Raw genomic sequence first — 57,671 nt, 5'->3', positions numbered from 1 at the left:
GGCACGTTCTTCGACACGATGATCATCTGCATGCTCACTGGCCTCGTCATCGCCTCCTCGGGCGTGCTCGGCACGGTCGACCCAAGCACCGGCAAGCTCGTCTCGGGCGTTCAGCTCACGATTCTCGCGTTCTCGACGGTCTTTGGCTCCTATGCCAAACTCATCGTCTCCGTTTCCATCGCGCTTTTCGCCTTCTCGACCATCCTCGGCTGGGAGTACTACGGCGAAAAGGCCCTCGAATACCTCATCAAGAAACGCCCCGTCATCATGGGCTACCGCGTCATCTTCTCGCTGATTACCTTCGTCGGCGCCACGACGACCCTCGAAGTCGTCTGGAACTTCTCCGACACGATGAACGGCCTCATGATCATCCCGAACCTCATCTGCCTGCTCTGGCTCAATAAAGACATCGCCAAAGAATGCTTCGACTACCAGGAACACGTCGTCGCCTTCGAGAAAAAAGGCGAAGCCATCGACTACACGGGCGACATGGAAGATGCTGAAGAGGAGCTTGCGGGGACGAAATCGTAAACGTTACTGCTTTATTGTTAAAATTGTGGATAAAACACGCACAATTAATTGAATACAAATGCCCTTCTATGCTACAATAGAGGGGCATTTATTATGAATGGATGCAGGGGAAAATATTGTGTATTGGAGGGTGAAATTTGGCAAAGGAACTTTTACGTTTGGAGCATATTGATAAGTCGTATGATGGCAGGAAGATTCTGGAGGATTTGAATCTTGTCATTCATGAGAATGAGTTTTTGACGCTTTTGGGGCCGTCGGGGTGCGGGAAGACGACGACGCTGCGGCTGATCGGGGGATTTGAGCTGCCGGACCGCGGGCGGATTCTGTTTGACGGCGAGGACATCACGAAGCTGCCGCCGGAGAAGAGGCAGGTCAATACGGTTTTTCAGAAGTATTCGCTGTTCTCGAATATGGATGTGGCCGAGAATATTGCGTTCGGGCTGCGCATCAAGGGCAAGCCGAAGGCCTACATCAAGGATAAAATCAAATATGCGCTGAAACTCGTGAATCTCGACGGCTATGAGCATGCCGACGTCACGGCGCTTTCGGGCGGGCAGCAGCAGCGCATCGCGATTGCGCGCGCGGTCGTCAATGAGCCGAAGGTTCTTTTGCTCGATGAACCTCTGTCGGCTCTCGACCTCAAGCTGCGTCAGAGCATGCAGCGCGAGCTCGTCAAAATCAAGCGCGAGCTCGGCATCACGTTCGTCTTTGTCACGCACGACCAGGAAGAAGCCCTGTCGATGTCGGATACGGTCGTCGTCATGAATCAGGGCTGGATTCAGCAGATTGGCACGCCGGAGAGCGTGTATAACGAGCCGGAGAACGCGTTTGTCGCGGATTTCATCGGCGACAGCAACATCATCGACGGCATCATGATTCGCGACAAGCTCGTGCATCTTCTCGGCAAGGACATTCCGTGCATCAACACGGGCTTTGGCGAGAATGTGCCGGTCGACGTGCAGATTCGTCCAGAGGATATCCAAATTTGTGCGCCGGAGGACGGCCAGTTCCGCGGCGTCATCCGTTCCGTCGTCTTTAAGGGCACGGTTTACGACATCACGATTGAGGCGGGCGGCTTCTCGTGGCTCGTGCAGACGATTACGGGGCACGAGCAGGGCCGCGAAGTCGGCCTGAAGCTCGCGCCGTCGAACATCCAGATTATGGCGAAGCCGGCGTCCGAGGATGAGGAGGCCGCGCATGATGCAAAATAACAAGACGGCCGCGCGCCTTTTTGCCGCGCCGTTTGCCATCTGGGCCGCGATTTTCATCGTGCTGCCCCTGTTTTTCGTGCTCTGGCACGGCCTGACGGATGGGGAAGGGGCCTTTACGCTCGCGAACATCATCGAAGCCGTGCAGCCCGAGTACCTTAAGGCCCTCGGCCTTTCCGTCGAGCTCGCACTCATCAGCACGTTCGTCTGCCTCGTGCTCGCGTATCCGCTCTGCCTCATCCTGCAGGAAATCAAAAAGGGCAGGATGCTGCTGATTTTCCTGCTGTTCCTGCTGCCGCTCTGGATGAATTCGCTCTTGACGACCATGGCCTGGCAGACGATTCTCGAGAAAAACGGCATTATCAACATGGCTTTGCAGGCTCTCGGGCTCCCGACGATGGCCCTTATTAATACGCCGCTCGCCATCGTCATCGGCATGGTCTACAACTTCCTTCCTTATATGGTACTGCCCTTATACGTTTCGCTTTCGCATATTGACAAAAGCATCATTGAGGCCGCACATGACCTCGGCGCGGGCAAATGGCAGACGTTCCGCCGCATCATTTTTCCGCTGTCCGTGCCCGGCGTCATCAGCGGCTGCACGATGGTCTTCATTCCGGCCCTCACGACCTTCGTCATCAGCGCGCTCTTGGGCGGCAACAAAATCCTGCTCATCGGCAACATCATCGAGCAGGAGTTCACGGCGGCCTACGACTGGCAGCTCGGCAGCGCTCTCTCGATGATTCTCATGGTCTTCATTATCCTGAACATCGTCCTTGAGGCCTTTGCCGACCGCGGCGCGAAGAAAAAGGAGGCCGGAGCCAGATGAAACATTTGAAGAAACTTTATCTCGGCCTGATTATCCTGTTCCTCTACGCGCCGATTCTCGTACTCATTGCGCAGTCGTTCAACGCGAGCCGCTACCGCGGCCATTGGACGGGCTTCACGCTTGAGTGGTACACGAAGCTTTTTGAAAGCGAAGAAATCATCGATGCCTTCTTAAATACCCTGACGATTGGCCTGACCGCGGCCTTTTTCGCGACGCTCCTCGGCCTCATCACGGCCCTTGCCATGCGCCGTTTTTCGAAGAAAAGTCAGCTTGCGTTCCGCGGGCTCGCGAACATCCCGCTCTTAAACGCCGACATCGTCACGGGCATTTCCCTGATGCTCTTATTCCTCGGCTTTGGCCTGCGCCTCGGCTACGACACGATTCTCATGGCCCATATCGTCATCAACCTGCCGTACGCGATGCTCTGCATCCTGCCGCAGGTGCTCGGACTCAACAATGTCTGCTACGAAGCGGCCCTCGACCTCGGCGCGACGCCGTTTCAGGCCTTCCGCAAGGTCATTCTGCCGGAGCTGCGGCCCGGCATCGCCGCGGCGTTTCTGCTGTCCTTTGCCATGTCGGCCGATGACTTTATCGTCACGTACTTTACAAAGGGCGCGGGCATCGACACGCTGACGACCGCGATTTACGCGCAGCTCAAGCTCGGCATCCATCCCGAGATGTATGCGCTGTCGACCCTGTTTTTCGTCGGCGTCATCGCCTTTGTCGCTCTGCTGATGGTCAACTGGAAACTCCTGCGCCGCCATCAGAGAAAGGGGCTGCTCGATGACTAACATGACTAAGTTTTATAAATGGAAATACCTCGTGCTCGTCGTGGCCATGCTCAGCACCCTGCTTTTTGCCGGCTGCGACGCCCTGAGCGAGGACAGCGAAGAGTCGGAGGGCGAGGACACGCTCTACATCTACAGCTGGGGCGACTACCTCGACCCCGAGGTCATCACGCAGTTCGAGGAGGAGACGGGCATCCACGTTGTGCTCGACGAATACGACACGAACGAGAGCATGTACCCGCGTGTCAAAGAGGGCGCGACGAGCTACGATCTCATCTGCCCGTCCGACTATATGATTCAGAAAATGGCCGAAAACGACCTGCTGCAGCCGCTCGACTACGCGAAGCTGCCCAACGCGAAAAAATACATCGGCAAGGCCTTCCTCGCGCAGGCCGAGTCGTACGACCCGGGCAACCGCTATTCCATCCCGTACTGCTGGGGCACGGTCGGCATCATGTACAACACGAAAATGGTCGATGGAGACGTCGACAGCTGGTCCGTGCTGTTTGACCCGAAGTACAAAGACGAAATCCTCATGCAGGATTCCGCGCGCGATGCCTTTATGATTCCGCTGCGCCTGATGGGCGAGTCGATGAACACAAAAGACTCCGCGACGCTTGCAAAAGCCCGCGACATGCTGATTGCCCAGAAGCCCCTCGTGCAGGCCTACGGCGTCGATGATATCCGCGACAAACTCGCCTCGGGCGAAGCCGCGCTCGGCGTCATCTACTCGGGCGAGGCCATCAACCTCATAAAGGCCAATCCGGACCTCGCGTTCTGCGCCGCGCCGAAGGAAGGCACGAACCTCTGGATGGACGGCTGGGTTATTCCGAAAAACGCCAAACACGTCGAAAACGCCCACCGCTTCATCGACTTCCTCTGCCGCCCCGACATCGCCGCCAAAAACTTCGAAGCCCTCGGCTACTCCACGCCGAACATTGCCGTCGAAGAAATTGAAGCCGACGACATGGACGAAGAAGAACGCGAAATCGCCTTCCCGGATGAGGAAACGTATACGGGACAGGAGACGTATCAGTACCTTGGCGAGGCTGTCGACAAGCTCTATACCAAGCTTTGGCTGCAGGTCAAAGTCGAATAAGATTGCCGAAAATCGGCAGATGTGATATAATAAAGTCGACAAAAGGATATAAGTCGTCCATGCGACGCACGAAAGCCCCCAGAACGGCCATTCTGGGGGCTTTCTATGTCATTTTGCCTTTATAGCAGGGCGACACGTTCCGCGGGTTGGCTGTCAGTTAGTCCCTGTCCAGCCATTTGCAGATGAAGTGACAAACAACACCTGTAGAAAAGGCATTTGGCTATTGCAGTCAAATGCCTTTTCCAATATAATAGAGTAGCAATGAATTTTATGCCGGCACCGCAGTGCCGGTTTTCTCTATACTATGACACGAAGACACTTAGAAAGGATGGCCGCAGATGCAGAAGTTCCGGATTATTCCGAGTCAGAAGAATATGTTCTGGCAGCTGGTGCAGGGGATGCGCCTTGAAGAGGGGGAGAAAGCCCTCTTGAAGGCCGCGACGATCCGCCATGTGGAGGTCTGCACGCACACGAACAGCTGGGAAATCGCGCTGATGACGCAGACGTATATCCCCGAGGAACTCCTCAAAAACGCCGCGGACCAGATTGCAGAGAAGTGCCAGCTCTCTTCGTGTGTCTTCTATCAGGACGTCGTGAACGTCGAAGACGCCCTCGGCAAAATCTGGAACCGCCTTGTCTACGAGACCTCAGAGGGCAATCCGACCGTCTATGAGCTTTTAAAGCGCTCAAAATACACGGTCGACGGCGCGCACATTGTCATCGACGTGCCGGGCGAGCTCGGCGGCGAAATCATGCGCGCGCACTCGGTCACGCAGGTCATGAGCGGCCTTATCGAACAGAAACTCGGCTACCGCTGCCGCGTCGAATGCGAGGCCAGCGAGGAAGTCCTGCAGAATCTCGAAGTCGACGAATCCTTCAGCGACCCCGACTACTGCGAAGCCCTGCGCCGCGTCAAGAAGCAGCGCGAAAAAGAAGAGGCTGCCGAGGAAGACTACTCGGCCATCACGCCGGACGAAATGGAAGGCGTGCCTGCGCCTGTATATAATAGGAAGGAAACTGCTCAAAACGCGCCGGCTCCGAAGGCCGCAAACGCCGCCAAAGCCCCGCAGACAAAGGCCAGCAAGCCCAAGAAAACAGCCAAAAAGTCGAAGCTGCCCGAAAACGGCCCGATCATTGTGCCGAATCACGGCGACCTCATTTTCGGCAAGGGCATGTCCGGCAAATTCCACAAGATCGACGAGCTCTCGGGCGAGACGAAGAACGTCATCATCGAGGGCACAATCGGCGAGGGTCCGGGCTCGGGCCTCAGGACCATCGAGTTCAAGACGGGCACGAAGCTCCTGACGTTCTGTATCTCCGACGACACGAACGGCATCGCCTGCAAGAAATTCTTCATGAAAAGACGCGGCAGAGGCGCCGTTCAGGAAGACTACGACACCATCATGGGGCAGCTCAAAGAGGGCATGCGCGTGTGCGCCCACGGCGACGTCCGCTTTGATACGTATATGAACGAATACGTCCTCTTCATCGACAGCATGACGAAAAAAGAAGTCAAGCCGCGCGAAGACCACGCCGAAGTTAAGCGCGTCGAGCTCCACGCCCACACGACGATGAGCAGCATGGACGCCGTCGTCTCCGTCAAAAACCTCATCAAGACCGCCGACCGCTGGGGCTGGCCCGCTGTGGCCGTCACGGACCACGGCGTCGTGCAGGCTTTCCCGGACGCCGCCAAGGCCCTCAAGGACTGCAAGACGGACCTCAAGGTCATCTACGGCATGGAGGGCTACCTCGTCCAGAGCGACCCGCTGCAGAAACGCGCGAACCACATCATCATGCTCGCGAAGACGCCAAACGGCCTTCGCAACCTCTACCAGCTCGTCTCCCTTGCGCACCTCAAGTACTTCCACCGTCAGCCAAGACTGCCGAAGCACATCATCGAGGAATACCGCGAAGGCCTGCTCATCGGCTCGGCCTGCGAAGCCGGCGAACTCATCCGCGCCATCGAGGAACAGCGCCCTGACGAGGACCTCTTAAAAATCGCCTCGTTCTACGACTACCTCGAAATCCAGCCGATTCACAACAACGACTTTTTAAAACGCAGCGACAAATACCCGGACATCCAGACCGACGAAGACCTCATCAACATCAACCTCAAAGTCGCCGAAATCGCGAAAAAACTCGGCAAGCCCCTCGTCGCGACCTGCGACGTGCACTTTCTGAACCCGGAGGACAGCATCTACCGCGCAATTCTCATGAAAGGCAAGGGTTTTGACGACGCCGAGAAACAGCCGCCGCTTTATCTGCGCACGACGGACGAGATGCTGGCAGAATTCTCGTATCTCGGCGAAGAAGCGGCCTACGAGGCCGTCGTGACGAACCCGCGCAAAATCGCCGACCAGATCGAGCGCTTCAAGCCGATTCCGGACGACCTTTACTCGCCGCAGATTCCGGGCGCCGACGACGAGATCCGCGAGATGTCCTACAAAAAAGCCCGCGAGATGTACGGCGAAAACCTGCCGAAAATCGTCGAAGACCGCCTCAAGCAGGAATTAAAGCCGATCATCGCACATGGCTTCTCCGTGCTGTACCTCATCGCGCAGCGCCTCGTCAAGAAATCCAACGACGACGGCTACCTCGTTGGCTCGCGTGGTTCCGTCGGCTCGTCCTTCATCGCGACGATGACGGGCATCACCGAGGTCAACCCGCTGCCGCCGCACTGGCGCTGCCCGAAATGCCAGTACAGCAAATTCATCACGGACGGCTCCTACGGCTGCGGCTACGACCTTCCCGACAAAGTATGCCCAGTCTGCGGCGAACCTCTTATCAAAGACGGCCACGACATCCCGTTTGCCGTCTTCCTCGGCTTCGACGGCGACAAAGTCCCGGATATCGACCTGAACTTCTCGGGTGCCTATCAGCCAGTTGCCCACAAATACACGGAAATCCTCTTTGGCAAGGACAACGTCTATAGAGCAGGCTCCATCCAGACCGTCGCCGACAAGACGGCGTTTGGCTACGTCAAGAAATTCTTCGAGGAAAAGGGCGTCAAGAAGCACATTTCCTACATTGATAAAATGGCCCATGGCTGCATGGGCGTCAAATCGACGACGGGCCAGCATCCGGCCGGCATCATGGTCGTGCCGCGCAACATGGACGTCCACTTCTTCACGCCGATTCAGCACCCGGCCAACGACATGAACTGCGGCACCATCACGACCCACTTCGATTATCACTCCATCAGCAGCCGACTCGTCAAGCTCGACATCCTCGGCCACGATGACCCGACCGTCATCAAGATGCTCGAAGACCTCACGCACCGCGACCCGAAGACGATTCCGTTTGACGACGTCGCGACGATGTCGATTTTCAATTCCACGCGCGCCCTCGGTGTCACGCCCGAAGAGCTCGGCGCGACGAGCGGCACCTTCGGCATCCCGGAGTTCCGCACGCCGTTCACGCGCCAGATGATTGACGACACGCAGCCGGACGTATTCTCCGACCTCGTGCGCATCTCAGGATTCTCGCACGGCACGGACGTCTGGCTCGGCAACGCGCAGGACCTCATCCGCAGCGGCCAGTGCACCATCAAGAACGCCATTTCCGCGCGCGACGACATCATGATGTACCTGATCCACAACGGCATCGACCCGCTGCTTTCCTTCAAGACGATGGAAAAAGTCCGCAAGGGCAAGGGCATCGCGCCGGAGGTCGTCGAAATCCTCCGCAAGGGCGGCATCCCCGAATGGTTCATCGAGTCGTGTCAGAAGATAAAATATCTCTTCCCGCGCGCCCACGCGACGGCCTACGTCATGATGGCCTACCGCATTGCCTACTGCAAAGTCCATTATCCGCTCGCGTACTACGCCGCGTATTTCTCCATCCGCGCCGCCGAATTCGACGCCAACGTCATCGCGCGCGGCAAGGACTACGTCGAAGCGCAGATGAAAGGCCTCGAGGCCCTGTCGAAAGAAAAGAAACTCGACGCCAAGCAGAATGCGACGCTCATCGTCCTGCAGCTCGCCTGGGAAATGTTCCTCCGCGGCTTCACCTGCGAATACGTCGACCTCTACCGCTCCGACTCGACCAAATTCATCATCGACGGCAACGCCCTGCTGCCGCCGATTGCCTCCCTTGCCGGCATGGGCCAGAAAGCCGCGCAGGGCATCGTCGAAGCCCGCAAAGAAGGCTCCTTCACCTCCATTGAAGACCTCCGCCGCCGCTCCGGCATCTCCAAAACCAACGTCGAAATCCTAAGAAACCACGGCTGCCTTGACGGCATGAGCGAAAGCGACCAGATCGCCCTGTTCAGCTGAGGGGGATAAGTGTGTCGGATGTCCTTGTCAATTCTCGCAAATAGCTATATAATGGTATATATTTGACATACAAGAAAAACAGGGACATAGGGGGAATTGTCTTTTGAATATCAGGATTCTTGTAGCGGTGCACAAGCCCTACTGGATGCCGGCGGATGACTGCTATCTTCCGCTTCATGTCGGCCATAAGGGGAAGGCCGACCTTGGCTTTCAGGGCGACGACACCGGCGACAACATCAGCGCGAAGAACCCGCACTACTGCGAGCTCACGGGCCTTTACTGGGCGTGGAAAAACATGCCCAAAGACGTCGAGTACCTCGGCCTTGTGCACTATCGCCGCTATTTTACGCGCCATGAAGTGCATCATGTCGAGAAACGCAAGGCACAGGTCCTGACGCAGGCTGACTTTGAGCAGCTTCTGCAGCAGGCTCCTGTCATCGTGCCGGGCAAACGCCGCTACTACATCGAGACAAACCGCTCCCACTACAACCATGCCCATCACACGGACGGCCTCGACCTCGCCGAGACCATCATCCACGAACAGTGTCCCGAGTACGACGAGGCCTTTAAGACCGTCATGAACCGTACCTGGGCCCATATGTTCAACATGTTCGTCATGCGCCGCGACCTCTTCGACGCCTACTGCAGCTGGCTCTTCGCCATCCTCAGCGAGCTCGAAAAACGCGTCGACATCACGGGCTGGAACACCTACGAGTCACGCATCTACGGCTTCGTGGCCGAGCGTCTGCTCGATGTTTGGCTGGAGAAAAACCATGTTCCCTATCACGAGCAGAACATATCATTTTTGGAACATCAGAACTGGCTGAAAAAAGGCAGTTCTTTTGTTATGCGTAAGTTTCAAGGCAGACGTTATGGATAAGGAGGAAGTTCATTGACCCAAAGGTATCGTCATTTCCTCTGTTCCCTTATCTTCGTGATGACCGACTATCTGGCTGTCGTGACTGCCGAAAAAATGGCCCTCTGGCTCCGGAACCTCAATGTCCATTACACAATTCCCTGGAACTATATCTACATCTGGGTTCCGTTGGTTTTTTTCGTCTTTTTTGCACAGACGCAGGTCTATACTAAAATGCAGCCCATACTGGATTCAACGCGCAAGGTTTTCTATGCCGTGGTCTACGGCATGGTCAGCTGCATCCTGCTGCTGTTCCTATTTAAGGAAAGTATTGCACTGTCCCGTATCTTTGCCGGCCTGTTCTGCATCTTTGTCCTGATAAATATCTTTGTTGCACGCTTTTTCGTCCGCTGGCTCATGAAAAAGGCACATCTCTTCTATGACCCTGTCATCCTTATAGGGGCGGGGCGCACAGCCGAGCATGTGCTGCGTTTCTTCAAAAATGATTTGGGCTATCGCTATGACGTTACGGGCATCATCGATGATCATCCCATTTCCAAGCAGATTTCGAATAAATTTCTGCTCTATGGAAGTTTCGAAGAGGCAGAAAGCATTGTGCGGGATTCCGGCATCCAGAATGTCATCATCACGGCGCCAGGACTAAAAAAGGAGGCCCTGCAGGACCTCATCGAGAAAATCCAGCCATATGTGCGCAATATCTCCTGCGTACCAGACCTGATCGGCACGCCTATGGCCGGTGTCGAAGCACAGGTCCTGTTCAGCGAAGAAATCCTCATGCTCACGATGAAGAACAACCTTGCAAGCCGCTGGAACCGCTTTGTCAAGCGTGTTTTCGATATCGTCTGCACGATTCTCGGCAGCATCCTTTTTTCGCCGTTGATTATCGCCCTCGTTATCATTGTGGGCATCAACAACAAGGGACATATCATCTTCGCGCACCAGCGTGTGGGGAAGAATGGCGTCATGTTCCCGTGCTATAAATTCCAGACCATGGTCCCAAACGCGCAGGAAGCCCTTGAGAAATACCTCAAGAAAAATCCGGCGGCGCGGGCGGAATGGGAAGCCAACTTCAAGCTTGAACACGACCCCCGCGTCACCAAGCTTGGGGCTTTCCTGAGAAAAACGAGTCTCGACGAGATCCCGCAGCTCTGGAACGTCATCAAGGGAGATATGAGTCTGGTTGGCCCAAGACCCATCATCACGGAAGAGATTGAACGCTACGGCGACTACTTCCGCGAATACAGCATGGTCCTGCCCGGCATCACCGGCATGTGGCAGGCCAGCGGCCGCAGCGACGTCACCTACGAAGAGCGCGTGGCCATGGATACCTGGTATGTGCGCAACTGGTCACTTTGGGTTGACCTCATGTATCTGTTTAAGACCTTTGCCGTTGTTATTTCAAGAAAAGGAGCGTATTGAGTCAGACGTGGAAAAACTCTATGCACTTACCGACACAAAGGAAAGGGAAAAACAAGACCTTTACATAAAGAAATCCAGCCGACTGCTGGATTTTGCTACATATTTTAACTCCTTCAGCCTGCGTAAATGGAAGCAGTATACGACACTGCAGACACTTACCGTAAAGCTGGAGCTCAAAGGACCATTCAAACTGTGTTTTCTGACCTTCTCGGCAGATGGCGAACGGTCTGTACTGGAAGCACAGACCAAAGGCGGGCTTTATGAGCATACCTTTGCCCTACAAGAGCTTACAGGAGATATCCTAGGCTTTCGTCTGGAAGCCCTGCAGGAGGATGCCCAATTCCTAAAGGGAGCTTATTATGGAGATGCTGTGAACTGGCATAAATGCGATATGGGCGCAGGCATCTGCACGTTTAAGCGCGAGGAATACGTCAAACGCACGATGCAGGTACTCGAAGACTTCCAGCAAGAACATTCCTGGCTTTCCGTGCTTGTCGTCGACAATGGCAGCACGCTGCCCTGCAAAGAAACACCGGCCCTGCGCATTATCCACAACCGCAATTACGGCGGCAGCGGCGGTTTTACGCGCGCCTTGATTGAATACGTAGAGCAGGGGAAAGTCGATTACGTCCTGCTCATGGATGATGATATCGTCTTGGAGCCATCTGTCATCGAGCGTGCTCATTCTCTGCTGTCCTGCCTCAAAGAAGAATATCAGGACAGTTTTTTGAGCGGAGCCATGCTCTCCCTTGAGCATCCCACCGTCCAATACGAGAATACAGCCTATTGGGGCAAGATTCGTCTGCACGGCCTTGGCAAAGGCTTTGTGATGGACAACATTGAGACCTGTGTCCGGAATGAGTCACTTGGATCATATCCCAATCAATACGGGGCCTGGTGGTTCTGCTGCATCCCCGTGCACCGCATCCGTGCCATTGGCTATCCATTGCCCGTCTTCCTCAAGGGAGATGACATGGAGTACGGCATCCGCAACGACCGTCCTGTCCTCAGCATGAATGGCATTGCCGTCTGGCATCAGTCTTTTGCAAAGAAACAAAGTAATATGGTAAATTATTTTTCTGATAGAAATAGCTTTATCATAAATAACTATGCTAAAAATACAGGGCTACTTACGCTCTTGGTATCTATAATAGGAAGAGGATTTAAAAGAATTATATCTGGGGAAAATGGTGCTTTTCATTCTTTTTACCTTGCTGTGAGAGATTATAGAAGAGGGTTTTACTATATGACCCAGGTGCCACTGGATAAAAAGATGGAATTAATAAGGCAAGAAATCGTAAAGGCAACATCACTCCAAGGTGATGTAATGCGTTTATTTAAAGAATTCATGTGTTTAATTATAGACTATCAATACAAAAAAAATGAATACAATGATTTCCGCCGTATAAGGCTAAAGACGAAAGATTTTTGGAAACAATATATGAGGATAATATGATGATGAGTTTAGTAAAAGAGTTATATAAATATAAGTATTTAATTCATGAATTGGTCATTCGAGATATCAAAAAAAAATACAGAAGATCTTTTTTGGGTGTATTATGGAGTTTGTTAAATCCATTATTAATGATGGTGATAACCGCAATGATTTTTTCAACGTTATTCCGATTTGATATTCAAAATTTTCCACTGTATTTATTGTGTGGGCAAATAATAATTTCGTTCTATAATGAAAGTACTACCTTTGCTATGAGTTCAATTATAGAAAATTCATCGTTGATAAAAAAAGTATATATACCGAAATATTTATTTCCTCTGTCTCGAGTAATTTCTAGCAATATTAATTTATTATTCACATTACCAGCATTATTTCTTATACTGATAATTACGAAATGGTCATTTCCGATAGGAACGTTTAGCTTTGTAATTCCATTATTTTTGTTGTTAGTTTTCTGTTTAGGAGTAGGGCTTATTTTATCTACTGTTGCAGTTTATTTTAGAGATATATTTCATTTATATGGTGTATTTTTAACGGTTTTAGGATATGCTACTCCAGTTTTTTATCCAGAAAGTATAGTTCCAGAAAAATATATGTTTTTGTTCAAACTTAATCCAATATATTATTATTTAAAGGCATTTAGGCAATCCATATATGATGGCGTATTTCCTGATATATCCCTATTGGGAATATGCTTAGTGTTATCATTTGCTGCTATTTTTATAGGAAGTATAGTTTTTAAAAAATACCATAATAAGTTCATATTATATATCTAAATTTTATTATTATAATTATGAGAGAGAATGTATATGAAAAAAACAGTAATAAGTGTTGATCACGTATCGATGCATTTCAACTTAATGGAAGAGCGTATTGATAGTATAAAAGAATATGTAGTTAAATTATTAAAAGGGAAATTGTTATATAATGATTTTATTGCACTCGATGATGTATCATTTAAAGTTCAAGAAGGCGATATATTAGGAATAGTTGGCTTCAATGGCGCCGGAAAAAGTACTATGTTAAAAATATTGGCTGGCGTGTTGCAGCCCACTAGTGGTAGCGTAAAGGTTAGTGGTTCTATTGCGCCGTTAATTGAAGTAGGCGCTGGTTTCGATCCAGAACTTACAGCAAAAGAAAATATATTTTTAAATGGTGCAATCCTAGGCTATACGAAGGCATTTTTAGAAGATAAATATGAGCAGATTGTTGATTTCGCGGAATTAAAGGATTTTATAAATGTACCTGTGAAAAATTTTTCAAGCGGTATGTATGCACGTTTGGGATTTGCAATAGCAACAATGGTAAAACCAGACATCTTAATAGTAGATGAAGTTTTATCAGTTGGTGATTATAAGTTCCAACAAAAGTGTGAAGATAGAATACAAGAAATGATAAAAGATAATGTCACTATTATTCTGGTTTCTCATGATATAAGGATGATAGAGAATTTATGTAATAAAGTTTTATGGTTAGATCATGGGAAAATGAAAGATTTTGGTGAAAAAGAGCGAGTTTGCGAAGAATATAAGAATAATTAGGGGGAAGTATAAATGAAAAATAAAAAAATTGAGATATATGTAGCTTGTCATAAGCCATCCGAATTGCCCAAAAATGAGTTATTTATTCCAATTCATGTAGGTGCAAAATTATCTAATAAGGAACTTAATATACAACGAGACGATGCAGGTGACAATATTTCTGAAAAGAATCCTCAATATTGCGAAATGACTGCACAGTACTGGGCATGGAAACATTCTGATGCAGATTATATCGGATTATGCCATTATAGAAGATATTTGAATTTCACAAAAGAAAGATTCCAGAATTTCACACCAGATAATCGTAAACAAGTATTGGTAAGAGTATTAAATCCTTTTACAGAGAAAAAGTATGGATTGTTAGATAAAAGTGTAATTGAAGAGACAATACAAAACAATGATATTCTGGTAGGAGAAGCACAGGATTTAAGTAAAGTAAATACACCATTTGGCCCTAAAAAAACAACACTTGAACATTGGTTAGCACACGATAAGGCACTAATTAATGTTGATGATTTAAAAAAAATGTTTGCAATCGTAGAAGAATATTATCCGGATATTTATAAAAATATGCGTGAATACCTTGACGGAAAATATTTTTACGGATTTAATACTTTTGTATTACGTGCAGATTTATTCAAAAAAATGTGTGCCTTTGAATTTGATGTATTAAATCGTTTGGAGAAAGTGGTTGATTTATCTCACTATAATCAGCAGCTTTCCAGAATATATGGGTTCATGGGAGAAATCTTATTTAGCTCATATATATATTACTTGAAAAAAACTACCCCGTCAATCAAAGTAAAAGAATGCCAAATGCTTTACTTTGATAAAACAGATCCGATATCTAATGTGATGCCGGCAACACCTGATTCAAAAAAAATTGTGATTGATGCCGACAAAGTACCATTGTTTTTATTGTATCCATCGGTATATACATTAATCAATAATCTCTCTAGTAATAAAGAATATGACCTCGTGATTATGGCTAATACAATAGATTCTTTCTACAAAAATTATTACCAACAACTCTGCTCTCCTTATACTAATGTGCATGTTCATTTTAAAGAAACATCTTCTTTCTTGGATGCCTTAACAGAAGAATATGGTAAGTTCTCCTATTTTGCTAATTCTTTTTTGCCGTGGATTTTACCTAATTTCGATTCATGCCTTTATCTTAGATGGAATACATTGATTGAAAAAAATATAGATAGTATTTTTGATTTAGAATTAATTGAGAAGCCTATTGCAGCTGTTAAGTCCGTATATTATCAAGGTATTTTAAATACATTTTATACTGAAGACAAAGTCTACAATGAATCTTTTTTTAAGATTCATAATATATATGATTATGTTAGTGATACTGTATTCATGATCAATTTAGAAAAATTAAGAGAAACCTCATTAAAAATGCTGATAGCTAAACTGCCGATAAAAAATACAAATTTGCCAAGAAGTCCACGATCGATCGAAATTTTTAATTCGATTTACCAAGAAAATATTCAATTTTTGCCGCATGAATATAATTGGTTGTATAATACCACACAGGGAACAGAATTTTATGTAAAAGAAGCACCTTATAATCTAGTAAAAGAGTATCAAAAGGCAAAAAAAAATAAATATATCAGTACTTATCATGAAGATTCACCCTGGTACATTTATAAATCACCAGAATTTTATTTGCTATATTGGGATATTGTGAATAAAGGTACGTTAAGCGAGGTTATACATAATCATCTAATTGCGCGTCATGATGCACATCTATCATTAAATATGTTAGTACATAAATTTGTCGATAAAATGCTTCCTAAAAAAACTGGAAGAAGAGAATTAGTTAAAAGACTTTTTCCAAAGGGAAGTTATATTTATAAAAAATTTTATAGATGATTACTATTTTTCTATTTTGTTGCTTATGATAAGTTCCGTGTGACGTGTTTTAATTTAATAACTCAATATGAGCTGCTTGCTATTTATGTACAAGAAGTCCCCCGTAGCGTTCGGTTTCACTGCGGAGGCTGGGGCGGGGCTTCTTTCGTGTTTCGTTATGTCTGGCCGGCTCTTAGCGGGCCCGTCGCTGTTCATGTAGCTTTTTGCTCAGCTTTGTCTAAGTCCTTCCGTGAAGCGGTCTATGGAGCATTGGAAATTGGTCAGGAAGTAGAGCGTGACGACAGTGGGGACGGTTGTATTGAAATCATTAAGATTTCTGAAGTCATCTTTGTTCAGATTAATATCTGAGGTAACTGCATATGCCTTATAAGAACAGTAATTTATTCAAAACTCCTTTCGATGATACCATCATATGGCGTTATATGAGTTATGATAAGTTTAAGGACTTAGTTGAAAAGGAAACTTTGTTCTTTTATAGTGTAATCAATTATAGAAAGGGTGATCCCCTTGAAGGCGCTATGCCTCCTTATACGCAGCGTACCATTGGTAATACATATTTCCTTATAGATAATGTACAAGCTACTCCGGAAGGAAGAAAAAAAGCGGTAGACTTTGTAGAGAAATTTTTAGTGGTCAATTGCTGGGGGATAGATAAGCGAGAAGTAAAAAGAAAATGGGATGTATATGCACACGAACCTCATGGCATTGCAATAAAAACAACAGTAGGTCAACTGAAAGAATCTTTTTCCAAGACAAAAGATGATATTTATATTGGTCGAGTTCGTTATATTGATCATTGGATAGATAGTCGTCAATACTCAGATCCATTTAGTTATACAATGCTAAAGGATAAGAGAAAATTTGAATGGGAACATGAGTTGCGCCTTTTAGTAGTTGATGACGATTATAAAGATGCCAGTAAGCATGATTTCAGTACATATGATAAATTCATCGCATCAGATATCGATAAGGTAGGGCATACTGAATTCAAATATATAAATTGCATTCTTGAGCATTTAATAGGCGAAATTTACATATCGCCATGGGGAAATGAGTGCTTCTTAAATAAGGTAAATGATTTTTTAGAGCAACATCATCTTTCGAAACCAGTGCACCGTTCTTTCTATACGGGGCATATGTGATATATCATATCGGAAAAGAAACCGGCGCTGCTTGCCGCTGCTCATCCTTTGCCGGAAACTGCTGGCTGAAACTTGCAGACAGATTAGGAATTTGCTATTTTATAAATTGCAAGGAAGGCAATATGAAAGGATACAGAGTAGTCAAATTGTATCTTTGGCGATATCGTGAGGGAGAAATATAATGTCAACTACGGTTAATGCTTCTTTTGCAGACTTTATGAAGAATCATGTCAACTTGGATTCTGAGGATACGAAGAATGCAAGAAACAGTAAAGATAATCTTCTAAATAACATAAAATCATTTAATGATGATGAAGAATTTTTCCATCTATGTGAAGATTTTAATATACAATTCGGTTCTTTTGCACGCCGGACTAAAATTAGACCATTAGATGACATTGACTTGATGATAGGTTTATCTGCAGATGGAGGGACGTATACAGAATATAGTTGGGATGATATCAGAATAAATGTCAGTTCTACAGTTCGTGGCCAGAAGGATTGCAGGAGAGAGGATGGAACGTTAAATAGTACTCAGGTGCTGAATAAGTTCAGGGCAAAGTTAAAATCCTTGGCAAACTATTCACGATCTGACATAAAACGCTCTCAAGAGGCAATTGTCTTAAATCTAAAATCCCAAGACTGGTCATATGACATTGTACCCTGCTATCATACAGTAAAGGATATTAACAATCGTTCATATTATTTGATTCCAAACGGAAATGGTAATTGGAAAAAGACAGATCCTAGTCGTGATAGAGATTATGTAACAAGAATTAATCAGAGTAAAGAGGGAAGATTATTAGAACTTATTCGGTTGTCAAAAAAGTGGAATACCGTAAAGAATGCCCCAACAATGCCGTCGTACTTGCTGGAAACGATGGTAGTAAGATATGCGGAATCGGAAATAAAATTATCTGAGTATATTGATTGGAGATTTAAGTACTTCCTAAAATATCTTTATGAAAAAATATATTCTTCTGTAGATGATTTGAAAGAAATACAGGGAGATATCAATACATTAACTTATGAGGAAAAATCTGCAATATATGACGTTGCAAAACGTGACTATGATAAAGCCGTTGAAGCTGGCGAATATGAAACTCAAAGAGATATGGAAAAATCAATAAATAAATGGAGAGAAATAATGGGGAGCGATTTTCCTACCTATGGCTAAGAGCATTTATGATATGCAAAATGAAGATATCTATTTAAAGTGTTTAGCAACTCAAAGAAAGATATATTCTAAAGCTAAATGCTTAAATGGAAAAATAGTATTTTTAATTATTGTTCTTATCATATATCAAAGTGTTATCTGCAAAATATATAATTTTGATTTTGAAATAAAATTTATTGTGCCAGCTATTTTATCTGGATTCATTTTTATTTTGTCAAATAAGATAAAAGAAAAGAAGAAGGCTGCAGCAGATTTACAACAATATATCGATATAAATCTCTATTCAAAAGTAACTGAAACAAGTTTTGAAGATTGGGGATATGTTTACTCTGCTAATACGATCAATGATTTGTTAAGTGAATATGAATGCAAGCATGACGAATATAAAAAAATGAAAAATTGGTACGAGGATTATTCAAAATTAACACCGGTTCAACAAGTTTATTATTGTCAGCGAGAAAATATTCGTTGGGATTATAAGTTGCGCAGAAATTATATAACAATCCTGATTATTATTGGTTTTATATATTTGATTCTAGCAGTAAATAGTTTTATCTCAGATATAGCACTCGCTGTTGTTTGTGCAATACCAATTTTTGATAAAATAAAAAAAGATATATATGATTTACATAAAGATTGTCAACGACTGACAAGGATGAAAGCAAAAATCGATATAATCATTAAGCAAATCGAGAATAAAAATATAAAAAATGAAATCAGAGAACTAGCTGATTTACAGAACGAAATTAAAGAAAATAGAGAATCTGCAAAATTAATACCAGATTTCTTCTATGATATTTATGAAAAGAAGTTCCATAAAAAAGAGAAGATTATAGCAAGCAATGCGAATAATGCAAGGTGCAGTTTTAATATGGATGACGATAAGAGTCGGACAGACAGTAAAGAAAAGAAAGAGCAACATTGAGCTTTTGCGCATTGTCGCAATGATGATGATCGTCATGCATCATTATGCTGTGCACGGCGGCTGGGCGTTCACGCCGGAGATGAGCGGGAACAAGCTGTTTCTGCAGCTCTTTTCCTGCGGCGGCAAAATTGGCGTTGACATTTTCGTCATGATCACGGGCTATTTCATGATCACGTCGTCATTCAAGCTGAAGAAGTTGTGGAAGCTGGTCAGTCAATCTGCTCGCCAGCACGACCTTTGGCATCTATCTGCTGCATGACAGCGACTTGCTCCGCACGTATCTCTGGCATCACGTATTCCATAATGCCACCTCTATACATCGGCATGGCTGCCCGTACATGCCATCTCGGCGGTGTTGCTCGTCTTCTTTTGTGGGGCAGTCATCGATTATTTGAGAATCGTGCTCTTGGAACGTCCGCTTATCACAAGACTGTTCCCGCTCTGCGACCGCTGGCAGGAGCGGCTTCGGACCAGGAAACCGTGATCCCGGCAGAGAAGAAACCGGCGATGCCTGCCGTTGCTCACACCTTTGCCGAAATTTGCCCGCTGCCGATGAACTATACAGACACACGAAGATCTCCCGCAGCGTTTGGTTTCAATGCGTGGGATTGTGGCTGGACTGGACATGTTGTTATGCCTGACCAACTTTTCTCTGTAAATATGCATCTTGTTTGTATATATTATTCGTATATATGCGTTGTTTACGGCATACTAGATTATAATTATGCAGATATATGAGATGATATCTATACAATTTAGACCGTATCCATGTGGAAAGACGTTTATTATGATAGTCGGATGAAAAATAAGATTTAAGTTGATTTGGTGATGAGATATTTCACCAGAAAGATTGCGAGGGAAAAACCTGCATATAAATCTCTTTAACATTATAGACAATAATACTATTCTATTAAAACTGAGAGTGTTTTTGCGAATGATACGAAGGGGATATTCGTAATGGATGCGAATAAAAAAGACATAACAGAAGAAATGCGGAAAATAGAGTATTCTGCCAAATTAAGAAATATGTACAGAGATAAAAGAGATAGCTTTTAGAAGTTTGATACAAGCGGGAACGAAAACCTTTAAAACAACTTTACTTGTTAGTGGGACCAGTACTTTTTTAACCTTATGTATAGCTGTTATATATCTCTTATATCTCGAGCAATCTAATTTGATTTCTCAAGATACTAGCAGATATATCATTATTTCACTTAGTATCTTCATTCTGACATTGTTTTTATCTTTGATATCATATGGCATTCATTACCTATCACTGGATGCATATTATGTAGATTTGATTTCACAATTACCAAGAATAAATGCTGGTGTTAATAATGGGGATTTTGATAATCTTGTTTATTCGAAAAGGTCAGATGCATATGATGAGATATTGAAGCAGCTTATTATCTGTATATATGTAGGACTATTTATCGGGTTTGTATTCTTATTGTTATCATTAATACAGATATTCAATGTAGATATCTCATATGGCTATCTTCTTTTGTTCATCGCATCGATTATTGTAATTTGTCTTATAATATCATACAAAAACATAAGTCATAAGGGATGAGTGATATGATGATATTTTTTATAGTATATCTTTTCTCGATATATTTACTTATCTCTTATGATCCTGTACGAAGCGGAAAAACCACTATAGTATTGATCGGAATATTAGCTATAATAATTTCTGTTTCGTATAGTAATGGCTGGTTCATTATCAATAAAATTGAATCTGATGCTATTGCTTTATGGATTATTTTCTTTTGTATCCGAGTTTGTCTTTCAATTGGGTCGTGTCTATCAAAAAGAAATCTACGAAAGAAAAATCTACCGTTTAAACCAGAACTTTTTCCAAAACGACATCGTGATCTGCAGCGATTGAAAAAATTTCTGGAGACAGCAAACATTATTGGACTCGATGGAAAATGGGGAATGGGTAAAACTTTTCTCTTATCACAATTACAAAACGAAGAAGACATATCCCAAAATTATTATATTATAGAAATAAGTGTTTTGACCTGTAAAGTGGACCAATTAATACCAGTATTGTTTCATGAATTAGATAAGGTATTAAAGAAGGATGGTATCTTATCTTTGCAGTCAGAATCGGTGAATGCATTATTTGATAGCCAAAAAGATTTCCGTAGTATTATTAATTTTTTTCTGGATAAAAATGAAGGAGCAGCAGAAAGCCTAAAAAAATTTAAAATACAGCTTGGAAATATGAGAAAAGATTTAATTATCATCTATGAAGATCTTGATCGTATTGATGATGATAAAATAATAAAGCAGATACTAGCGATTAACGAACGGCTTAGCAATTCTCATATTAAAATCATTTATCAATATGATTATAGCAGAATGGCTAGCCTAGGGATAGATATAAATTATCTAGAAAAGTATATTCCATATTCAATGAAATTAACGGAATTGGATTTTCTCGAGATTGTGGTTATGGTATTATGTGAACTAAAAGTAGATACGCACATTTTATCTGCTGATGATCTAAAAATTTCGTCTAGCCAAAATCAAGATTTGTTAGAGAAAATACAAATGGAACAATCTTATTTTCATGAATCGCCAATGAGTAAGATGTTAGAGGAAGTAAGTTATACTCCGAGAAATATTCGGCTTTGGATAGAAGAAATTATATCAATGATTTCTGGATACGATTTTTATAAGAATTCAGATAATAAAAAGCTATTGATACGTTTGTTATATTTAAAACACATATTGCCAGATTGCTATATAAAAATTTCTTCCTTGTTTAGAATTTATAATGAATTGAAATATAGCAAAAGCAACTGTTTAAATAAATATTATTTAAGTGATATAATTAAAGAACAAAATTTTGAACAAGATAGGAATGAATTTCTTTCATACGGAGAGAATAGGAAAATAATGTCCATACTCGACTTCTTAGGATATCAACAAATAATAATATTCCCTAATAATTGCTCTGAAATGAAAAAGCATTTGATTGAGCAAAAAAATGAAGAATATAATTTAAAATTGGATCGTATTTATCATAATATTATTTCAGCAGGAAATCATCCGGAGACAAATAGAGAGACAATCATAAAAAAAATAAAGAGAGAAGTTCTTACTAAGGATTTGATAGAGGAACAATATCAAGCCTGGGAAGAAATATTGGGGAAATCGTTCTATTTGAATGAACGCATAGATGGATATACAACGATTAATTATTTTGGTCACTCATATTTTGAGGATGTTTTAGATGCCTCTCATCTTGTTCCTTTCACACCAGATGAAGAATGTAAATTACTAAATCTTTTTAATGAGAAACGACGTGAAAAGAATCTGTTGACATGGGACTATTTTAGGGTTGTACGTTATGCAAGTCTGCAAAAGGATAAAGTATTTTCTTTAGTCATGAGGCAAATTGCAAATCTTAAAGTTGTGGGAAATTTCCTTTCAGAAGATTATTTTACTGATTTTATGTCTGTGTTTATTAGAGCGTGTGTACGATTAGGATATCTTGAACGTTCATATTATGATATAAGTATATGGAAAGATGATAAGAAAGAAAGATATTCTTACATTCTTTTACGAATAGATCAACGTGTCAAAGACATAAGAAAACGTGTAGATTTATCAAATCATCAAAAGACTGAAATGACATTTGAAAACATATGTAAAGCCTGTAAGGTATTGAATGAATCTATCAGGCACACAAATCCCATAAAATATAATCCAATAAATATAAATTTTTCTTATTCGCCAGATGATGATTTTAAAAATTTTTTAGAGCGAAAGAAAAACCTTTCTACTGATGCTGATGAAAAGAAACAGTTACAAGATGATATATTTGCTGCTCGTGAAAAAGACTTACTCAACTGGGATCAGGTTATTCAGTTGCTATCAGAGAAATAGACATTTTATGTTGTTGCAAATATTTTTACATATTTGCATATATAGACAGGATGATAGGATTCCTATTAAAAACAACATTCGCTTGTCACAAGACGGTTCCCACTCTGCGACCGCTGGCAGGAGCGGCTCCGGACCAGGTAGCCGTGATTCTGGGAGAGAAGAGACCGGCTATGCCTGCCGCTGTTACAGTATTTTTGTGCAGAAGACCCGCGATTATTATGCAGAGAGTCAGAATCTGACACAGGCGATCCGTCGGGCCATTGCTTATTGCAGGACCCACGACCTCATGGCGGATTATTTTGCAGAAAATGAGAAAGAGGTGTTCGACATGGTGAACTTCAAATGGGATCAGAAACGCGCTCTTGAAATCGCTGAAGAAGATGGCGTTGCAAAAGGCCGTGCGGAAGGCCGTGCTGAGGGCCGCGAGGAAGGCCTTGCTGAAGGGCGGGCAGATAAAAGACGTGCGATCTTAGGAATTGCCTTGTCCCTATTGCGAAAGGGAATGCCGGTAGACTTTATCGCGGAAACTACGCAGCTTTCTTTGAAAGAGGTACAGAAACTTGCGCGGGATAATGGCTTGGCATTTTGATCAGGAAAATGAATCGTGATTCATTTCATTATATCAGTATACGAAGAGTCCCCACAGCGTTCATTTCGCTGTGGGGACTCTGTGCGATGGAGGAATATGTTGTTACGTCTGGCCGATTCTCAGCAGGCCCGCTGTTGTTCATGCAGCTCTTTGACCAGCTGCCCCAGCTCATCCGTGAAGCGGTCCATGGAGCGCTGGAAGCTGGTCAGGAGGTAGAGCGTGACGACGATGGGGAAGCCTACGCTGGAGATGGCCGTGAGCAGGTTTTGTTCCATGTGTCTCACTTGCCTTTGTCTTTTGGTCAGGCTCAGACAAGCAGCTCGACGTCGACTTTGCGGAAGGATGCTTCCTTGAAAGCGACGGGCAGGGCACCGTCAAGCAGCATGGCTTTCTTGGCGATGACGTTCTGGGCCCAGGCTTCAACCGTGTCTTTGGCGAGGTCTTCTTTGGGGTCTACGAGGGAGAGCGTTTTCGTCTTCGCATTGTCGAGGACGAAGGTGATCTGTAAGGTACGTTTCATGGCGTGTAGCTCCTTTCATTATATAGAGGCGGCAAAAGCTTTTGGGAGTGAGGCGCGTTGCTGGCGCCTCAGCAGAGGTGGAAGGGATTGGAAGGGTCAGTCAGCGGAAAGCGTCGCCGTTTCGGTGCGCTGGATGTCGCCGACTTCGTGCGTCTGCATGGCTGCAAGGCCCTGGCCGATCGTGTAGAGGTCGTCGTCCGTGATCTCCGGGTTTATGGAGTTGTACGAGCGCGTTGCGTACTTGACGAGACCCGTGTCCGTCGTGCCGTTTTCGACCTTGATTTTGAGGGCAGTGGTGACATTGATGCGATGTGCTGGCATATGCATGCTCCTTTCGTTTGCGGGATGTTGGTCCCGGACAGATGGTATAGGGATGTTTGGCCTCGGGCCCAAGCGTTGAGGCCGGCTGCTTGGGCCGTGGCTTAGGCGTTTGCCCTTGCCTTGATTTCATTATGCAGTAGGTGAGTGTCAATTGCAAGATGTAATTTTCGAAAACTTTTGACAGTCAACTTTGCTTTTGTATTGTTTTTGGGGATTTTGAGATTTTAGACTTTGGCTGGGACGTACTTCATCGGTTCACTGAGGTCATAGGCGAGGTCTTCCTCATGGAAGCGGTCGGGATTCATGAAGTCGTTGATGAACTGATACGTGCCATAGGCGATGCCGTGGCCAAAGATGGCGGGAAAGCTCTGCAGCAGGCGGACGTCGTCATCCTGGTCGAGGAAGGCGGTCTCGACGAGGATGGCGGGCATGGCCGTGCAGCGCAGGACGGCGAGCTCGGGGCCTAGTTTGACGCCGCGGTTCGGGAAGGTCTTGTCGACGCGGCTGACATCGCGGTGCAGGGCATCCTGCACATAGTGGGCGAAGAAATTGCCCCACGATGCACCGTCGTAGCAGTAGGTCTCGCAGCCGCGGCCGCCGCCGGCATTGGCATGGATGGAGATAAAGAGGTCGGCCGGCCAGTTGTTGGCCATGCCCGTGACATTCGGGAATTCCGGCGCTTCGCCGCGCAGATTGTGGCTCTGCAGCACGGTGACGTTGAAGCCGTAATGCTCGAGCGCGATGGCGCAGTTTTCGGCAATCAGGGCGTTGATGTCGGCTTCCGTGATGCCGTAGTCATTGTTGACGGCACCGGGGTCCGGACTGCCGCCGAGGGAGTGGCCTGGATTCAGCAAAATGTTCATAAAAAGTCTCCTTTCATTTGACAGAGGGTAAAATCAGGCATGGTCTTTGTTGTCCATTGCCGCAGTTTCGGCGATGGCTTTGGCTGCAAGCTCCGGGTTCAGCAAAGAATAATGTGGCTTGCGGTGGATTTGCTCGATATCGAGCAGCTTCATCTGGCGGAGCTCTTTTCTGGCTGCAATAAATGAGCCGTGGGAGAGCCTTGCAGCATCGCGCAGGCTGCGCTCTGCGAGCTGACCTGCGCCAAGATGCTCAATGGCCAAATAAAGCTTGAGAGCTTTACTGGTCATCATCATGTTTGTCTTCCTCCTTTCCTTTTTTACGACTTTTTTTCTTAGGGAGCATGGGCATAGGGGCTGGCTGGCCATTCTTGTGGCCGCCAAGAGCCTTGTAGTTCTTGGTGCCAGCCAGCATGCTTTCGGCCGTCATCATACTGTGAGGACGGACGTTGCTGATGAGGTAGTATTTGACCGTGCGATGACCCGGGTCGGTTTCGTAGAGCAGATAGCCCTGACGCGTGAGCTCATCGCGGGCGCGCTGCACGGAAGAACGCGACAGGCGCAGGGCTCCGGCAATCTCGTTGAGCTGGATCTGCAGCGGGAACTGCCAGTAAGCCGCATTCGCACGGTACAAAAGAAACATCCAGAAGGCCTGCGCACGTGCTGACAGCGGGCGGACGGGCATCATCTGGTAGAAATGGCGGAACTCGGCGATAATGCCGGTGACGGGTTCGATGTACATAGTATGTTACTCCTTTTCATCATCTGCGTTGAAGGGGAACGAATGGTGTTCGCAGCATTTCTCGACAAGCCATTTCAGGGCCTCTTCGACAGGAATCAGGGTGCAGTCGTTTACCTGCATCCAGGGGAAATCGGTGAATTGGATGAACTTGCGGATGTTGCGCTCACCGATACCAGAGATGGCAGCAAATTTACGGCAGGAGACAAAAGCCGGATAGTCGTCTCCTGCCGTTGCGCAGTGACAAACACGGTTTTTGGACCACTTTGCAGAGAACTTCGTGACGACCGTCTGGGACGCCGTGATCTTCTTGACATTTCTTGCTTTTTTCATAAAATTACTCCCTTCTCTGATAAACCAAAATACATATAAAACATACAATAGCGCGACAATTCAGCAAAAAAGTAAAACTGAAGCGATCAGAGGAGAGACAAGAAAAGAGCCTGCCTGTCTCCGAGAGATCCAGTCCGAACTTGTTCAGAGCCGTGATCTGTCATGAGAGACAAGCAAACTCTGAATTGAGTTCTTGTTTGTGAGTCGTGCCAAATTGTGGTGTCCAGCATCTTGCTGACGTGTCTTAGTATACAGTATGCATCTGGATAATGCAAGACCCCTGCAAAATGGCGCTAAATAGTGTAAAATGATGCAAAGTGCTGCATATCGTTGCAAATCGTGACAGCAGCGGGGAAAAAATAAGAAAAAACTCGAAAAATTTTTAGAGAGGGGGGAGAGAGAGGGCCGGGCCCATCATCCGACAGGGAGAAGAGAGCGGCCCCACTACTATATGATTTTTTTATCTTCGCTTAGTATATATCTTAACAGCTCCCGCAACCCGCGCCGCATAAGGCCTGGCGGCTATCCACAAGGTCAATATGACGCACGGCCTGACAGTCAGAATGACACCAAAACGGGCCTAAAATGGGCGGGTACCCAGATTTATCCACATAAATTCACAGAAAAAAGTGACGATATCCACAGGGGTGTGGATAAGTCGGGGCTGGTGAGAATGACTGTTGTGAGGCAATGCGATATGCGTTATAATGGTGATATCATCTTGCCATCAGGCAAATGTCATACTTTCGGGGAAACTATTGACAAAGCAGAGAGGGGAATATATGCTTGCTCAGACAGACAGACAGACAGACAGACAGACAGACAGACAGACAGACAGACAGACAGACAGAAGGCCTATTTGCCGTTCCGCAGGGGCGCATTGAATGGGTCGATATTGCGAAAGCCGTGGCAATTATCCTGGTCATTATCGGCCATACGGTGAAGTTTGGCAGCGGCACGCGCAATGTCATTTTTTCGTTTCATATGCCGCTCTTTTTCCTGTTGTCGGGATATACATATCGTCTGGCCAATGACCGCGATATGTTTATCCGGCGTTTAAAGAAAGGCTGCAAACATTTGATTCTGCCGTGCCTGATTGTTTCGGTGATTTCTATTATCGCTTCGTGGTGGCAGGGGAATGTGCATGATGCGGCGTCCTACGCTTTTTGTCGGCATCCATACGCTGCTGATCTTCCTCGTGCATCATCTTGACTGGATTGCGGCGCCGCCTGCCGCTGTTCATGCAGCTTCGTGGCAATGCATCATATTTTTGCGGGGCTTAGACCTGCTTGTCCTATGCATGTTGTTACGGTATAATAAAATGGAGCAATAAGGGAGGGATAATATGCTAACAGAATTTGAAATTAATAATTTTAGAAAATTTTCTAATATAAAAATAAATAGCCTTTCCCAAATAAACCTTTTTTTTGGTGTGAATAATGTCGGCAAGACCTCGATGCTGGAAGCACTTTTTGCGTATGCATGTGGGGCGAATATACATCCATTTTTTAATTATATTCTTCCTCATCGCATCCAGGAAAATAACACTTTTACAATGAATGGGCCATATAAAGCAGCAGAATTAATCCTGAATGTTTTTCATGATATTGCGGAAGAAGATATCATGAAGTGTTCCTTCTCGGGAAAAATTGATGATAAAGATGTGAAGGTTCGGCATCAGTTTATGCCGGGACAGATTTTTTCTGGCTTTATTCCTAATGAAATGGGAAATTTCGAAGCGACAGAACCGATTTCAAAACCGTCCAATATAAAGGTGGAAATACAAGGGATGTCCATACCTATCCCCAAAGTTTCATTGGGAAAGTGGAAGGTGTCGACCACGAATGATCCAGAGTTCACGGTGGAGATGGATTATCCAGATTTTCGAAATGTGAATCCTTCGGCCAAACCACTGATTATGGCAAAAATGGATGATATCCTTACTCATCAAAATGAGATTGAGAATAAAAAAATCTACTCGATACTCCTGCGGTCCCGCTTGCTTGAGCAGGTGATTGAAGAAATGAACCGTTCATTTTCCGGACTTGATTTGGAAAATATCGAGAATATCCCGTATCCTGACGGTACAGAGGCATCCCTCAGCTGCCGTTTTAAAAATAAGAGAATGGTACCAATGTATATGCTGGGAGATGGCGTACGGCGTTGGTTTAATATTATTGGCAATATGGCCGCTTACAAAAAATCTATTCATTGTATTGAAGAGATTGACGTAAATTTCCATCATAAGGCACAAGGGTCTTTGGGCATCCAATTGTATCGATATGCGAAAAAATTTCAAAATCAGGTTTTTGCGACATCGCATAGCGGTGAGTTTTTGTATTCATTTTTACAGGGAATACATGACGAAGCCGGTGACGCACTTTTGATGGATGACATACGAGTCATAACCCTGCGCAATGTGAAAGGTGTTGTGAAGGCACGTACCCTGACTGGTAAAGATGCTTTGGCAGCAATGGATGATGGCTTGGAGTTGAGAGTATGAACGGTATTATCTTATGTGAAGGTGAGACAGACCAGATTGTACTCAGTGAATATTTTTGCAATCTGTATGGCTTTCGATTTTCACGCAAGTCAAAGAATAATCTTTTTGGGAATGCAGGATGCCATTATACTCATAGAGAGGACCAGCTGGATATCGTGTATGTTTCCGGCAATAATTTTTCCGAGTATGTACGAAAGGTTTTAATGGTAAATCAGCTGAATACAGACACTTCATATACGCATATGGCTGTCATCAGTGATCATGATAGTGATGAAGAGATTCAGCAGCGATGGCAAGGTATAGAGGAAGTCATTTCGAAAACCTGTAATTGTGCATTTCAGATTGAGGAAAATCAATGGCTGAAGCTTGAACAGCCGCTGGCGTTCGATGAGTCTTCATCTCTGGAATGCTTATTTTTATCTGTCCCGTTAACAGGCGAGGGAGCGTTAGAGACGTTTCTTTTAAATGCGCTGGAACGTGAGCCGGGAAATTCATTCTTATCGCAGGAATCGAAAAGATTCGTTGCGGATCTTATAAAAAAGAAGGAACATTTGTCTAGTGATGAATGGAACCCAGACTTTTTGAGAGGTAGAAGAATGCAGATAAAAGCACCATTAGGAGTATTCTTCGGCGCAGCATGGCCGGATCGTGCATTTAACGATGCTCGAGAAATGTTTAAACGAATTCCGTGGCAAAAGTATCGTCAAATTCAGGTTTCTTTTCGGGCATTTGATATCTTTAATCAGGAAAATGAATCGTGAAAGGAGTCACGATTCGATGGTGTATTTCGCGCTGCTGCGGTATAATGGATGTATGAATTTACTATAACGGGGGAGAAATTTTCATGTTTGACTATCTAATCATTGGCGGCGGTCTTTTCGGTGCGGTTTTTGCGCATGAGGCGAAGCAGGCGGGGAAGTCGGTGCTGGTGCTTGAAAGGCGCGGGCATGTCGGGGGCAATGTGTACTGCGAGCAGAAGGACGGCATCAACATTCACAAGTACGGCGCGCATATTTTTCATACGAGCTATAAAGATGTCTGGGAGTATGTCAACCGCTTTGTCGAGTTCAATAATTTCGTCAATTCGCCGGTGGCAAACTACAAGGGGCATCTCTACAATCTGCCGTTCAATATGAACACGTTCCGCGAGCTCTGGGACATTGTGACGCCGGCGCAGGCGAAGGCGATCATCGCCGAGCAGCGTCAGGCCATCAAGGGGGAGCCCGCGAATCTTGAGGAGCAGGCGATTTCGCTTGTTGGCACGGATATTTATACGAAGCTCATCAAGGGGTACACGGAGAAGCAGTGGGGCCGGAGCTGCACGGAGCTGCCGGCGTTCATCATCAAGAGGCTGCCGGTCCGCTATACGTTTGACAACAATTACTTTAATGACCGGTATCAGGGGATCCCGGTGGGCGGCTACAATAAGCTCATCGAGGCGCTGCTTGCGGGCGTTGAGGTGCGCACGGGCGTGGATTACCTGAAGGAGCGCGCGGCGTATGCGGGCGTGGCGAAGAAAGTCGTCTACACGGGCTCGATTGATGAGTATTTTGATTATCAGCTCGGCGAGCTCGAGTACCGCGGCTTGCATTTTGAGACGGAACGCCTCGAAGAGGAGAATCATCAGGGCGTGGCCGTCGTCAATTACACGGAGCGCGAGGTCCCGTACACGCGCATCATCGAGCACAAGCATTTCGAGTTCGGCACGCAGCCCGTCACTTACATCACGCGCGAGTACCCGGCCGACTGGCACAGGGGCGAGGAAGCCTACTATCCGGTCAACAACGAGCGCAATCAGGGGCTCTACAGGAAGTACGCAGCCCTCGCCGCCCGGGAAGAAAACACCATCTTCGGCGGCCGCCTCGCCGAGTACAAGTACTACGACATGGACGACGTCATCAAAAGCGCACTTGAGCGCACGGCGGCGGAATTCGCGAAGGAAGCATGAGAGCGCTGGGACTGAGATAACAGCATAGACGAGAGACGCCCTGCAGACTGGTTTGCTGCAGGGCGTCTTTGTATATCGCGTCTTGTCGTGTCCATGCCGCTACGGTATAATAATGGAAGAAAACTACATGAAGAAGGGCGGGATTGTATGTCGGCCGTTAAAAAAATTCATATAAAGAATTTTACAGTCTTTCAGGATATATGGATGCAGACGTCTGCGGGAGTCAATGTAGTCATAGGTAAGAATGGTACGGGCAAGACGCAGCTTTTGAAATTGTTGTATGTGGGTTCTGATATTGTACGGGACGGGAAGGCAGGTTTCTTTCCGTGCTTTGGTCTATCGGACCATTATGACAGTCTGCTGCGCGATCCGCAGAAGCCAGACAGCAGGATACAGCTCGATACAGATGAAGAGAGCCACAAGTCTGTCATGATTGGCGGTTCTGGTTTTGATGCGCGCTATCAATTCTTGTATTCCCTCGATTTGCCGCCGGCGGTGTACATCCCGGTCAAGGATATGCTGACGAATGCCAAGGGCCTGCTGGCAATGGCGGAAAAATATCGGGATTTTCCCTTTGACCAGACACTTATGGATATCATTCGCAGGGCGAATCAGTGGAAATTGCGCGAAGTGCCGCCTTTGGCCGTGAATATCCTGCCTCATCTTGAGAAGCTCATGGATGGGCAGGTTGTCATAGAGAATGAAGAATTCTATATTCGCAAGCACGATGGGCGCATGGTCAATTTTGCCGTAGAGGCGGAGGGGTTTAAAAAGATCGGGTTGCTTTGGCAGCTGCTGATGAACGAGAGCATCGCAGAGAATACCCTGCTGCTGTGGGATGAGCCGGAGGCAAACCTGAACCCCGAATTTCTGCCCGTGCTCGTGGAGTGCCTGCTCGAACTCTCACGTCATGGCGTGCAGATCTTCATCAGCACGCACAATTACTTGCTAGCTAAGTACTTTGACGTGCGGAAAAAGAAAGACGATGCCGTGCGGTACCATTCCCTGTATTTAACGGAAAGCGGCAGCGTCCAATGTGAGAGCAGGGAATGCTTTGCAGATTTACAGCATAATGCCATTATGGATGCTTTTGATAAACTGATGGATGAAGTGTACGGCTTGCAGGTAGGTGAGTAGGATGCCGCGAATTTTCTGTGATGAGAATAATTCTTGTGAAATCGACTTTTCTGCAGCCTTATGGGCGACAGACAACCTGCATGACATATTTCATCAGGCAAAGCTCAGTATCCTGTGCGATGTGGATTTTATAGCGGAGACAGAGCAGGAAATACTATTCGTCGAATATAAAAATGCGAATCTGCCGCAAGCTGTCCATCCTGAGGCCTTTAAGCCACTTGATGATAAAAAGCTGAATACGGTTGCACGTAAATATTTTGACAGCCTGCAGTTTTTACAATCCATGCAGCATCACATGCATAAGATAAAACGCTACATTTATATTCTGGAGTGTGTGAATGGTGATATCGTACTGAGAAAACGTGTCCGAACTTTGCTGACAGCAAGATTGCCATTCCTTTTACAGCAGCAGATCGATATGCCGGAGAAAATGATCGACTCTGTGCAGGTGCTTAGTATAGAAGAGTGGAATCAAGCATACCCTGATTTCCGTTTGCAGATGAAATAAAGAGATGTTCGACAAGGACAACGGCCTGGCATTTTGATCATTGCTAATTCCAAACATTTGCGGTAGACTAGAGATGGAAAACGGATGACCAGTAAAAGAGGACGCAGCTTTGCTTGCGAGGCTCCTACTGGCTCCGTTTCTTTTCATATGAAAGGAGCTGCCTTATGAAATACATATATCCGGCTATTTTTTCGAAAGATAAAGAGAGCGATAACATTCTTGTTGATTTTCCTGATCTGGAGGGATGTTTTACGGATGGTGCTGATATGAATGAGGCGTTTGATTATGCCGAGGACGCTCTGAATCTCACGCTTTGGAGTATGGAGAAGAATGGCGAAACGATTCCTGCGCCATCGGCACTTGAGGATATCAAGGTGCCGGAAGGCGGGACGGTCGCATTGATTCGCGCCGATACGACGGCTTATGCACGTCAGAATGACAAGCGTGCTGTGCGCAAAAATGTTTCCATCCCGAGCTGGATGAATACGCTGGCAAAGGAACATAACCTGAACTTGTCGAATCTTTTGCAGAATGCCATTCGCGAGGCGCTCCATATTGCCTGATTGAACGGGAGAATGGCTTGGCATTTTGATTTTGGCTATGAGAAGGCTCCCTGACTGGGGAGCCTTTTTGCAAAAGTCAAGTCTTGCGTATTACTCCCCGGCAGTGTAAAATGGGAGTAACAATGCGATGCTAGTTCGCAAAATTTGTGCAAGGGAGATATTTTTATGAAGAAAATTTTCCAGATGCTGCTGATTGTCTGCATGGTGGTTTTCAGCACGCAGGTTGCTTTTGCTAATGCCGATAAGGTTACGGTGCAGCCGGGCGCGGATTTGACTTCGATTCATCGTCTGGCCATTGGTTCGCCGCTTTACATGCAGGTGGACCCGAAGTCCCCGAACAAGGATATGCTGACGCAGATTGTCTATGATTCGAGCCGCGTGGCACGCTGCTATGTCATTTCGTATGACACGATTGCGCAGAACATCAAGACGGACCAGAACATCGACATCAAGGCACTCGACCGCCGCACGGCTGCGAAGGATTTCAAGCAGTATGTCGGCAATTACGCCGATGCTTATGTCATCCTGACGGTCGCCAATGACAGCCGCACGTCGTTCTTCTTCGATGTTTACAAGGCCGGCACAAATGAGCTGCTGTACACGTACCAGATTCAGGCCAACCGCAGCGAAGGCGACACGGTAGCTACTTACACGAATATGTCGGAGCAGTTCTATAAGCACTTCGAGCGTTCCGCTACGGAGCAGCAGAAGGAAGACAGCAAAAAGAAATAAACTTGCTTTGCATCGCGCGATGAGGCAGGACCTTTCGAGGCCCTGTCTTTTTTGTTTTTTGTTTGTAAAATCTTTGTGAAAGTTGTGTTCAAAAAGAGGATTCCGAACGTATGGGTGCGAATACTACCAATATAAAGCAAGTGGAAAACGGTGTAGAAAAAAGAAAACAAGAAAAAGATACTTCGTTCTGTTATATACTATATATAATAGGAAGGAAATGTATCGGATTTCAACGATTCAGGGATTCAATGATAAGGGAGGCCTTTTTATGAGACTCGAATTCTTGGGTGCTGCCCATACGGTCACGGGCTCGTGCTATCTTTTGGAGACCGGCGAGGACCGTTATCTCGTCGACTGCGGCATGTTTCAGGGCTCGAAACGCATTCGCGAGTACAATTATGAGGAATTCTCGTTCAATCCGGCCGATATCGACGGCGTGCTGCTGACGCACGCGCATGTCGACCATTGCGGCATGATTCCAAAGCTCGTGCGCGAGGGGTTCAAGGGCACGGTTTATGCGACGAAGGCGACGTGCGACCTCGTAAAAATCATGCTGCCGGACTCCGCACACATTCAGGAATCGGACGCCGAGCTTTTGAACCGTAAGGGGCAGCGCCGCGGCGATGCTCCGGTCCAGCCGCTCTACGGCATTGACGATGCGATGGACGCGTTGAAGCATTTTTCACCGGTGCCGTACAATCAGGAGCTCAGGCTGTCGGAGAATCTGCGCGTCGTGTTCCGCGATGCGGGGCATATCCTCGGCTCGGCGATTCTCGAGGTCTATGTCAAGGAAAACGGCAAGGAGACGAAACTCGTGTTCTCGGGCGACCTCGGACAGCCGCATCAGCCGATTATCAAGGACCCGACGATTATCAAGGGCGCGGATTTTGTGCTGCTGGAGTCGACGTACGGCGATCGGCTGCATCAGCTCTACGACAAGGAGACGGCACTTGCGGAGATTGTCAATGAGACGATGGACCGCGGCGGCAATTTGATTATTCCGTCGTTCGCCGTCGGCCGCACGCAGACGCTTCTTTATTATTTCTACCGGCTGCATCAGGAAGGCAGGCTCGACCCCGATATTCCGATCATCATCGACAGTCCGCTGGCCATCGCGGCGACGCGCGTGTTCCTCAAGAATTTCCAGGATTTTGACGACGACGCCATTAAGGCGTTTGGCAAGGACGGCAAGGTGCCGAATTTCTCGCAGGTCCGCATCTGTGAGACGGCGGCGGAGTCAAGGGCTCTGAACAGCTCCGAGGGCTCGGCCATTATCATTTCGGCTTCGGGCATGGCGGATGCCGGCCGTATCCTGCATCACCTCAAACACAACCTCTGGCGCCCGGAGTCGACGATTCTCTTTGTCGGCTATCAGGCAGAGGGGTGCCTTGGCCGCCGTCTCATCGACGGCATCACGCGCGTGCGCGTGCTCGGCGAGGAAATCGCCGTCAAGGCGCAAATCAAGAGCCTCGACGGCTTCTCGGCCCATGCCGACGCCAATCAGCTCATGGACTGGCTCGGGAATATCACGGACCCGAAGCCCGCAAAAGTCTTTATCGTTCACGGCGAAGCGCCGGCGCAGGAAGCCCTGAAAAACCGCATTCAGAAGGAACTCGGCCTTGAGTGCTACATCCCGTTCCGCGGCGACCTCGCCAAAATCACGGGCCGCGCGTCGGAAATCGTCCCGTCGAATATCCCGGCCGTTTCGGTCGAGAAGGAGATGGAGGACGTCCTGCGTGACTTCGACTCCGACTACCGCCAGCTGCGCCGCCGCGTCATGCATTACGTCGTGCGCCAGCCAAAGATGATGGAGCCCGTCATCAAAGTCATGAGCAAAGCCCGCAACTACATCCGCAAACTCTTCACGCCGTTCAATATCTGAGACTGAGGAAAACGTGTATATCTTGACACGTAATAAAATACGTATTAAAATATATTTGAAGGGAGAACATGCATGAAAGGCTATTCTTCTAGAGAGATACTTAAGATATTGAAACAGGACGGCTGGTACGAAGTTGCTTGTGTCGGAGATCATCATCAATTCAAGCATCCGACTAAGAAGGGACGTGTCACAGTCCGTCATCCAGTCAAGGACCTGAGCCTGAACGACTTGAAGAGTATCGAGAAACAGGCAGGGCTCCATTTTGAATGAGCTCGCTCTGCCTGTCACTTATTATTGCGGAGAAAAGAGGCGTTGCATATGGAAAAAAAGGAAAAGCCAGATTTTTATCGTTATATCGCGCTGCTCGATTATGAAAAGGATGGCGTGCATGTGACGTTTCCAGATTTGCCGGGCTGTGTAACGTATGGTGCGACGGAAGCAGAAGCTGTCGAGGAAGCACGCGATGTTTTGGCCCTGCATTTATGGGGTATAGAGGATGATGAGGAAATTCCGCCTGCTCCTTCGACAATCCGTGAGCTCGCAGCTGCCCATAAACTAAAGGAAAATGAGACTTTTTTCCTCGTCGATGCATTCATGCCGTCTATCCGTGAGAAAATGGCCAAGCGTTTTGTCAAGAAGACGCTGAGCATTCCGGCATGGTTGAATGCTCAGGCCGAGAACTGCGGCATCAACTTCTCACAGACTCTGCAGAAGGCTTTGAAGCAGGAACTGAATATTGCACAGCAATGAAATATGGCCGCCCCTCGGGCGGCTTTTTCTTACAATGGCAGATGTGTTATAACGATAAGGGAGTGGTCCTTTATGACTGAATTTAGCGCAGGCGGAAATGGAAGCGCAGCAGAGATGATAAATATGTTGAACGCTTTTTCCTATAACAATATAATGGCGAGGCTGAATGAGATTACGTTTGAAGCGGAAGGGCTGGAAAATCCTGCCAATGCCGCAGAAATGAATAGTCTAAGGACTCAGCAGCAGCAGCTTCTCGCACAGAAAAATAGCATGAAGGCTCAGATCAAAGCGATTGATGAAACGCTGCATGCAATTGAACAGAAAATCAATACGCTGGGTTCAGGCACTCGCAAAATCCTGGAAGCTATTAAATCGCAGCGCTGGTATTATTTTAAGAACAAGCCGAGGATCCTGATGGATAAAAATACCGGTTTGCTATGGCAGAATCCGGAATATTTTTCGTATTTTAAGGCAGAAATAAACAATCGTCATGTACCGTATTCATTAGAAGAAGCAAAAGACATTGTCAAGAACCTTAACCTGGACGGATATGCCGATTGGCATATCGTTACGATGTCGGAATTTGAGTATGTAGCGCGTGAAGGCGGATTACCTTTTTGGACGGGAGACCGCCGTCAAATTGCAGGATGGGATACAACCATCATCAACAACTATGGAAAAATTACCAGCGTATGGACGGATTGTAACTATCCAAAGGAAAATGGAGGCGGTACTCTAATCGTTTGCAATTCTCAGCTTACCAATGACGAGTATGCTGCCAATGTCTCTCAGAATAATCAGATTTATACCGAAGATGAACGTGCCCAGATGACACTTAATTTATTCGTCCAAAATGGACTTGTGCCGATTTTCCGAAATAAAGATGGCCGTATGAATGAAGAAGCCAATCGCATTTATCAGCAAATCTATATTGAGAGACCTCGGCTTTTGCAGCAGCTGCAGCAATTGGAACTTAACCAGCAGCGTGCTCAAGCTATAGGGCTGACAGCGAATTTTGACTATCGCTCTTTACTTTCGGGATATGACATTTCAGCCATCAATAGCTCGGTTATTCAGTATTATCAGGCTGTGTTTTCTATCACAGAAAAAATGCTTGGTATCCTGCAGAAATATGAGAATGAACAGCATGCGACCATGGAAGCATTTGCCCAGATTGGCCTGCAGCTCAGCAGCCGCTATACAGATCATCCACATCTGACGGAACAGGAAAATCAATTGCTGGCTGACCAGCAGCAAGTATTGGCTTCCCGACTGGAGCTGGGAATGGACACGGCCAAATCGCAGATCTTGGCCGTTCGTCAGCAGGCGCAGACTTTGGAGCAGCGTTTGAATGAAATTTCTTTCGGCTCAGATGCTATGCATGAATTGGCAGAACTAGAACAGGAGCAGCGTGCGAGTTTCGTATTCTTAGTAGAGAATATGGCGCGCATCATGAAAGAGGTTCAGCAGAAGATTGCTTTCTTTACGCAGCATCGCAGCTTTGTGACGAATATTATCGACATATATAACGCGAGAATGAATGACTATAAGCTATTTAAGACTAGTATGCATGACGATTTTGCTTCTCTTTGCCAGCAGGATGGGATAGAAGCCGATGTCTATGGGCAGTGGTATGCGAAGTGGCAGGAAAATTATTTTGCCAGCAGCCAGCGTTTCCTGCCGTTGGTAGAGTTTGCCCTGCAAGGTCATTTGCTGGAAAATACCTCAGAGACCCATACTGCAGCAGAGCAGATTTTATTCCTTTTGGGGGATTACGAAAGTGACATCAATGATTTTTATTTAAATGAACGCAAGGGAATCTACCAGCAGTATATTTTCCAAGCTGGCGGCGACTTACAGGATAAAATTGCAGCAGAGCTGGCTTTGTATCAAATCAGTGAAAAATTCCAAAAGCAGATGATGCAGATGATTTTCTCCCGTCAAAATGCAGAAGAGCGCATGTTTTTGCTGAAATGGGCCGAACCGTTTTTTACGATACAGATAGACAATATTCAGGATTTCCTGCAGGAAGGAGAACTGGCAGATGTTTCCCGGGAAACTTTGGAACGGCTGACTGCATTGAAACGGCAGAATCTTACAGCGTATCTGGCTGACAGTCAGGCATATAGTCAGGCCCTGCAGCAGCGCGATAAAGATTTCAATGCTTTACTGTTTCGCATGCGGACAGATTTGCAAAACAAAGTGAAGGACGGAAGTAAGAGAAGGGATTCATAATGAGCATTCCTATTGTGGCTGACCCTCAGCCACTGCCGGAACAGTTTCTGACAATTGAAGCACCGGAAGTATGGGTCAGTCAAAAGCCGCAGCGCGGCGACCACATCCGCGTCTCGCGTCTTAACGGACTTTACTATCATCACGGCATTTATGTAACGGATGATGAAGTCATCCACTTTACCGGCGACGATGATGACAGCGTTTTGGACTGGTCGAAAGCTCATGTTATTCGTACGGATTTGGCCAGATTCCTGGATGGCGGTACAGTGGAAATCAAAGTATACAATGAAGACGAACTTTCTGACCTTTATCCGGTGGAGGGAATCGTCAACTATGCACGTGCCTGTTTGGGGGATGCTGGTTACCATTTGGTATTCAACAACTGCGAACATTTTGCAAATGTCTGCACATTGGGCAGATATCGCAGTCGGCAGGTGGAAGACGTCTTGGGAGGAAATCTTATGAGTGTATTGGGCAGTATTTGGGATAGTATCAAAGGTGTTTTTAGCGGCAATTCTTCTTCGGGCGGTAACCGTTCGACCAGCAATTACAATTATGAACCAGATAAGGTTCGTGTGGCGGAGATTGAGCGGAATCTGAAACTGGAGATGGCCGATAAAGAACGGGAGCGCGTAGAACTGATGCGCGATGCCCAGCTGGAACTCCTGAGAGCACAGGCCATGACGCAGATCGCAATCGACGAGGCGCGTACAAAGAATATGAAAGCCTTTGCGGAGCAGCTTGCCGTATTGCAGGAGAAAATGCTGGAAGTCGCTAAGAACCGCATCGTTATCATCGAAGAGGGCTCTCTGCCGATGATTCACGAAATTGAAGCCTTTTATGAAGAAGTAGGTAATCGGATTCAGGCGAAGGGGGATGAATATACGACGAAAAAACTGCCGCAGCTCTTACACTTGCTGCAGCAGTACGAGAAGGATTCACCAGAATACGAGATCTTTGCTTCACAGATCAAGGATGACCGCGAACGCCAAAATCAGTTCATCATGACGCAGCTGCAGAAAATACAGGAACGTCAGGAGCTAGTGACTAAGAATTTTTTGGAGACAAAAGATAAAATCATTGAACAAACTGGCAGGATTACGCAGACTATTGCAGAAGAGTATCTAAAAAAGAAGGCTGCATCCCTGCTTCCAGACTATCAAAGCACAGCTATGCCAGAGCTTGCCCACAAGAAGGCAGGGGCCAAAACCTTGTTGAAAGGGCAGAAGAAAGAGCTGCTGTCAGAGGGACAAAAGAGGAAAAATCCATGAGATTATATTAGCATTCGCGGCGGTTTCCTTCCTATTATATATGGAGAAATACAGGAAATGCACGAACCTCATGAAAAAAAGTTATGACAGAATAAAAAACGCGCGTGTGCCTTGCGTTTATGGCGAAGATACGATATAATGACTACAGTCAAACAAGAGAATCATTGCCTTTTTAAGATGCGTACTGCGATACGCATAAAGGGAGCCAGATAAAGTAACGTCATAAGCTTACGTAAAGCCAGGAGCTTTCTTATGCATACGCATAGGGGAGCTCCTTTTCTAATTTTCAGGCTGAAAAGACAATGGACCATGTTAACCGGATTTTTCAAAGTATTAAGGAGTGATTGACTTGGGGAAAACAAATGTATCCTTACGGGGCAAGAACGTCCTCGGACTCGCTGATTTTTCGGCTGAGGAAATCCGTCTCGTACTTGAGACGGCCAAGGAAATGAAGAACATCATTCATCGCGACATCAAGAAAGTTCCGACACTGCGCGGCAAGTCCATTGTTACGCTGTTCTACGAGCCGAGCACGCGTACGCGTACGTCCTTCGAGCTCGCCGGCAAGTACCTCGGCGCCGATGTCGTCAACATCACGTCGGGCTCTTCGAGCATCGTCAAAGGCGAGAGCCTGCGCGATACGCTCTACACGATTGAGGCCATGGGCGTCGATGCCATCGTCATGCGCCACAAGGCAGAAGGCGCAGCCGAGTACGCTTCGCGCGTCGTGAGCCCGGTCATCATCAACGCCGGCGATGGCGCCCATGCACATCCGTCGCAGGGCCTTTTGAACCTCTTCACGATTGAGCAGCACAAAGGCCATCTCGAAGGCCTGAAGGTTGCGATTCTCGGCGATGTGCTGCACAGCCGCGTGGCCCGTTCGGATATCTACGGCATGCGCAAGATGGGCATGGAAGTGCATATTGCCGGCCCGAAGACGCTGCTGCCGCGTTTCCTCTACGAGGAGCCGGGCGTCGTCGTGCACGAGCGCATTGAAGATGCCATCAAGGACGCCGATGTCATCGAAGTCCTGCGCATCCAGCTCGAGCGCATGAAGGGCGGCCTGTTCCCGACGACGCGTGAGTACGCCCGCATCTTCGGCCTCAACAACGAACGCCTCGCACTCGCGAAAGACGATGTGCTCGTCCTGCATCCGGGCCCGATGAATAAAGGTTGGGAAATTTCGCCGTTCGTCGCATACGGTGACAATTCCGCCATTCAGGAAGAAGTACAGAACGGCGTAGCCGTCCGCATGGCACTCTTTACCTTGGTTCTGACGGGAGGAAAACAAGAATGAAAATGATCCTGAAAAACGGCCGGGTCATCAATCCGGCAGAGCATTTTGATGATATTGCTGATGTCCTCATCGAAGATGGCAAAATCAAGGCCATCGGCAAGGACCTCGCAGCGGAAGGTGCGGAAGTCTACGATGCCACGGGCAAGATTGTCACGCCGGGCCTCATCGACATGCACGTGCATTTCCGTGAGCCGGGTCAGGAAGCCAAGGAAGACTTTGAGTCGGGCTCCAAGGCAGCAGCAGCCGGCGGCTACACGACGGTCGCGACGATGCCGAACACGAAACCGGTCGTCGATACGGCAGCCATGGTGCGCAGCCTCGAAAAACGCGCCGAGGACGTTGCCAAGGTCCATATCCGCATCATCGGTGCGGTGACGAAAGGCCAGAAAGGGCAGGAGCTCGCTGAACTCGGCGACATGGTCGAAGCCGGTGCTGTTGCATTCTCCGATGACGGCCATTTCGACCCGACGGCAAAAGTCCTTCTGAATGCTTATGATTATCTCCACACGTTTGATAAAGTCATCATCAACCACGAGGAAGAACCTTCGCTCGTCGAAGAAGGCGTCATGAACGAAGGCCACCGCAGCGCAATGCTCGGCATGAAGGGCCGTCCGACGGTCGCCGAGGACATCGCCGTGGCCCGCGACATTCTGCTGGCCGAATACGCCGGTGCACGCGTACACGTTGCCCACATCAGCTCGGGCCGTTCCGTGCAGCTCGTGCGCGAGGCGAAAGCCCACGGCATCCGCGTGACGACGGAAGTCACGCCGCATCATCTGACGATGACGGATGAATGCGTCAACCTCTACGACAGCTCGACGAAGACGAATCCGCCTCTGCGCACGCAGAAAGATGTCGATGCCATGGTCGAAGGCCTCAAGGACGGCACGATTGATGCCATCGTCACGGACCATTCGCCGCATGCACAGGAAGAGAAAGACCGCGAGTACATGTACGCTCCGAGCGGTTTCCCGGGACTTGAGACGTCCATTGGTGTCCTCTTTACGGACCTCTGCAAGACAGGCAAGGTCGATATCCCGACCATCATTGAAAAAATGACGTGGGGCCCGGCCAAAGCGTTCAAGCTCGATGCCGGCACGCTGAATGTCGGCGCCAATGCCGATGTCACGGTCATTGACCCGAACCTCACGTGGACGGTCGATGCCAAGAAATTCTATACGCGCGGCAGCCATTCGCCGTTCGTCGGCCGCGAGCTCACGGGCAAGCCGGTCCTGACAATCGTCGATGGCAAGGTCGTCATGAAGGACGGCAAGGTTCTCTGATTAGTGAGGTGTTTTGAGTGAAAGGAAAATTGATCCTCGAAGACGGCAGCGTCTTCCACGGGGAACTTTTGAATAATATCAAGGCAACGGGTGAGGTTGTCTTCAATACGAGCATGGTCGGCTATCAGGAAAGCCTGACAGACCCGTCGTACTGCCGCCAGATTCTGACGCTGACGTATCCGATGGTCGGCAACTACGGCATCGCGGATATCTTCATGCAGTCGCGCAAGTCGTTTGTCAATGGCTTTGTCATCGGCGAGCTCTGCGACCACGGCAGCAACTGGCACTATGAGACGAGCCTCGCAGATTTCCTGACGAAGCAGGGCGTACCGTGCCTTTACAACGTCGATACGCGTGCCGTCACGCGCAAAATCCGCAACGCCGGCACGATGAAGGGCATCATTGTCCCCGAGGACGCTGCCCAGACGGAAATCGACGAGCTCTTTGCCGTCCCCATCAAGAAAGACGTTGTCATGGAAGTCACGACGCCGGAGACGTACACGCTCGAAAGCACGCTTGATGACCCGTCGAAGGCTCCGTTCGTCGTGGCCATGGATTTTGGCGTCAAGCAGAACATCATCAAGTCGATGCATGACCTCGGCTTTAAAGTCACGGTCGTACCGGCTCATACGACGGCCGAAGAAGTCCTCGCGATGAATCCGGACGGCGTGTTCCTGTCGAACGGCCCTGGCGACCCGGCCGATGTACCGGAAATCGTCGCTGAGGTCAAGAAGCTCATCGGCAAGAAGCCGATTTTCGGCATCTGCCTGGGCCATCAGCTCCTGGCCCTTGCCATGGGCGCCAAGACGTACAAGCTCAAGTTCGGCCATCGCGGCACGAACCAGCCGGTCAAGGACCTGCGCACGGGCAATGTCTACATCTCCTCGCAGAACCACGGCTTCGCGGTTGACGAAAAATCCCTCAAGGGACTGCCGCTGGAAGTCACGCATATCAATGTCAACGATGGTACGGTTGAAGGCATGCGCCACAAGGAGCTGCCGATTTTCTCCGTGCAGTATCATCCAGAAGCAGCGCCGGGACCGAACGATAACATGTATCTGTTCGACGAGTTCTGGGCAATGCTGAAGAAAGGGGAATGACTCGTGCCAAAGAAAGCGAATCTCAAGAAAGTAATGGTCATCGGCTCTGGCCCCATCATCATCGGTCAGGCCGCTGAATTTGACTACGCAGGCTCGCAGGCCTGCCGCGCCCTCAAGGAAGAAGGCCTCGAGGTCGTGCTCGTCAACTCGAACCCGGCGACGATCATGACGGATACGCATATCGCTGACCGCGTCTACATCGAGCCGCTGACGGTCGAATTCCTCGAAGAAATCATCTCGAAGGAACGTCCGGACGGCTTACTCGCCACCCTCGGCGGTCAGGCCGGCCTGAACCTCGCCGTACAGCTCTCGGAAAAGGGCGTTCTTGAAAAATACAACGTCGAACTCCTCGGCACGCCGCTCAAGGCCATCGAAAGAGCCGAGGACCGCGAGCTCTTCAAAGAGACGATGCAGAAGCTCGGCGAGCCAATCCCGGAAAGCACGATTGTCGAAGATGTCCCGTCGGCTGTGGCTTTTGCCAATGAAATCGGCTATCCGGTCATCGTCCGTCCGGCCTACACGATGGGCGGCACCGGCGGCGGTATTGCGGACAACGAGGAAGAACTCGTCGAAATCGTCATCAAAGGCCTGACGTACTCGATGATTGGCCAGGTCCTCATCGAGCGCAGCGTTGCCGGCTGGAAGGAAATCGAGTACGAAGTCATGCGCGATGGCCATGACAACTGCATCACCGTCTGCAACATGGAAAACTTCGACCCGGTCGGCGTCCATACGGGCGATTCCATCGTCGTTGCGCCGTCGCAGACGCTGACGGACCATGAATACCAGATGCTCCGCAGTGCATCGCTTCGCATTATCCGCGAGCTCGGCATCGAAGGCGGCTGCAACGCGCAGTATGCCCTCGACCCGAACAGCAACCGCTACTACGTCATCGAAGTCAACCCGCGTGTCAGCCGTTCGTCGGCCCTCGCTTCGAAGGCTACGGGCTATCCTATCGCGAAAGTCTCCGCAAAAATCGCCATCGGCTACACGCTCGATGAAATCACGAATGCTGTCACGCAGAAGACGAAAGCCTGCTTCGAGCCGGCCCTCGACTACTGCGTCGTCAAATTCCCGCGCTGGCCGTTTGATAAATTCGTCTACGCTGACCATACGCTCGGCACGCAGATGAAGGCCACGGGCGAGGTCATGAGCATCGACCGCCACTTTGAAGGCGCTCTCCTCAAAGCTGTCCGTTCCCTGGAAATCGGCGTACACCGCCTGCACATGGACAAGATGGACGAATGGGACGATGCCCGCGTCAAGAAGAATCTTGCCCGCATCAACGATGAACGCATCTTTGTCATCGCCGAAGCCCTGCGCCGCGGCGTGGCCACGATTGACGAAATCCACGACATCACGAAGATTGACAAGTGGTTCCTCTACAAAATCAAGAACATCACCGACCTTGAAAACAAGCTCAAGAGCGAGGCCCTGACGCCGAGCCTGATGCTTGAAGCCAAGAACATCGGCCTTGCCGACCGCTCGATTGCGGAAATCACGGGCAAGACGATGGACGAAGTCCGCACAACGCGCAAGACGATGCACATCCTGCCAAAGTACAAGATGGTCGATACGTGCGCTGCGGAGTTCGAAGCCGCTACGCCGTACTACTACTCGACGTTCCAGGCACAGGAAGATGAAGTCGAGGTCACAGATGCCCGCAAGGTCATCGTCCTCGGCTCCGGCCCCATCCGCATCGGTCAGGGCGTCGAGTTCGACTACTGCTCGGTTCATTCCGTCTGGGCGCTGCGCGAGATGGGCATCGAAGCCATCATCATCAACAACAACCCGGAGACGGTCTCGACCGACTTCGATATTTCCGACCGACTTTACTTCGAGCCGCTGACGGCCGAAGATGTTCTCAACATCATCGACAAAGAGAAGCCGGAAGGCGTCATCGTCCAGTTTGGCGGCCAGACGGCCATCAACCTCGCTGCTTCGCTGCAGAAGGCCGGCGTCAAAGTCTTCGGTACTTCCGTTGACGACATCGACCGCGCTGAGGACCGCGAGCGCTTTGATGAAGTCCTCACGCAGACGCATATTCCGCGTCCGCAGGGCATCAGCGTCACGAACCTCGACGAAGCTGTCACGGGTGCCGCGAAAATCGGCTATCCGGTCATGGTCCGCCCGTCGTACGTCCTCGGCGGCCGCGCGATGGAAATTGTCTACAACGAAGATGAGCTGCGCGACTACATGAGCCGTGCCGTCAAGGTCACGCCGGACCATCCGGTTCTCGTCGACCGCTACATGCAGGGCACGGAAGTCGAAGTCGATGGCATTTCCGATGGTGTCGATGTCGTCATCCCGGGCATCATGGAACACGTCGAGCGCGCCGGTGTCCATTCGGGCGACTCGATTGCCGTTTATCCGCCGCAGACACTGTCTTCGAAAGTCATTTACACGATTATCGACTACACGAAACGCCTCGCGCTTTCGCTGCATGTCAAGGGCCTCCTGAACATCCAGTTCGTTGTCGTCGACGGCGAGGTCTACATCATCGAGGTCAACCCGCGTTCGTCGCGTACGGTGCCGTTCCTCTCGAAAGTCACGAATGTCGACATGGTCGGCATCGCGACGCGCATTGCCATGGGCCATACGCTGAAGGAACTCGGCTACAAGTCCGGCCTCGTACCGCCGAAACCGTATGTCGCCGTCAAGGCTCCGGTCTTCTCGTTCGCGAAAATGACGGATGTCGATATCGCGCTCGGACCTGAGATGAAGTCCACGGGCGAGGTCATGGGCATTGACTATCACTATGCACGTGCCCTCTACAAGGCCATCATCGGCTCGGGCATCCATGTCCCGACGAAGGGCTGCATCCTCTTCACGGTTGCCGATAAGGATAAGGAAGAGATGAAACAGCTCGCCAAGGCTTTTGCGGAGCTCGGCTTTGAAATCGCCGCGACGGAAGGCACGGCTAAGGCCATCCAGTCGATGGGCATTGACGCCGAAGTTGTCGGCAAAGTCCACGAACGCAGCACGGATATCATCCAGATGATCAAGAACGGCAAGATCAACATGGTCATCAACACGCTGACGCAGGGCAAACACTCCGCCAAGGATGGTTTCAAGATTCGCCGCGCGACGGTCGAGCATGGCATCGCCTGCCTGACGTCCCTCGATACGGCTTGGGAAGTCCTGCGCGTGCTCTCGTTCATGCGCGAACGCCGTCTTGTCTACTCGCTGGCCATTCAGGACTATGTAGGTGGTGGTGATGACCTTGCCTAAGATTGTACGAGACGCAAAAGTCCTTGCTCAGCAGGAACTTGCCTCGCATGTTTTCTTCCTCGTCGTCGAGGCGCCGGAAATCGCGCGTCAGGCCAAGGCCGGCCAGTTTGTCCAGCTGCGCATCCTGTCGGGGGACTTCACGCTGCGCCGTCCTGTCGGCGTGGCCGCGGTCGACCCGCGCAAGGGCAGTGTGGCCTTCATCTACCGCGTCGTCGGACGCGGCACGAAGGCCCTCTCGGCCCTGATGCCCGGCGAAATGGTCAATGTCCTCGGACCTCTGGGCCACGGCTTTGCCATGAAGTACCAGCGGCCGCTGATTGTCGGCGGCGGCATGGGCCTTTCGCCGCTGCTCTACTATGCAGACGCGATGAAGGGCAGAGCCGATGTGCTCATGGGTGGCAAGACCGCCGATGAACTCTTCTGGACGAAGCTGTTTGACGACCTCACGCAGCAGATGTTCCTGACGACGGATGACGGCTCTATGGGCACGAAGGGCTTCACGACCACGGCCCTGCCGGAAATCCTCGAAACAGGGGACTACGATGTCGTCGTGACGTGCGGTCCGGAAATCATGATGCGCGGCGTGGCAAAAATTGCCAAAGAACACGGCCTGCCGTGCGAAGTATCGCTTGAAAAACGCATGGCCTGCGGCCTCGGCGCCTGCCTGTCGTGCTCGATTGACACGACGGACGGCCAGCGCAAAAAAGTCTGCAAAGACGGCCCTGTGTTCCCCGCAGAGGAGGTGTTCGCATGAGACAGCTTTATCAAGAAGATGAGATGCTCCATACGAACCTGCTCGGCCTCGAAATGAATACGCCGGTGCTGACGGCCTCGGGCACGTTCGGCTTCGGCGAGGAATTTGCCGACTTTGTCGACCTCGCCCGCCTCGGCGGTGTCATGGTCAAGGGCACGACCCTGAAGCCGCGCCGCGGCAACGACGGCGTGCGCATCACGGAAACGCCAAAGGGCATGCTGAACTGCATCGGCCTTGAAAATCCGGGCGTCGAGGTCTTCCTGAAGGAGACTTTGCCGCGCATTCAGCAGTACGGCATGAATGTTATCGTCAATATCTCGGGCAGCACGGCCGAGGAATACGGCGAGCTTGCCGGACTCCTCGATGTCGACGGCGTGGCCGCAATTGAGCTCAATGTCTCGTGTCCAAATGTCAAGGAAGGCGGCATCGTCTTCGGCACGGACCCGCAGGCTGCGGCCGCCGTCGTGCGCGAGGCCAAGGCTCATACGAAAAAGCCTGTAATTCTCAAGCTTTCGCCGAATGTGACGGATATCGTCGCGATGGCCAAAGCCGTCGAAGAGGCCGGTGCCGATGCGATTTCCCTCATTAATACACTTTTGGGCATGGAAATCGACATTCACCACTATCGTCCGGTGCTCGGCAATATCACGGGCGGGCTTTCGGGCCCGTGCGTGAAGCCGGTCGCCGTCCGCATGGTCTGGCAGGTCGCACAGGCCGTCCATATCCCGATTATCGGCATGGGCGGCATCGCGAGTGCCGAGGACGCCGTCGAGTTCTTCCTCGCCGGTGCGAGTGCCGTCGCCGTCGGCACGGCGAACTTCACGGACCCCGAAATCACGATGAAAATCTGCGATGGGCTGACGGAATATCTTAAGAAACAGGGCTTTACAAGCATCGAAGAAATTGTCGGCAAAGCCAATCCGGGATTCCTCGGATTTAATAAGACAGGTTCAGGGGAAGGAGCGAAGGCAGAATGACGATGAAAGCGGATGACCGCTTAATTGTGGCGCTTGATTTCCACACGATGGAAGATGTCAAAGCCTTAGTGGAAACGCTTGGTGAAAATGTCTCGTATTATAAGGTCGGCATGGAGCTTTTCTACAGCGTCGGCGGCGAAGTGGTCCGCTATCTGCGCGAAGAGGGCAAGCATGTCTTTTTAGACCTCAAGCTCCACGATATCCCGAATACCGTGGCGGGCGGCCTTTGCTCGCTGATGAATCTCGGCGCGGATATCCTCAATGTGCACGCGAGCGGCGGCTATACGATGATGAAGACGGCAGCCGACCGCCTGCATGCGGAGGCTGAAAAACAGGGCATTCCGTGTCCGAAGCTCATCGCGATCACGGTGCTCACGAGCATCAATCAGGAGGATTGGGACGGCGTTGGGCAGACGCTGCCGATTAAGGACGCGGTTGTGCGGCTGGCGAAGCTCGCCAAGTCCGCAGGGCTTGACGGCGTCGTCGCTTCGCCGCAGGAGGCCGCGCTGATTCGCGAGGCCTGCGGCAAGGATTTTCTGATTGTCACGCCGGGCGTGCGTCCGGCAGGCTCGGCCGTGAACGACCAGAGCCGCATTGCAACGCCGAGTGCAGCCCTCAAAAACGGCGCGAGCCACCTCGTCATCGGCCGGCCGATCCGCGCCGCCGAGGACCCGAAGGCCGCGGCCGAAGCAATCTTGAAAGAAATGGAGACGGTGAAATAATGGGTATGACGGAAGAAGAAGTAAAAGAGCTCCTCATTAAGACGAATGCCATCATGAACGGCCATTTTCTGCTGACGTCGGGCCTGCACAGCCCGCATTATGTGGAGAAGTTCAATGTGCTACAGCATCCGAAATACACGCAGCAGCTCTGCGAGGCGATGGCGGAAAAATTTAAGGACGCGAATATCGAGACGGTTGTCGGTCCGATGACGGGCGGCATCCTGCTCGCACATGAGACGGGCAAGGCTCTTGGCACGCGCGCAATCTTCACGGAGCGCGTGAATGGCAAGATGACGTTCCGCCGCGGCTTCCACCTGCATCCGGGTGAGCGTTGCCTGATTGTCGAGGATATCGTGACGACGGGCGGCTCCATTAAGGAAGTCATCGATGTCGTCAAGGCCAATGGCGGCGTGCCGGTGGCCGTGAGCATGCTCGTGGACCGCAGCGGCGGCAAGGTCAATTTCGGCGATGTGCCGTGCACGGCGCTCTTACATCTCAATGTTGAGACGTACAAGCCGGAGGACTGCCCGCTCTGCAAGCAGGGAATCCCGATGACGAAGCGCGGTTCGACTGGAAAAAAATGATATAATTGAGTCTCTTTCGAAGGATGTAAGGAGCAGTCAGTGGAAACTGGCTGCTTCTTTTTTTAGTACGCGGGACTAGTTCGATGAAAAAGGCGCTGACACAGGCTGTCTGACGTTACGCGTGGTTGTTGACTAAATTTATTTTTTGTCTTTTATGGCATCCTTACAAAAGAGCTAAACGCACTTCGTTTGGACGGACGCTCTTTTGCAAGGGTTCTGGCGGACAAAAAATAAATTCTTCACGCCAACAACCAAAGCTTCACTTACAGTCAGCCTATGTCAGCTTACTGCCCTTGCTCTCCAGTCATTGTCATGATACGATAATAATATAAAGTAGATTGAAGAAGGAGAGATTGCGATGAAGTGCGATTGCGCGAATTGCCCTACGCATGTCTGCTATACGAAGGGCGTGAACTGTACGGGGGTGCCTGCCGATGAGGTGCTGACGGAGTATACGGAAGAAGAGCGCAGGATCATGAAGGCCGCGGCTTATGTCGAGGGGACGTTTTACAGCAATATCACGCGGCTGCAGGAGACGGCGGAGTTTGCGAAGGCGATGAGGTATAAAAAGCTCGGCATGGCGTTTTGTATTGGGCTCAATGAAGAGGCGCGTTATATCGCGCGGTTTTATCAGCAGCAGGGGTTCACGTTTTACAGTGTCTGCTGCAAGAACTGCAGTGTGGCAAAGAAGGAACTCGGACTCAAGCAGGTGAAGCCGGAGCTTTCGCATGAGGCGATGTGCAATCCGAAGATGCAGGCGAAGTTCCTCGCGGAGAAGGGCACGGAGCTGTATATTTCGTGCGGGCTCTGCGTCGGGCACGATGCCCTTTTCAACAAGAGCTGCGAAGGGCCGGTGACGACGCTCGTGGTGAAGGACCGGCTGCTCGCGCATAATCCGCTCGGAGCGATTTATTCGCGTTATTGGAAGCGCAAGCTCGGCATCATGGAGCCGGGGGAGGTCTGATGGTGTTTACAAGGTGTTAACATGCTGATAATGTTTTGGAGTCTGAAATCCTCTATAATGTAAAGTGTAGAAAGTAAATAGGGTTATTTTAGAGGGGGCCTCCTCAATGAAAAACGCATTTCCAGCGATGCATTGTCACTGCTTCAAGGACATCAGCCTGAAATCACAGCGCAGGATGATGCAGGATGCGGCGCGCGGCAAGTGGTATAATCTCGTCCGTCTGCGGGATATTCCCGCCTTTGCTGCGTGGCTTACGGATGATTTCCATGAATGGACGCAGCAAAGTCCGGATGTGGGGGAGGTCCTCAGGGCACATAAACATGGCATGACGATTGTGGTCTATTACGACGGGCGCCGGACAATATGCGGCCGCCATGTCATGCTGCTCTGGCATACATTCTGCTGTTTCCGCGAGGACATTCTGAACGGCACGGCGCCGGGTTCTTATGAAGAACATGAGGAAAATACGGAAAGCAGCGCGGGCAGCGAAAATCTTGAGGAGAGTGCATTGCCGGAGCTGAAAGAAGCCTGATTTACGTCAATGGAGCATATATGGGTATGAAGGACAGGTCATGGTTTCATCTCTTAACCTGTGCAGGGGATGAAACGATGGCCTGTTTTCTTTTGTTGTTTGTCCTCCCAGTATGTTATAATATAGTTCATTGGTAGGTTTTGGGATTTTGGAAAGTGTGTATCTTTATGGCAAAACAGATGAAGTCCCTTCGGGAACCTCAAAATAATGGGCTGAAGGGACTGGATGATGAGGAACAGGAGCCAAGGCCTTATGCGGCGGTGAGTTCGATCAGCATGACGCTCGGCCTTTTTGCCCTTGGCATTGCCTGGCGCCGGGCGGGGCTGATTTTGGGGCTGCCTCGGGAAATCGGCGAGGGAATTCTTGCGTTCACGTTTGTGCTCTGGCTCTTCTTGCTTGCGCATTATGCCGGGCAGATTCTGAGAAGTCCGCACGGGGCAGGTCGGGAGTTTTCTCTGCAGCTGGAGAATCCGTTCTTTACGCTTGTGCCGATTACGACGGGGCTTGCAAGCGTCGCTTTGTCACCGTATCTGCCGGATTTTTCAAAAATCATGCTGGTCATTGGCGTTGTGGGGCAGCTTGGCTTCAGCTCGTATCATATCGGCAGCCAATGGCGCGGCAATACGCCGCTTGCGATGGAGACACCGGCGATGTACATGCCGACGGTCGGCGCGAATTTTGCTTCGGCCATTGCGCTCGGTGCTTTTGGCGAAAATGAATGGGGCTATCTCTTCTTTGGCGCGGGTTTTCTCTCTTGGATGAGTCTTGAAGCGGCGTTCCTCTTTCGCCTGCGCACGGCAGAGCCCATGCAGCCAAAGGAACGGCCGCTTATGGGCATCCAGCTTGCACCGGCTTTTGTCGGCAGTTCGGCTTATCTGTCGTGCAATGGCGGGCAAATCGATGCCGTCGTCTTAGGGCTCATCGGCTACGGTCTGCTCAATCTCTTTTTCCTGCTGCGGCTCATCACGTGGATTTTGCGCATTGGTCTCTCGATGTCGCTTTGGGCGTTCTCTTTCGCCATGGCCTCGATGGTCAATGTCGGTTTTCAGCTCTGGCACGCGGAGATAACAGGTTCTTTCCAAATGCTCGGCATGGCCTTCGTTGTCTGCGGGACCTCGGTTATTGGCCTGCTGCTTTTTGGCACGGCGCGGCTGGTGGCTGCACGCAAGTAAAATTAGAACAAGTAAAAAAGACACTCCTTCTCAGCCAAATTATGGCGCAGGAAGGGGTGTCTTTTCTTTTTATGTTTTTATTCGTTTTTTGCGCAGCTGACCAAAAAGCAGCGCGAGCTGGTTATTTGTGCTGGCCGCAGCCATGTCCGTGCTGACCTTGTCCATTATGCTGGCCGCAGCCGTGTCCGTGCTGACCATGTTCATGATGTTCGTGGTGGCTGCAGTGGACGGCGGGGTCGTAGTTGAGGGTGCCTTTGAGGAAGTCTTCTGCGGCTTTGTCGGCATTTCCCGAGGCGCCGCCGTAGAGGGTGATGCCGGCACTGCTGAGGGCCGACTGGGCGCCGGCGCCGATGCCGCCGCAGATCAGGGTGTCGACGCCGTTTTGCTGCAGCAGGGTCGCGAGGGCGCTGTGACCGGCTTCGCCCGCGGGCAGAATCTCCGAAGAGATGATTTTTTTATGGCCGACTTCATCGGCAATCGTGTAGACTTTGAAGGCCTGTGTCTTGCCGAAGTGCTGGAAGATATTCTGCGTGTTTTCGTCGTAGGTGATGGCGAGTTTCATGGGAAAGACTCCTTTCTGATACGGGATACTTTGATAAGCAGCCTGTGCAGGGCCCTTGGCATCATCGGGCAGATGATGAGGGCAGGAGGCTGTGCTTTGGCGGAAGGGGCAGGACAGGTCGGGCATTTCCCGGCAGAAAGCGTAGCTGCCGCCCGCGAAATGCAGGGGCCGCCCTTCGACGAGGGCCGCGGTCAGGCGTTTGCGCGCCGAGGCGTAGAGGGCCTGTACGGTTGTGCGGGCCACGAGCATCTGCGCGGCGCATTCTTCCTGTGTCAGCCCTTCGTAGTCGAGCAGGCGCAGGCATTCGTATTCCTCAAGCGTCAATGTGACGGGCGGCCTGCCCGTCGGCGGCTCGGGGCCAAACGCACGGAACTGCGGCCTTTGGCAGATGCGGCGCTTCTTGCAGGGTCTTGCCATCGTATCCTTCCTTTCCTTTTTCTTGGGGTTTTAGCAGTATTTTTATTGACATATGTCATTTATTACTTTTATTATAGTTCATTTACGACATATGTCAATAACTAAGATGAAACAGAGTGCATACTATGCTTATCCTGCATCATGCACTCTGTGCAATAGGCATTTCACATAAAAGGGATTCCTGCGTATAATGAAAGCATGAGGAAGGGATTTTCAGGCAATATGAAGTTTCTTTCCATATAATAGGATAAGAAAAGAAGGGCGGCAGTGCTGCAGGATGCATGATAAGAATTGCGGTGCTGCCCGTTGAATCGGAATAAGATCGCAAGTTATTGCATGAAAGGGAATTGATTATGAAGCAGGATAAAGATACGCAGGAAAAGAAAGGCAAAAGCGGGCCGAGAATGTCGCGCCGGAAGTTCCTCGCCATCTGCGCAGGGGCCATTGTACTGGCGGGCGGCGGCTGGGCGCTTTCGCGCAACGAACTTGCAAACCGTCTGGCAGGCCGTGCCATGGGTGCGGCACAGGGCAAGCTGCCCATCGACTATGTGCGGCAGGTCATCGCGGCGGACAATGAGCACGCGCGCACGATCATGTGGCAGTCGGACTCGGCCATGCGTGAGCCGGCCGTCGAATACCGCCTGCAGGGCGGGGAAAAGGTCTCGTCTGTCAAGGCAAAACAGGAGACTTTTACCGATGACGGCGTGACGGTCGAGCTTTATACGGCGGGCCTCTGCGGGCTTGAAGCCGGTCAGAAATACGAATACCGCATCAAGGCCGATGGCGAGGCCGACGACTGGCACAGCCTGCAGACGGATGACGGCGGGGATTTTTCCGCGCTGATTTTCCCCGATTCGCAGTCAAATGACTATTCGGACTGGAAAAACCTTGCACAGAACGCCGCAAAGCGCAATGAAGATGCGGATTTCTTCATCAACATGGGCGACCTTGTCGACAACGGCGAGGACCATCGCCAGTGGGATGCGTGGTTTGACGCCGTCGCGGGCATCATTGACCGCATTCCGGTCGCGCCGCTCATGGGCAACCACGAGACGTACAACGAGGACTGGAAAGTCCGCGAGCCTGTGGCTTACCTCAAAGAATTTGCCCTGCCTCAAAATGGCAGCGAGGAATTTGCGCGCCGCTATTATTCGTTTGACTACGGCGAGGCCCATTTCATCGTGCTCGACACGCAGACGGACGAGGCTGCGGACTTCCATCAGGGGCTTCTCGAGACGCAGCAGGCATGGTTCCGCGAAGATGTCAAAAAGACTGATAAGAAGTGGAAAATCGTGCTGATGCACAAGGACCCGCTGCAGTACCGCATTGCGAATCGTCCGGAACGTCAGGAGGGCTTTTCCGACGAGGGCCGTGCGTGGATGCCGCTTTTCGATGAAGCGGGCATTGACATCGTGTTTTCCGCGCACCTGCATACGTACCGCAACCGCGGGCATATCAAAAATTTCCAGCGCGACGAGAGTGGCCCTCTCTACATCCTGACGGGCGTTGCCGGCAATGTGCGCTATCCGGGGCTCTGGGTCGACCATGCTCTCGATAAAGTCGTCGCGCCGCAGCCGGAGACGGACAATTACCTGACGCTGGCCGTCAAAAATAGCATAGCTGAGATTGCCTGCTATCTGCCCGATGGTACGGAAATCGACCACGAGACGTTGAAAAAATAAAATCAAACTGCAAAACAGGTAGGCTGTCTGCTGACAGGGAGGATGAATCTTCCATCAGCGGACAGCCTTTTGTGATGGAAGTCTTATAGGATATGTGTGTTCTATGGTATAATGAAGGCACTCATAACGTAAAATACGTAAAATGGATTTGTATTGGCTTACGAAGGCCTGAAGTGAATTTTGAGAAAATCCGAGATTTCTGGAGTGATAATTATGCATATTTGTACCTCAGTCTGCCCATACGACTGCCCGGATGCCTGCGGTCTTTTGGTGACGGTGGAGGATGGGCGCGTCATCCGCGTGGCAGGAGACCCTGACCATCCGTTTACGCGCGGCACGCTCTGCCCGAAGATGGCCCATTACGAACGGACGGTCCATTCGCCGCGCCGCCTGACGACGCCCCTGCGCCGCGTGGGGAAAAAGGGCAGCGGCGAGTTTGCGCCGCTTTCCTGGGATGAGGCCTTGAAAATCATCGCGGACAAGTGGCGGCATATCATCAAAGAATACGGCGCGGAGGCCATCCTGCCGTATTCGTATGCCGGCACGATGGGCATTGTCCAGCACGATGCCTATCACGGTCTTTTCTATAAACTCGGCGCCTCGGAGCTTGATCGGACCATCTGCGCGCCGGCCAAGGGCAGGGGCTTTCAGGATGTCATGGGACGCACGCTGCCGACGGCGCCGCAGGAAGCACAGAAAAGCGACTTCATCATTCTTTGGAGCATCCACATGCTGGCGACGGATATTCATTTTCAGCATGATTTAAAGACTGCGCGGCAAAATGGCGCGAAGATTTACTGCATCGACACGTACAAAAATAAAACAGCCGCATGGGCCGACTGCTTTATCGCCGTGCGTCCCGGCACGGATGGCGCGCTGGCCCTCGGCCTGATGCACGTCTTGGCACGCGAAAATCTTACGGACGAGTCTTTTCTTGCTCAAAATGTCATTGGCTGGGAAGAGCTGCGCCGCGAAATTCTGCCGAAGTACACGCCGGAGAAGACGGAAGAGCTGACGGGCGTGCCGGCTGAGACAGTCATAGAGCTTGCGAGGATGTACGGCCAGGCAAAAGCCCCGTTTATAAGGCTCGGCAGCGGTCAGTCGCGCTACCGCAACGGCGCTATGACCTCGCGCCTCATCACCTGCCTGCCCGCCGTTGTCGGGGCCTGGGGCAAACAGGGCGGCGGCCTTTTGACCTCGGCCAGTGCTTCGAAGGCCTATGACAAGAGCATTGTCCGTCATCCCGAGTGGCGGCAGGCGGGCAGGCGCGTCGTCAATATGTGCCGGATTGGCGAGGCCCTGACGCGCGATGACAGCATCCGCAGCCTCTATGTCTATTCGTCGAATCCCGCGTGCACGGCTCCCGACCAGAATCAAGTAATCAAAGGGCTTAGCCGCGAAAATCTCTTTACGGTCGTACACGAGCGTTTTTTGACGGATACGGCGCGCTATGCCGACATCGTCCTGCCGGCCACGACTTCGCTTGAACACGACGATGCGTATTATTCTTACGGCAATTACACGATTCAGTGCGGCTTTCAGGCCATTCCGCCCGTCGGCGAGAGCCGTTCAAACTGGGAAGTCGCCTGTGCTCTGGCCCGCGCGATGGGCATCGAAGACCCGTTTTACCGGCAGTCGGCGAAAGACCTCGTCGAAAAACTCATCGCGACGACCTCGGTCTGGCCGGAGCCCGTCGACAGGGAACTCTTAAAATCGGGCAGACCGACTCCGCTCACCCTGCCTGCCGACTACAATACGTCGTTTGCGACGAAGTCGGGCAAAATCGAAATTCGCAATGACGAACTGACGCCGGCTCTGCCCGATTACCTGCCTCTTGCGGAGGACAAGGGCGAGCTGGCTTTCGTCAATGCCCCCGATATGCGCATCCTCGATTCGTCATTTAACGAGCGCGATGAACTCACAAAAGGGCAGACGATGCTCTTATTCATTCATCCCGAGGACGCCGCCCGCTTTGATGTCCATGACGGCGAGACCGTAACCCTTGCCAATGAGCGCGGCAGTGCCGACTTCACGGCCAAAATCTCGACGTGCACAAGCAAAGGGCAGGTTGTCAGCGAGGGCGTCTGGTGGCAGGAACGCGTCAAGGGGGAGCATTCCGTCAACGTCCTGACATCGCAGAGGCTGACGGACGAAGCCGACGGCAGCACGTTCTACGATGTGCGCGTCGACCTGCATAAAAAATAGAAAGCAAAGGAGTATTTGAGAAACTTTTTATGGAAGCAAAGGAAAATCATACAGTTGAAACAAGCACAATCGGCGTGCCCGAGCAGTGGTCGACAAGGGCGTTGTTTTTTGTCGGCGGCTTCGGCTCGGCCTCGTGGGCACCGCTCGTGCCTCTTTTAAAGCAGCGCCTGGCCATTGCCGAGGACACACTCGGCCTGCTGCTTCTCTGCATCGGCATCGGTTCGCTGCTGACGATGCCGCTTTCA

The 57,671-nt window shown here is 49.4% G+C and carries 53 protein-coding genes (2 of these 53 cut by a window edge); 45 read left to right on the top strand and 8 right to left on the bottom strand.

The window, feature by feature from the left end; genetic code table 11:
- The 18 genes from ACE419_RS04305 to ACE419_RS04220 form a co-directional block, all read left to right on the top strand.
- On the top strand, nucleotides 1-531 hold the 3' end of the coding sequence (locus ACE419_RS04305; RefSeq protein ID WP_435721138.1) for an alanine/glycine:cation symporter family protein. It extends 924 nt beyond the left edge of the window; 531 of the gene's 1,455 nt are visible here — the last part of the coding sequence; its start codon lies beyond the left edge, outside the window; the stop codon is at nucleotides 529-531.
- A 137-nt stretch (nucleotides 532-668) separates the two neighbouring features.
- Entirely contained in the window at nucleotides 669-1,742 is a 1,074-nt protein-coding gene (locus tag ACE419_RS04300) for an ABC transporter ATP-binding protein (RefSeq protein ID WP_435721137.1), read from the top strand.
- Nucleotides 1,729-2,568, top strand: a complete 840-nt coding sequence (locus ACE419_RS04295) for an ABC transporter permease (protein WP_435721136.1) — start codon at nucleotides 1,729-1,731, stop codon at nucleotides 2,566-2,568. The genes ACE419_RS04300 and ACE419_RS04295 overlap by 14 nt, the downstream gene beginning before the upstream one ends.
- The gene (locus tag ACE419_RS04290; protein ID WP_435721135.1) at nucleotides 2,565-3,359 is read left to right on the top strand and encodes an ABC transporter permease; all 795 of its coding nucleotides are present in this window, start codon (nucleotides 2,565-2,567) and stop codon (nucleotides 3,357-3,359) included. Before ACE419_RS04295 ends, ACE419_RS04290 begins: the two co-directional genes overlap by 4 nt.
- The gene (locus tag ACE419_RS04285) at nucleotides 3,352-4,455 is read left to right on the top strand and encodes an ABC transporter substrate-binding protein (protein WP_435721134.1); all 1,104 of its coding nucleotides are present in this window, start codon (nucleotides 3,352-3,354) and stop codon (nucleotides 4,453-4,455) included. The genes ACE419_RS04290 and ACE419_RS04285 overlap by 8 nt, the downstream gene beginning before the upstream one ends.
- A 338-nt stretch (nucleotides 4,456-4,793) precedes the next feature.
- Entirely contained in the window at nucleotides 4,794-8,729 is a 3,936-nt protein-coding gene (locus ACE419_RS04280; RefSeq protein WP_435721133.1) for a PolC-type DNA polymerase III, read from the top strand.
- Between the two features lie 103 nt (nucleotides 8,730-8,832).
- Nucleotides 8,833-9,609, top strand: a complete 777-nt coding sequence (locus ACE419_RS04275) for a DUF4422 domain-containing protein (protein ID WP_435721132.1) — start codon at nucleotides 8,833-8,835, stop codon at nucleotides 9,607-9,609.
- A gap of 12 nt (nucleotides 9,610-9,621) precedes the next feature.
- Nucleotides 9,622-11,025 (top strand): undecaprenyl-phosphate galactose phosphotransferase WbaP, encoded by a 1,404-nt coding sequence (wbaP, locus tag ACE419_RS04270; protein WP_435721131.1) that lies wholly within the window; start codon nucleotides 9,622-9,624, stop codon nucleotides 11,023-11,025.
- A gap of 7 nt (nucleotides 11,026-11,032) precedes the next feature.
- A complete protein-coding gene (locus ACE419_RS04265) occupies nucleotides 11,033-12,481 on the top strand; it encodes a glycosyltransferase (protein WP_435721130.1) in 1,449 nt (482 codons plus the stop codon).
- Nucleotides 12,481-13,257, top strand: coding sequence for an ABC transporter permease (locus ACE419_RS04260; protein ID WP_435721129.1), 777 nt, complete (start codon nucleotides 12,481-12,483; stop codon nucleotides 13,255-13,257). The genes ACE419_RS04265 and ACE419_RS04260 overlap by 1 nt, the downstream gene beginning before the upstream one ends.
- Nucleotides 13,258-13,290: 33 nt before the next feature.
- Entirely contained in the window at nucleotides 13,291-14,022 is a 732-nt protein-coding gene (locus ACE419_RS04255; RefSeq protein WP_435721128.1) for an ABC transporter ATP-binding protein, read from the top strand.
- 12 nt (nucleotides 14,023-14,034) lie between these two features.
- Nucleotides 14,035-15,909 carry a DUF4422 domain-containing protein gene (locus ACE419_RS04250; RefSeq protein WP_435721127.1) on the top strand — a complete coding sequence of 625 codons (1,875 nt, stop codon included), beginning with the start codon at nucleotides 14,035-14,037 and terminating at the stop codon, nucleotides 15,907-15,909.
- Nucleotides 15,910-16,268: 359 nt separating this feature from the next.
- Nucleotides 16,269-17,051: a hypothetical protein gene (locus ACE419_RS04245; RefSeq protein ID WP_435721126.1), complete on the top strand. Its 783-nt coding sequence runs from the start codon at nucleotides 16,269-16,271 to the stop codon at nucleotides 17,049-17,051.
- A 181-nt stretch (nucleotides 17,052-17,232) separates the two neighbouring features.
- The gene (locus ACE419_RS04240) at nucleotides 17,233-18,228 is read left to right on the top strand and encodes a hypothetical protein (protein ID WP_435721125.1); all 996 of its coding nucleotides are present in this window, start codon (nucleotides 17,233-17,235) and stop codon (nucleotides 18,226-18,228) included.
- Nucleotides 18,221-19,153 carry an S-4TM family putative pore-forming effector gene (locus tag ACE419_RS04235; RefSeq protein WP_435721124.1) on the top strand — a complete coding sequence of 311 codons (933 nt, stop codon included), beginning with the start codon at nucleotides 18,221-18,223 and terminating at the stop codon, nucleotides 19,151-19,153. Before ACE419_RS04240 ends, ACE419_RS04235 begins: the two co-directional genes overlap by 8 nt.
- 4 nt (nucleotides 19,154-19,157) lie before the next feature.
- Nucleotides 19,158-19,412, top strand: coding sequence for an acyltransferase family protein (locus ACE419_RS04230; RefSeq protein WP_435721123.1), 255 nt, complete (start codon nucleotides 19,158-19,160; stop codon nucleotides 19,410-19,412).
- Nucleotides 19,413-20,722: 1,310 nt separating this feature from the next.
- Entirely contained in the window at nucleotides 20,723-23,053 is a 2,331-nt protein-coding gene (locus ACE419_RS04225; RefSeq protein WP_435721122.1) for a P-loop NTPase fold protein, read from the top strand.
- Between the two features lie 7 nt (nucleotides 23,054-23,060).
- Nucleotides 23,061-23,642, top strand: coding sequence for an RpnC/YadD family protein (locus tag ACE419_RS04220; protein WP_435721121.1), 582 nt, complete (start codon nucleotides 23,061-23,063; stop codon nucleotides 23,640-23,642).
- 119 nt (nucleotides 23,643-23,761) lie between these two features.
- On the opposite strand, the gene ACE419_RS04215 is transcribed toward ACE419_RS04220, so the two are convergent.
- The 7 genes from ACE419_RS04215 to ACE419_RS04185 all read right to left on the bottom strand — a co-directional run bounded on the left by ACE419_RS04215 (nucleotide 23,762) and on the right by ACE419_RS04185 (nucleotide 26,415).
- Nucleotides 23,762-23,917 carry a YvrJ family protein gene (locus tag ACE419_RS04215; RefSeq protein WP_432647796.1) on the bottom strand — a complete coding sequence of 52 codons (156 nt, stop codon included), beginning with the start codon at nucleotides 23,915-23,917 and terminating at the stop codon, nucleotides 23,762-23,764.
- A 32-nt stretch (nucleotides 23,918-23,949) separates the two neighbouring features.
- Nucleotides 23,950-24,162 carry a DUF2922 domain-containing protein gene (locus ACE419_RS04210; RefSeq protein ID WP_435721120.1) on the bottom strand — a complete coding sequence of 71 codons (213 nt, stop codon included), beginning with the start codon at nucleotides 24,160-24,162 and terminating at the stop codon, nucleotides 23,950-23,952.
- Between the two features lie 96 nt (nucleotides 24,163-24,258).
- Nucleotides 24,259-24,483 (bottom strand): DUF1659 domain-containing protein, encoded by a 225-nt coding sequence (locus ACE419_RS04205; protein WP_435721119.1) that lies wholly within the window; start codon nucleotides 24,481-24,483, stop codon nucleotides 24,259-24,261.
- 224 nt (nucleotides 24,484-24,707) lie between these two features.
- Nucleotides 24,708-25,346: an N-acetylmuramoyl-L-alanine amidase gene (locus tag ACE419_RS04200; RefSeq protein ID WP_435721118.1), complete on the bottom strand. Its 639-nt coding sequence runs from the start codon at nucleotides 25,344-25,346 to the stop codon at nucleotides 24,708-24,710.
- A gap of 33 nt (nucleotides 25,347-25,379) precedes the next feature.
- Entirely contained in the window at nucleotides 25,380-25,640 is a 261-nt protein-coding gene (locus ACE419_RS04195) for a hypothetical protein (RefSeq protein WP_435721117.1), read from the bottom strand.
- On the bottom strand, nucleotides 25,624-26,085 hold the full coding sequence (locus ACE419_RS04190; RefSeq protein ID WP_435721116.1) for a helix-turn-helix domain-containing protein: 462 nt from the start codon (nucleotides 26,083-26,085) through the stop codon (nucleotides 25,624-25,626). Before ACE419_RS04190 ends, ACE419_RS04195 begins: the two co-directional genes overlap by 17 nt.
- Nucleotides 26,086-26,091: 6 nt before the next feature.
- Nucleotides 26,092-26,415 (bottom strand): hypothetical protein, encoded by a 324-nt coding sequence (locus ACE419_RS04185; RefSeq protein ID WP_435721115.1) that lies wholly within the window; start codon nucleotides 26,413-26,415, stop codon nucleotides 26,092-26,094.
- Nucleotides 26,416-27,201: 786 nt separating this feature from the next.
- Between ACE419_RS04185 and ACE419_RS04180 the strand changes: the two genes are divergently transcribed.
- From ACE419_RS04180 to ACE419_RS04065, 24 genes are all read left to right on the top strand, one after another.
- On the top strand, nucleotides 27,202-27,627 hold the full coding sequence (locus ACE419_RS04180) for an acyltransferase family protein (RefSeq protein WP_435721114.1): 426 nt from the start codon (nucleotides 27,202-27,204) through the stop codon (nucleotides 27,625-27,627).
- A gap of 133 nt (nucleotides 27,628-27,760) precedes the next feature.
- The gene (locus ACE419_RS04175) at nucleotides 27,761-28,918 is read left to right on the top strand and encodes an AAA family ATPase (RefSeq protein WP_435721113.1); all 1,158 of its coding nucleotides are present in this window, start codon (nucleotides 27,761-27,763) and stop codon (nucleotides 28,916-28,918) included.
- A complete protein-coding gene (locus ACE419_RS04170) occupies nucleotides 28,915-29,679 on the top strand; it encodes a DUF3226 domain-containing protein (RefSeq protein ID WP_435721112.1) in 765 nt (254 codons plus the stop codon). Before ACE419_RS04175 ends, ACE419_RS04170 begins: the two co-directional genes overlap by 4 nt.
- Before the next feature lie 83 nt (nucleotides 29,680-29,762).
- Nucleotides 29,763-30,866, top strand: coding sequence for a UDP-galactopyranose mutase (gene glf / locus ACE419_RS04165; RefSeq protein ID WP_435721111.1), 1,104 nt, complete (start codon nucleotides 29,763-29,765; stop codon nucleotides 30,864-30,866).
- A 93-nt stretch (nucleotides 30,867-30,959) separates the two neighbouring features.
- Entirely contained in the window at nucleotides 30,960-32,003 is a 1,044-nt protein-coding gene (locus ACE419_RS04160) for an AAA family ATPase (protein ID WP_435721249.1), read from the top strand.
- A gap of 1 nt (nucleotide 32,004) precedes the next feature.
- Nucleotides 32,005-32,511 carry a hypothetical protein gene (locus tag ACE419_RS04155; protein WP_432647535.1) on the top strand — a complete coding sequence of 169 codons (507 nt, stop codon included), beginning with the start codon at nucleotides 32,005-32,007 and terminating at the stop codon, nucleotides 32,509-32,511.
- A gap of 164 nt (nucleotides 32,512-32,675) precedes the next feature.
- Nucleotides 32,676-33,074 (top strand): type II toxin-antitoxin system HicB family antitoxin, encoded by a 399-nt coding sequence (locus ACE419_RS04150; RefSeq protein WP_432647534.1) that lies wholly within the window; start codon nucleotides 32,676-32,678, stop codon nucleotides 33,072-33,074.
- Between the two features lie 165 nt (nucleotides 33,075-33,239).
- Nucleotides 33,240-33,806, top strand: coding sequence for a coenzyme F(420) biosynthesis enzyme (locus tag ACE419_RS04145; RefSeq protein ID WP_432647533.1), 567 nt, complete (start codon nucleotides 33,240-33,242; stop codon nucleotides 33,804-33,806).
- A gap of 268 nt (nucleotides 33,807-34,074) precedes the next feature.
- Nucleotides 34,075-35,688 carry an MBL fold metallo-hydrolase RNA specificity domain-containing protein gene (locus ACE419_RS04140; RefSeq protein WP_435721110.1) on the top strand — a complete coding sequence of 538 codons (1,614 nt, stop codon included), beginning with the start codon at nucleotides 34,075-34,077 and terminating at the stop codon, nucleotides 35,686-35,688.
- A gap of 72 nt (nucleotides 35,689-35,760) precedes the next feature.
- Nucleotides 35,761-35,958, top strand: a complete 198-nt coding sequence (locus ACE419_RS04135; protein WP_302610202.1) for a type II toxin-antitoxin system HicA family toxin — start codon at nucleotides 35,761-35,763, stop codon at nucleotides 35,956-35,958.
- A gap of 48 nt (nucleotides 35,959-36,006) precedes the next feature.
- Nucleotides 36,007-36,438, top strand: coding sequence for a type II toxin-antitoxin system HicB family antitoxin (locus tag ACE419_RS04130; protein WP_435721109.1), 432 nt, complete (start codon nucleotides 36,007-36,009; stop codon nucleotides 36,436-36,438).
- Nucleotides 36,439-36,510: 72 nt separating this feature from the next.
- A complete protein-coding gene (locus ACE419_RS04125) occupies nucleotides 36,511-38,673 on the top strand; it encodes a hypothetical protein (RefSeq protein WP_435721108.1) in 2,163 nt (720 codons plus the stop codon).
- Entirely contained in the window at nucleotides 38,673-39,944 is a 1,272-nt protein-coding gene (locus ACE419_RS04120; protein WP_435721107.1) for a lecithin retinol acyltransferase family protein, read from the top strand. Before ACE419_RS04125 ends, ACE419_RS04120 begins: the two co-directional genes overlap by 1 nt.
- Before the next feature lie 349 nt (nucleotides 39,945-40,293).
- Nucleotides 40,294-41,241: an aspartate carbamoyltransferase catalytic subunit gene (locus tag ACE419_RS04115; RefSeq protein WP_435721106.1), complete on the top strand. Its 948-nt coding sequence runs from the start codon at nucleotides 40,294-40,296 to the stop codon at nucleotides 41,239-41,241.
- A complete protein-coding gene (locus tag ACE419_RS04110) occupies nucleotides 41,238-42,524 on the top strand; it encodes a dihydroorotase (protein WP_435721105.1) in 1,287 nt (428 codons plus the stop codon). The genes ACE419_RS04115 and ACE419_RS04110 overlap by 4 nt, the downstream gene beginning before the upstream one ends.
- Nucleotides 42,525-42,541: 17 nt before the next feature.
- A complete protein-coding gene (carA, locus tag ACE419_RS04105) occupies nucleotides 42,542-43,624 on the top strand; it encodes a glutamine-hydrolyzing carbamoyl-phosphate synthase small subunit (protein ID WP_435721104.1) in 1,083 nt (360 codons plus the stop codon).
- Between the two features lie 3 nt (nucleotides 43,625-43,627).
- Nucleotides 43,628-46,855 (top strand): carbamoyl-phosphate synthase large subunit, encoded by a 3,228-nt coding sequence (gene carB / locus ACE419_RS04100; protein WP_435721103.1) that lies wholly within the window; start codon nucleotides 43,628-43,630, stop codon nucleotides 46,853-46,855.
- Nucleotides 46,842-47,609, top strand: a complete 768-nt coding sequence (locus ACE419_RS04095; protein ID WP_435721102.1) for a dihydroorotate dehydrogenase electron transfer subunit — start codon at nucleotides 46,842-46,844, stop codon at nucleotides 47,607-47,609. Before carB ends, ACE419_RS04095 begins: the two co-directional genes overlap by 14 nt.
- On the top strand, nucleotides 47,606-48,586 hold the full coding sequence (locus ACE419_RS04090) for a dihydroorotate dehydrogenase (protein WP_435721101.1): 981 nt from the start codon (nucleotides 47,606-47,608) through the stop codon (nucleotides 48,584-48,586). Before ACE419_RS04095 ends, ACE419_RS04090 begins: the two co-directional genes overlap by 4 nt.
- Nucleotides 48,583-49,308: an orotidine-5'-phosphate decarboxylase gene (gene pyrF, locus ACE419_RS04085; protein ID WP_435721100.1), complete on the top strand. Its 726-nt coding sequence runs from the start codon at nucleotides 48,583-48,585 to the stop codon at nucleotides 49,306-49,308. The genes ACE419_RS04090 and pyrF overlap by 4 nt, the downstream gene beginning before the upstream one ends.
- A 5-nt stretch (nucleotides 49,309-49,313) precedes the next feature.
- On the top strand, nucleotides 49,314-49,892 hold the full coding sequence (gene pyrE, locus ACE419_RS04080) for an orotate phosphoribosyltransferase (protein ID WP_435721248.1): 579 nt from the start codon (nucleotides 49,314-49,316) through the stop codon (nucleotides 49,890-49,892).
- Between the two features lie 358 nt (nucleotides 49,893-50,250).
- A complete protein-coding gene (locus ACE419_RS04075) occupies nucleotides 50,251-50,856 on the top strand; it encodes a DUF1847 domain-containing protein (RefSeq protein WP_435721099.1) in 606 nt (201 codons plus the stop codon).
- A 106-nt stretch (nucleotides 50,857-50,962) separates the two neighbouring features.
- Nucleotides 50,963-51,388: a hypothetical protein gene (locus ACE419_RS04070; RefSeq protein ID WP_435721098.1), complete on the top strand. Its 426-nt coding sequence runs from the start codon at nucleotides 50,963-50,965 to the stop codon at nucleotides 51,386-51,388.
- A gap of 167 nt (nucleotides 51,389-51,555) precedes the next feature.
- The gene (locus ACE419_RS04065; protein ID WP_435721097.1) at nucleotides 51,556-52,560 is read left to right on the top strand and encodes an SLAC1 family transporter; all 1,005 of its coding nucleotides are present in this window, start codon (nucleotides 51,556-51,558) and stop codon (nucleotides 52,558-52,560) included.
- Nucleotides 52,561-52,681: 121 nt separating this feature from the next.
- Here ACE419_RS04065 and ACE419_RS04060 read toward each other — a convergent pair whose 3' ends face one another.
- Nucleotides 52,682-53,539, bottom strand: a complete 858-nt coding sequence (locus tag ACE419_RS04060; protein ID WP_435721096.1) for a DUF134 domain-containing protein — start codon at nucleotides 53,537-53,539, stop codon at nucleotides 52,682-52,684.
- Nucleotides 53,540-53,892: 353 nt separating this feature from the next.
- On the opposite strand from ACE419_RS04060, the gene ACE419_RS04055 reads away from it, so the two are divergent.
- The 3 genes from ACE419_RS04055 to ACE419_RS04045 all read left to right on the top strand — a co-directional run.
- Complete coding sequence (locus tag ACE419_RS04055) at nucleotides 53,893-55,221, top strand: purple acid phosphatase family protein (protein ID WP_435721095.1); 1,329 nt, start codon at nucleotides 53,893-53,895, stop codon at nucleotides 55,219-55,221.
- Between the two features lie 213 nt (nucleotides 55,222-55,434).
- Nucleotides 55,435-57,426, top strand: a complete 1,992-nt coding sequence (locus ACE419_RS04050) for a molybdopterin-dependent oxidoreductase (protein ID WP_435721094.1) — start codon at nucleotides 55,435-55,437, stop codon at nucleotides 57,424-57,426.
- Nucleotides 57,427-57,455: 29 nt separating this feature from the next.
- On the top strand, nucleotides 57,456-57,671 hold the 5' portion of the coding sequence (locus ACE419_RS04045; protein WP_435721093.1) for an MFS transporter. Its footprint extends 951 nt past the window's final position; 216 of the gene's 1,167 nt are visible here — the first part of the coding sequence; its start codon is at nucleotides 57,456-57,458; its stop codon lies off the right edge, out of view.

The organism is Mitsuokella apri (assembly GCF_047974105.1).
Lineage (GTDB): Bacteria > Bacillota > Negativicutes > Selenomonadales > Selenomonadaceae > Mitsuokella.
The sequence above is the reverse complement of the archived record's forward strand: the minus strand, read 5'-3'. Positions and strand labels throughout refer to the sequence as shown.

Coding starts and splice junctions, on each gene's coding strand:
- ACE419_RS04295 (WP_435721136.1), top strand. CDS start 1,729: ATGATGCAAAATAACAAGACGGCCGCGCGCCTTTTTGCCGCGCCGTTT.
- ACE419_RS04290 (WP_435721135.1), top strand. CDS start 2,565: ATGAAACATTTGAAGAAACTTTATCTCGGCCTGATTATCCTGTTCCTC.
- ACE419_RS04285 (WP_435721134.1), top strand. CDS start 3,352: ATGACTAACATGACTAAGTTTTATAAATGGAAATACCTCGTGCTCGTC.
- ACE419_RS04280 (WP_435721133.1), top strand. CDS start 4,794: ATGCAGAAGTTCCGGATTATTCCGAGTCAGAAGAATATGTTCTGGCAG.
- ACE419_RS04260 (WP_435721129.1), top strand. CDS start 12,481: ATGATGAGTTTAGTAAAAGAGTTATATAAATATAAGTATTTAATTCAT.
- ACE419_RS04255 (WP_435721128.1), top strand. CDS start 13,291: ATGAAAAAAACAGTAATAAGTGTTGATCACGTATCGATGCATTTCAAC.
- ACE419_RS04250 (WP_435721127.1), top strand. CDS start 14,035: ATGAAAAATAAAAAAATTGAGATATATGTAGCTTGTCATAAGCCATCC.
- ACE419_RS04245 (WP_435721126.1), top strand. CDS start 16,269: ATGCCTTATAAGAACAGTAATTTATTCAAAACTCCTTTCGATGATACC.
- ACE419_RS04240 (WP_435721125.1), top strand. CDS start 17,233: ATGTCAACTACGGTTAATGCTTCTTTTGCAGACTTTATGAAGAATCAT.
- ACE419_RS04235 (WP_435721124.1), top strand. CDS start 18,221: ATGGCTAAGAGCATTTATGATATGCAAAATGAAGATATCTATTTAAAG.
- ACE419_RS04225 (WP_435721122.1), top strand. CDS start 20,723: ATGAGTGATATGATGATATTTTTTATAGTATATCTTTTCTCGATATAT.
- ACE419_RS04220 (WP_435721121.1), top strand. CDS start 23,061: ATGTTGTTGCAAATATTTTTACATATTTGCATATATAGACAGGATGAT.
- ACE419_RS04215 (WP_432647796.1), bottom strand. CDS start 23,917: ATGGAACAAAACCTGCTCACGGCCATCTCCAGCGTAGGCTTCCCCATC.
- ACE419_RS04210 (WP_435721120.1), bottom strand. CDS start 24,162: ATGAAACGTACCTTACAGATCACCTTCGTCCTCGACAATGCGAAGACG.
- ACE419_RS04205 (WP_435721119.1), bottom strand. CDS start 24,483: ATGCCAGCACATCGCATCAATGTCACCACTGCCCTCAAAATCAAGGTC.
- ACE419_RS04200 (WP_435721118.1), bottom strand. CDS start 25,346: ATGAACATTTTGCTGAATCCAGGCCACTCCCTCGGCGGCAGTCCGGAC.
- ACE419_RS04195 (WP_435721117.1), bottom strand. CDS start 25,640: ATGATGATGACCAGTAAAGCTCTCAAGCTTTATTTGGCCATTGAGCAT.
- ACE419_RS04190 (WP_435721116.1), bottom strand. CDS start 26,085: ATGTACATCGAACCCGTCACCGGCATTATCGCCGAGTTCCGCCATTTC.
- ACE419_RS04185 (WP_435721115.1), bottom strand. CDS start 26,415: ATGAAAAAAGCAAGAAATGTCAAGAAGATCACGGCGTCCCAGACGGTC.
- ACE419_RS04175 (WP_435721113.1), top strand. CDS start 27,761: ATGCTAACAGAATTTGAAATTAATAATTTTAGAAAATTTTCTAATATA.
- ACE419_RS04170 (WP_435721112.1), top strand. CDS start 28,915: ATGAACGGTATTATCTTATGTGAAGGTGAGACAGACCAGATTGTACTC.
- glf (WP_435721111.1), top strand. CDS start 29,763: ATGTTTGACTATCTAATCATTGGCGGCGGTCTTTTCGGTGCGGTTTTT.
- ACE419_RS04160 (WP_435721249.1), top strand. CDS start 30,960: ATGCCGCTACGGTATAATAATGGAAGAAAACTACATGAAGAAGGGCGG.
- ACE419_RS04155 (WP_432647535.1), top strand. CDS start 32,005: ATGCCGCGAATTTTCTGTGATGAGAATAATTCTTGTGAAATCGACTTT.
- ACE419_RS04150 (WP_432647534.1), top strand. CDS start 32,676: ATGAAATACATATATCCGGCTATTTTTTCGAAAGATAAAGAGAGCGAT.
- ACE419_RS04145 (WP_432647533.1), top strand. CDS start 33,240: ATGAAGAAAATTTTCCAGATGCTGCTGATTGTCTGCATGGTGGTTTTC.
- ACE419_RS04140 (WP_435721110.1), top strand. CDS start 34,075: ATGAGACTCGAATTCTTGGGTGCTGCCCATACGGTCACGGGCTCGTGC.
- ACE419_RS04135 (WP_302610202.1), top strand. CDS start 35,761: ATGAAAGGCTATTCTTCTAGAGAGATACTTAAGATATTGAAACAGGAC.
- ACE419_RS04130 (WP_435721109.1), top strand. CDS start 36,007: ATGGAAAAAAAGGAAAAGCCAGATTTTTATCGTTATATCGCGCTGCTC.
- ACE419_RS04125 (WP_435721108.1), top strand. CDS start 36,511: ATGACTGAATTTAGCGCAGGCGGAAATGGAAGCGCAGCAGAGATGATA.
- ACE419_RS04120 (WP_435721107.1), top strand. CDS start 38,673: ATGAGCATTCCTATTGTGGCTGACCCTCAGCCACTGCCGGAACAGTTT.
- ACE419_RS04110 (WP_435721105.1), top strand. CDS start 41,238: ATGAAAATGATCCTGAAAAACGGCCGGGTCATCAATCCGGCAGAGCAT.
- ACE419_RS04095 (WP_435721102.1), top strand. CDS start 46,842: ATGACCTTGCCTAAGATTGTACGAGACGCAAAAGTCCTTGCTCAGCAG.
- ACE419_RS04090 (WP_435721101.1), top strand. CDS start 47,606: ATGAGACAGCTTTATCAAGAAGATGAGATGCTCCATACGAACCTGCTC.
- pyrF (WP_435721100.1), top strand. CDS start 48,583: ATGACGATGAAAGCGGATGACCGCTTAATTGTGGCGCTTGATTTCCAC.
- pyrE (WP_435721248.1), top strand. CDS start 49,314: ATGACGGAAGAAGAAGTAAAAGAGCTCCTCATTAAGACGAATGCCATC.
- ACE419_RS04075 (WP_435721099.1), top strand. CDS start 50,251: ATGAAGTGCGATTGCGCGAATTGCCCTACGCATGTCTGCTATACGAAG.
- ACE419_RS04070 (WP_435721098.1), top strand. CDS start 50,963: ATGAAAAACGCATTTCCAGCGATGCATTGTCACTGCTTCAAGGACATC.
- ACE419_RS04065 (WP_435721097.1), top strand. CDS start 51,556: ATGGCAAAACAGATGAAGTCCCTTCGGGAACCTCAAAATAATGGGCTG.
- ACE419_RS04060 (WP_435721096.1), bottom strand. CDS start 53,539: ATGGCAAGACCCTGCAAGAAGCGCCGCATCTGCCAAAGGCCGCAGTTC.
- ACE419_RS04055 (WP_435721095.1), top strand. CDS start 53,893: ATGAAGCAGGATAAAGATACGCAGGAAAAGAAAGGCAAAAGCGGGCCG.
- ACE419_RS04050 (WP_435721094.1), top strand. CDS start 55,435: ATGCATATTTGTACCTCAGTCTGCCCATACGACTGCCCGGATGCCTGC.